This window comes from Massilia arenae, from assembly GCF_008014745.1.
Taxonomy (GTDB): Bacteria; Pseudomonadota; Gammaproteobacteria; order Burkholderiales; family Burkholderiaceae_D; genus Telluria; species Telluria arenae.
The window spans coordinates 1-44,791 of the sequence record NZ_VPFD01000038.1 but is presented as its reverse complement, the minus strand read 5'-3'; the positions used below and the strand labels follow the sequence as shown (position 1 = coordinate 44,791).

The 44,791-nt window shown below is 64.6% G+C and carries 43 protein-coding genes, 6 tRNA genes and 2 rRNA genes; 25 read left to right on the top strand and 26 right to left on the bottom strand.

The genetic code is table 11. The annotated features are described in order from the left end of the window. The 9 genes from FVD38_RS24460 to mltA all read right to left on the bottom strand — a co-directional run. Window positions 1-548: ribosomal RNA gene (locus FVD38_RS24460) — 23S ribosomal RNA — on the bottom strand; the annotation flags it as partial. A gap of 243 nt (window positions 549-791) precedes the next feature. After that, window positions 792-867 (bottom strand) — tRNA-Ala (locus FVD38_RS24455). 18 nt (window positions 868-885) lie between these two features. Then, window positions 886-962, bottom strand: a tRNA-Ile gene (locus FVD38_RS24450). A gap of 224 nt (window positions 963-1,186) precedes the next feature. Further along, window positions 1,187-1,262, bottom strand: a tRNA-Ala gene (locus FVD38_RS24445). A 20-nt stretch (window positions 1,263-1,282) separates the two neighbouring features. Then, window positions 1,283-1,359: transfer RNA gene (locus tag FVD38_RS24440), tRNA-Ile, on the bottom strand. 89 nt (window positions 1,360-1,448) lie between these two features. Then, window positions 1,449-2,983: ribosomal RNA gene (locus tag FVD38_RS24435) — 16S ribosomal RNA — on the bottom strand. A 448-nt stretch (window positions 2,984-3,431) separates the two neighbouring features. Beyond that, window positions 3,432-4,973: a phospholipase D family protein gene (locus tag FVD38_RS24430; RefSeq protein WP_147937178.1), complete on the bottom strand. Its 1,542-nt coding sequence runs from the start codon at window positions 4,971-4,973 to the stop codon at window positions 3,432-3,434. A 3-nt stretch (window positions 4,974-4,976) separates the two neighbouring features. Next, the gene (locus FVD38_RS24425) at window positions 4,977-5,753 is read right to left on the bottom strand and encodes an enoyl-CoA hydratase (RefSeq protein WP_147937177.1); all 777 of its coding nucleotides are present in this window, start codon (window positions 5,751-5,753) and stop codon (window positions 4,977-4,979) included. 118 nt (window positions 5,754-5,871) lie between these two features. Then, on the bottom strand, window positions 5,872-7,116 hold the full coding sequence (gene mltA / locus FVD38_RS24420) for a murein transglycosylase A (protein WP_147937176.1): 1,245 nt from the start codon (window positions 7,114-7,116) through the stop codon (window positions 5,872-5,874). 19 nt (window positions 7,117-7,135) lie between these two features. Between mltA and FVD38_RS27120 the strand changes: the two genes are divergently transcribed. Further along, window positions 7,136-7,264 carry a hypothetical protein gene (locus tag FVD38_RS27120; RefSeq protein WP_267874139.1) on the top strand — a complete coding sequence of 43 codons (129 nt, stop codon included), beginning with the start codon at window positions 7,136-7,138 and terminating at the stop codon, window positions 7,262-7,264. Here the strand turns inward: FVD38_RS27120 and apaG are convergent, their stop codons facing one another. Next, window positions 7,265-7,639 (bottom strand): Co2+/Mg2+ efflux facilitator ApaG/CorD, encoded by a 375-nt coding sequence (gene apaG, locus FVD38_RS24415; RefSeq protein WP_109345171.1) that lies wholly within the window; start codon window positions 7,637-7,639, stop codon window positions 7,265-7,267. It abuts the gene before it with no gap. Between the two features lie 201 nt (window positions 7,640-7,840). Between apaG and rpe the strand changes: the two genes are divergently transcribed. From rpe to FVD38_RS24380, 7 genes are all read left to right on the top strand, one after another. Beyond that, window positions 7,841-8,512, top strand: a complete 672-nt coding sequence (gene rpe / locus FVD38_RS24410) for a ribulose-phosphate 3-epimerase (protein WP_123071556.1) — start codon at window positions 7,841-7,843, stop codon at window positions 8,510-8,512. Next, the gene (gene gph / locus FVD38_RS24405) at window positions 8,512-9,210 is read left to right on the top strand and encodes a phosphoglycolate phosphatase (RefSeq protein ID WP_147937175.1); all 699 of its coding nucleotides are present in this window, start codon (window positions 8,512-8,514) and stop codon (window positions 9,208-9,210) included. The genes rpe and gph overlap by 1 nt, the downstream gene beginning before the upstream one ends. A gap of 200 nt (window positions 9,211-9,410) precedes the next feature. Further along, complete coding sequence (gene trpE / locus FVD38_RS24400) at window positions 9,411-10,907, top strand: anthranilate synthase component I (RefSeq protein WP_147937174.1); 1,497 nt, start codon at window positions 9,411-9,413, stop codon at window positions 10,905-10,907. A gap of 1 nt (window position 10,908) precedes the next feature. After that, a complete protein-coding gene (locus FVD38_RS24395; RefSeq protein WP_123071553.1) occupies window positions 10,909-11,472 on the top strand; it encodes an anthranilate synthase component II in 564 nt (187 codons plus the stop codon). 207 nt (window positions 11,473-11,679) lie between these two features. Continuing rightward, on the top strand, window positions 11,680-12,717 hold the full coding sequence (gene trpD, locus FVD38_RS24390; RefSeq protein WP_147937173.1) for an anthranilate phosphoribosyltransferase: 1,038 nt from the start codon (window positions 11,680-11,682) through the stop codon (window positions 12,715-12,717). A 19-nt stretch (window positions 12,718-12,736) separates the two neighbouring features. Continuing rightward, on the top strand, window positions 12,737-13,537 hold the full coding sequence (gene trpC / locus FVD38_RS24385; RefSeq protein ID WP_147937172.1) for an indole-3-glycerol phosphate synthase TrpC: 801 nt from the start codon (window positions 12,737-12,739) through the stop codon (window positions 13,535-13,537). Window positions 13,538-13,628: 91 nt separating this feature from the next. Then, window positions 13,629-14,132: a TonB C-terminal domain-containing protein gene (locus FVD38_RS24380; protein WP_147937171.1), complete on the top strand. Its 504-nt coding sequence runs from the start codon at window positions 13,629-13,631 to the stop codon at window positions 14,130-14,132. 6 nt (window positions 14,133-14,138) lie between these two features. Here the strand turns inward: FVD38_RS24380 and FVD38_RS24375 are convergent, their stop codons facing one another. The 3 genes from FVD38_RS24375 to FVD38_RS24365 all read right to left on the bottom strand — a co-directional run bounded on the left by FVD38_RS24375 (window position 14,139) and on the right by FVD38_RS24365 (window position 18,920). Continuing rightward, window positions 14,139-14,573 (bottom strand): MerC domain-containing protein, encoded by a 435-nt coding sequence (locus FVD38_RS24375; RefSeq protein WP_123071560.1) that lies wholly within the window; start codon window positions 14,571-14,573, stop codon window positions 14,139-14,141. Between the two features lie 68 nt (window positions 14,574-14,641). Then, complete coding sequence (locus tag FVD38_RS24370; protein WP_147937170.1) at window positions 14,642-16,636, bottom strand: TonB-dependent receptor; 1,995 nt, start codon at window positions 16,634-16,636, stop codon at window positions 14,642-14,644. A 172-nt stretch (window positions 16,637-16,808) separates the two neighbouring features. Continuing rightward, a complete protein-coding gene (locus tag FVD38_RS24365; protein ID WP_147937169.1) occupies window positions 16,809-18,920 on the bottom strand; it encodes a TonB-dependent receptor domain-containing protein in 2,112 nt (703 codons plus the stop codon). A gap of 159 nt (window positions 18,921-19,079) precedes the next feature. Here FVD38_RS24365 and FVD38_RS24360 point away from each other — a divergent pair, with 159 nt between their 5' ends. After that, a complete protein-coding gene (locus FVD38_RS24360; RefSeq protein WP_147937168.1) occupies window positions 19,080-19,460 on the top strand; it encodes a Fur family transcriptional regulator in 381 nt (126 codons plus the stop codon). A gap of 59 nt (window positions 19,461-19,519) precedes the next feature. On the opposite strand, the gene FVD38_RS24355 is transcribed toward FVD38_RS24360, so the two are convergent. From FVD38_RS24355 to FVD38_RS24330, 6 genes are all read right to left on the bottom strand, one after another. Beyond that, a complete protein-coding gene (locus FVD38_RS24355; RefSeq protein ID WP_147937167.1) occupies window positions 19,520-20,845 on the bottom strand; it encodes an amidohydrolase in 1,326 nt (441 codons plus the stop codon). A 32-nt stretch (window positions 20,846-20,877) separates the two neighbouring features. Beyond that, entirely contained in the window at window positions 20,878-22,698 is a 1,821-nt protein-coding gene (locus FVD38_RS24350; RefSeq protein WP_147937166.1) for a M61 family metallopeptidase, read from the bottom strand. Between the two features lie 101 nt (window positions 22,699-22,799). After that, window positions 22,800-23,408: a nucleotidyltransferase family protein gene (locus tag FVD38_RS24345; protein WP_147937165.1), complete on the bottom strand. Its 609-nt coding sequence runs from the start codon at window positions 23,406-23,408 to the stop codon at window positions 22,800-22,802. Window positions 23,409-23,412: 4 nt separating this feature from the next. Further along, window positions 23,413-23,874, bottom strand: a complete 462-nt coding sequence (locus FVD38_RS24340; protein ID WP_123072164.1) for a (2Fe-2S)-binding protein — start codon at window positions 23,872-23,874, stop codon at window positions 23,413-23,415. A 37-nt stretch (window positions 23,875-23,911) separates the two neighbouring features. Continuing rightward, window positions 23,912-24,646, bottom strand: a complete 735-nt coding sequence (locus FVD38_RS24335; RefSeq protein WP_147937164.1) for a DsbC family protein — start codon at window positions 24,644-24,646, stop codon at window positions 23,912-23,914. A 10-nt stretch (window positions 24,647-24,656) separates the two neighbouring features. Further along, window positions 24,657-25,889: an FAD-dependent monooxygenase gene (locus tag FVD38_RS24330; RefSeq protein ID WP_147937163.1), complete on the bottom strand. Its 1,233-nt coding sequence runs from the start codon at window positions 25,887-25,889 to the stop codon at window positions 24,657-24,659. 151 nt (window positions 25,890-26,040) lie between these two features. On the opposite strand from FVD38_RS24330, the gene FVD38_RS24325 reads away from it, so the two are divergent. Continuing rightward, window positions 26,041-26,116 (top strand) — tRNA-Phe (locus FVD38_RS24325). 61 nt (window positions 26,117-26,177) lie between these two features. Here the strand turns inward: FVD38_RS24325 and FVD38_RS24320 are convergent. Then, a complete protein-coding gene (locus FVD38_RS24320; RefSeq protein ID WP_147937162.1) occupies window positions 26,178-26,726 on the bottom strand; it encodes a hypothetical protein in 549 nt (182 codons plus the stop codon). Between the two features lie 220 nt (window positions 26,727-26,946). On the opposite strand from FVD38_RS24320, the gene FVD38_RS24315 reads away from it, so the two are divergent. Continuing rightward, window positions 26,947-27,813 (top strand): AraC family transcriptional regulator, encoded by an 867-nt coding sequence (locus FVD38_RS24315; RefSeq protein ID WP_147937161.1) that lies wholly within the window; start codon window positions 26,947-26,949, stop codon window positions 27,811-27,813. Window positions 27,814-28,074: 261 nt separating this feature from the next. Next, window positions 28,075-28,419 (top strand): zinc ribbon domain-containing protein YjdM, encoded by a 345-nt coding sequence (locus tag FVD38_RS24310; RefSeq protein ID WP_123070404.1) that lies wholly within the window; start codon window positions 28,075-28,077, stop codon window positions 28,417-28,419. 61 nt (window positions 28,420-28,480) lie between these two features. Here FVD38_RS24310 and FVD38_RS24305 read toward each other — a convergent pair whose 3' ends face one another. Then, on the bottom strand, window positions 28,481-29,392 hold the full coding sequence (locus FVD38_RS24305; protein ID WP_147937160.1) for a class I SAM-dependent methyltransferase: 912 nt from the start codon (window positions 29,390-29,392) through the stop codon (window positions 28,481-28,483). Between the two features lie 384 nt (window positions 29,393-29,776). Here FVD38_RS24305 and FVD38_RS24295 point away from each other — a divergent pair, with 384 nt between their 5' ends. Then, window positions 29,777-30,361 carry a lipocalin family protein gene (locus tag FVD38_RS24295; RefSeq protein WP_147937158.1) on the top strand — a complete coding sequence of 195 codons (585 nt, stop codon included), beginning with the start codon at window positions 29,777-29,779 and terminating at the stop codon, window positions 30,359-30,361. Window positions 30,362-30,410: 49 nt separating this feature from the next. Here FVD38_RS24295 and FVD38_RS26585 read toward each other — a convergent pair whose 3' ends face one another. Continuing rightward, a complete protein-coding gene (locus FVD38_RS26585; RefSeq protein ID WP_187271693.1) occupies window positions 30,411-30,575 on the bottom strand; it encodes a hypothetical protein in 165 nt (54 codons plus the stop codon). 19 nt (window positions 30,576-30,594) lie between these two features. On the opposite strand from FVD38_RS26585, the gene FVD38_RS24290 reads away from it, so the two are divergent. Both FVD38_RS24290 and uvsE read left to right on the top strand, forming a co-directional pair. Beyond that, the gene (locus tag FVD38_RS24290) at window positions 30,595-31,479 is read left to right on the top strand and encodes a CAP domain-containing protein (protein ID WP_229493973.1); all 885 of its coding nucleotides are present in this window, start codon (window positions 30,595-30,597) and stop codon (window positions 31,477-31,479) included. 146 nt (window positions 31,480-31,625) lie between these two features. Then, complete coding sequence (gene uvsE / locus FVD38_RS24285; RefSeq protein WP_147937157.1) at window positions 31,626-32,534, top strand: UV DNA damage repair endonuclease UvsE; 909 nt, start codon at window positions 31,626-31,628, stop codon at window positions 32,532-32,534. Window position 32,535: 1 nt separating this feature from the next. Here the strand turns inward: uvsE and FVD38_RS24280 are convergent, their stop codons facing one another. Genes FVD38_RS24280 through ssuE form a run of 3 tightly spaced genes read right to left on the bottom strand, consistent with a single transcriptional unit; the run spans window position 32,536 to window position 34,998 of the window. Continuing rightward, window positions 32,536-33,243 (bottom strand): alpha/beta fold hydrolase, encoded by a 708-nt coding sequence (locus FVD38_RS24280; protein WP_187271692.1) that lies wholly within the window; start codon window positions 33,241-33,243, stop codon window positions 32,536-32,538. Window positions 33,244-33,277: 34 nt separating this feature from the next. Then, the gene (gene ssuD / locus FVD38_RS24275; RefSeq protein ID WP_147937156.1) at window positions 33,278-34,429 is read right to left on the bottom strand and encodes an FMNH2-dependent alkanesulfonate monooxygenase; all 1,152 of its coding nucleotides are present in this window, start codon (window positions 34,427-34,429) and stop codon (window positions 33,278-33,280) included. 17 nt (window positions 34,430-34,446) lie between these two features. After that, window positions 34,447-34,998: an NADPH-dependent FMN reductase gene (gene ssuE / locus FVD38_RS24270; protein WP_147937155.1), complete on the bottom strand. Its 552-nt coding sequence runs from the start codon at window positions 34,996-34,998 to the stop codon at window positions 34,447-34,449. A 193-nt stretch (window positions 34,999-35,191) separates the two neighbouring features. Between ssuE and FVD38_RS24265 the strand changes: the two genes are divergently transcribed. From FVD38_RS24265 to FVD38_RS24230, 8 genes are read left to right on the top strand one after another with little or no spacing between them, the layout of a single operon-like run. Continuing rightward, window positions 35,192-36,406 carry an acyl-CoA dehydrogenase family protein gene (locus FVD38_RS24265; RefSeq protein ID WP_147937154.1) on the top strand — a complete coding sequence of 405 codons (1,215 nt, stop codon included), beginning with the start codon at window positions 35,192-35,194 and terminating at the stop codon, window positions 36,404-36,406. A 10-nt stretch (window positions 36,407-36,416) separates the two neighbouring features. Next, entirely contained in the window at window positions 36,417-37,247 is an 831-nt protein-coding gene (locus FVD38_RS24260) for a methionine ABC transporter ATP-binding protein (protein WP_147937153.1), read from the top strand. Further along, window positions 37,240-37,902, top strand: coding sequence for a methionine ABC transporter permease (locus tag FVD38_RS24255; protein WP_147937152.1), 663 nt, complete (start codon window positions 37,240-37,242; stop codon window positions 37,900-37,902). Before FVD38_RS24260 ends, FVD38_RS24255 begins: the two co-directional genes overlap by 8 nt. A 33-nt stretch (window positions 37,903-37,935) precedes the next feature. Next, window positions 37,936-38,775, top strand: a complete 840-nt coding sequence (locus FVD38_RS24250) for a MetQ/NlpA family ABC transporter substrate-binding protein (RefSeq protein WP_147937151.1) — start codon at window positions 37,936-37,938, stop codon at window positions 38,773-38,775. Continuing rightward, window positions 38,775-40,166 carry an LLM class flavin-dependent oxidoreductase gene (locus FVD38_RS24245; RefSeq protein WP_147937150.1) on the top strand — a complete coding sequence of 464 codons (1,392 nt, stop codon included), beginning with the start codon at window positions 38,775-38,777 and terminating at the stop codon, window positions 40,164-40,166. The genes FVD38_RS24250 and FVD38_RS24245 overlap by 1 nt, the downstream gene beginning before the upstream one ends. Window positions 40,167-40,186: 20 nt before the next feature. After that, window positions 40,187-41,158: an aliphatic sulfonate ABC transporter substrate-binding protein gene (locus tag FVD38_RS24240; protein ID WP_147937149.1), complete on the top strand. Its 972-nt coding sequence runs from the start codon at window positions 40,187-40,189 to the stop codon at window positions 41,156-41,158. A gap of 1 nt (window position 41,159) precedes the next feature. Next, a complete protein-coding gene (locus FVD38_RS24235) occupies window positions 41,160-41,987 on the top strand; it encodes an ABC transporter permease (RefSeq protein ID WP_147937148.1) in 828 nt (275 codons plus the stop codon). Continuing rightward, entirely contained in the window at window positions 41,984-42,712 is a 729-nt protein-coding gene (locus tag FVD38_RS24230) for an ABC transporter ATP-binding protein (RefSeq protein WP_147937147.1), read from the top strand. Before FVD38_RS24235 ends, FVD38_RS24230 begins: the two co-directional genes overlap by 4 nt. Window positions 42,713-42,716: 4 nt before the next feature. Here FVD38_RS24230 and epsC read toward each other — a convergent pair whose 3' ends face one another. Then, on the bottom strand, window positions 42,717-43,646 hold the full coding sequence (gene epsC, locus FVD38_RS24225; RefSeq protein WP_147937146.1) for a serine O-acetyltransferase EpsC: 930 nt from the start codon (window positions 43,644-43,646) through the stop codon (window positions 42,717-42,719). Window positions 43,647-43,812: 166 nt separating this feature from the next. Between epsC and FVD38_RS24220 the strand changes: the two genes are divergently transcribed. After that, window positions 43,813-44,298 carry an acyl-CoA thioesterase gene (locus FVD38_RS24220; protein ID WP_147937145.1) on the top strand — a complete coding sequence of 162 codons (486 nt, stop codon included), beginning with the start codon at window positions 43,813-43,815 and terminating at the stop codon, window positions 44,296-44,298. Between the two features lie 58 nt (window positions 44,299-44,356). After that, window positions 44,357-44,432 (top strand) — tRNA-Phe (locus tag FVD38_RS24215). Window positions 44,433-44,791: the final 359 nt, after the last annotated feature.

Sequence of the window (44,791 nt, the reverse complement as noted above, 5' to 3'; positions counted from 1 at the left end):
CCCCACAAGGAGGCTCCTACTGTTTGTATGCACACGGTTTCAGGATCTATTTCACTCCCCTCCCGGGGTTCTTTTCGCCTTTCCCTCACGGTACTGGTTCACTATCGGTCGATTACGAGTATTTAGCCTTGGAGGATGGTCCCCCCATGTTCAGACAGGATTTCTCGTGTCCCGCCCTACTTGTCGTATGCTTAGTACCACCGGTCTGATTTCGTGTACGGGGCTATCACCCACTATGGCGCCTATTTCCAGAGGCTTCCACTATCAGTCCGACTATCACATACAGGCTCATCCCATTTCGCTCGCCACTACTTTGGGAATCTCGGTTGATTTCTTTTCCTGCAGCTACTTAGATGTTTCAGTTCGCCGCGTTCGCTTTGCATACCTATGTATTCAGTATGCAATGACCTAAAAGGCCGGGTTTCCCCATTCGGAAATCTGCGGATCAAAGCTCGTTTGCTAGCTCCCCGCAGCTTATCGCAAGCTACTACGTCCTTCATCGCCTGTAATCGCCAAGGCATCCACCATGTGCACTTATTCACTTGTCCCTATAACGTTGGCCTCTTCATGAGTTAAAGAGATCGTCATAGAATTCAAGAGTACAACTATGTTTGCTTGATACAAATTACTACTACCCTAAGTGTGCATCACATCTCGTTTCCGACATGCGCTACACGCTTAAAAAAACTTTACTTCTTCCAGATTGTTAAAGAACGAAAAAACAGTGATCTCGAAAAGACCAAACCTAAATCTCACCAGTTATTTACTGACGACTTACGTTTGAACTTTTTTGGTGGAGGATGACGGGATCGAACCGACGACCCCCTGCTTGCAAAGCAGGTGCTCTCCCAGCTGAGCTAATCCCCCATTTGAGGTCATGCTGATTGGTAGGGCTGGTTGGACTCGAACCAACGACCCCCGCGTTATCAACACGGTGCTCTAACCAGCTGAGCTACAGCCCCGATAAAACNAGAATTCAAGAGTACAACTATGTTTGCTTGATACAAATTACTACTACCCTAAGTGTGCATCACATCTCGTTTCCGATATGCGCTACACGCTTAAAAAACTTTACTTCTTCCAGATTGTTAAAGAACGAAAAAACAGTGATCTCGAAAAGATCAAACCTAAATCCATCCAGCTAGCTGCTGGTGACTTACGTTTGAACTTTTAACCATTTACTAAATGGTGGAGGATGACGGGATCGAACCGACGACCCCCTGCTTGCAAAGCAGGTGCTCTCCCAGCTGAGCTAATCCCCCATTAGGGTATGCCAATAACTTGGTAGGGCTGGTTGGACTCGAACCAACGACCCCCGCGTTATCAACACGGTGCTCTAACCAGCTGAGCTACAGCCCCGATAAAACTGTTCTTTACATTCAACAGTCGATAAGCGTGGACGCTTGATGATGAGTTCAGTTTTAAGGCTGACTCCGGTGCTACTCTAGAAAGGAGGTGATCCAGCCGCACCTTCCGATACGGCTACCTTGTTACGACTTCACCCCAGTCACGAATCCTACCGTGGTAAGCGCCCTCCTTGCGGTTAAGCTACCTACTTCTGGTAAAACCCGCTCCCATGGTGTGACGGGCGGTGTGTACAAGACCCGGGAACGTATTCACCGCGACATGCTGATCCGCGATTACTAGCGATTCCAACTTCACGCAGTCGAGTTGCAGACTGCGATCCGGACTACGATACACTTTCTGGGATTAGCTCCCCCTCGCGGGTTGGCGGCCCTCTGTATGTACCATTGTATGACGTGTGAAGCCCTACCCATAAGGGCCATGAGGACTTGACGTCATCCCCACCTTCCTCCGGTTTGTCACCGGCAGTCTCATTAGAGTGCTCAACTAAATGTAGCAACTAATGACAAGGGTTGCGCTCGTTGCGGGACTTAACCCAACATCTCACGACACGAGCTGACGACAGCCATGCAGCACCTGTGTTACGGCTCTCTTTCGAGCACACCTCGATCTCTCGTGGCTTCCGTACATGTCAAGGGTAGGTAAGGTTTTTCGCGTTGCATCGAATTAATCCACATCATCCACCGCTTGTGCGGGTCCCCGTCAATTCCTTTGAGTTTTAATCTTGCGACCGTACTCCCCAGGCGGTCTACTTCACGCGTTAGCTGCGTTACCAAGTTAATTAAAACCCGACAACTAGTAGACATCGTTTAGGGCGTGGACTACCAGGGTATCTAATCCTGTTTGCTCCCCACGCTTTCGTGCATGAGCGTCAATCTTGACCCAGGGGGCTGCCTTCGCCATCGGTGTTCCTCCACATCTCTACGCATTTCACTGCTACACGTGGAATTCTACCCCCCTCTGCCAGATTCTAGCCTTGCAGTCTCCATCGCAATTCCCAGGTTGAGCCCGGGGATTTCACGACAGACTTACAAAACCGCCTGCGCACGCTTTACGCCCAGTAATTCCGATTAACGCTTGCACCCTACGTATTACCGCGGCTGCTGGCACGTAGTTAGCCGGTGCTTATTCTTCAGGTACCGTCATTAGGAATGGATATTAGCCACTCCCGTTTCTTCCCTGACAAAAGAGCTTTACAACCCGAAGGCCTTCTTCACTCACGCGGCATTGCTGGATCAGGCTTGCGCCCATTGTCCAAAATTCCCCACTGCTGCCTCCCGTAGGAGTCTGGACCGTGTCTCAGTTCCAGTGTGGCTGGTCGTCCTCTCAGACCAGCTACTGATCGTCGCCTTGGTGAGCCTTTACCTCACCAACTAGCTAATCAGATATCGGCCGCTCCAGGAGCACAAGGTCCGAAGATCCCCTGCTTTCATCCTTAGATCGTATGCGGTATTAGCGTAACTTTCGCTACGTTATCCCCCACTCTTGGGTACGTTCCGATATATTACTCACCCGTTCGCCACTCGTCAGCGGAGCAAGCTCCCTGTTACCGTTCGACTTGCATGTGTAAAGCATGCCGCCAGCGTTCAATCTGAGCCAGGATCAAACTCTTCAGTTCAATCTCTGTTTGTTGACTCTTTCGAGTCACCCGTTATTGCTAACGGGGTCGCTCACTCAAAATACTGACCGTTATCTCATTGCTGAGACAACGTATTTCTTTTTTGTGAACATTTGATAATTTAAGTAATCAAGAACCGAAGTTCTTGGCACCTTCATCAAACGCCCACACTTATCGACTGTTAATTTTTAAAGAACTTTATACGGTACTGCATCATCTGCTGCTTGCTTCGAATCGTTGTGTTCGTCAGCAGCAGAGGAAAGAGAGTATGAAGTGTTTTTCGTTTTTCGTCAACCCCTTCATTTCGCTTCGTCGCAGTTTTCACTGCTGACCTCATCACGCTAACCGTTTGATTTGGCTTGCGTTTTTCGGTCAGTGCCGAAGCGGACGCGAACTATAGCAAATCAACTGCCGAGTCCGCAAGAGGGGGAGAAAGAAAGTGTGGCGCCTACAACAGCCAGTCGATCGGGAGCCACGACAAAGCCTTTACCGCAGCCCGTTTGAACCAGCTCGTGCCAGGCTCCGTCTCATGGCGGATCACCTGATCGCCGCGCCGCTCGATCCAGATCACCGCGCCCCGCTCATCGAGTCGTACCTCATAGGCGCGCGTCGGCAATGTCCTGTCCAGCGTTTCGGTCAGGCGCGCGGCCAGCGCCGGGCTATCGATTACAACGCCCATTTCGGTATTCAGGTGAATCGACCGCTGGTCGAAATTGAAGGAGCCGACGAAGACCCGGTTGCCATCTACCCCGAAGGTCTTGGCATGCAGGCTCGCATCCGAACTGCCGATTCCGCTGCCGCTGCCGCGCTTTTCGCGCGACGGCTCGTCGGTTGCCTCACGACGCAGTTCATATAAGGTCACCCCTGCCTCGAGCAGGGGCTTGCGCCACTTGGCATAACCGGCGTGCACCGCCGCGACGTCGGTCGCTTCGAGGGAATTGGTCAATATTCTGGTCTGCACACCTTTTCCGGCCAGGTCGACGAAGGCATCCACGCCCTCCTTGCCCGGCACGAAATAGGGCGACACCAGCTCGAGGTCACGCGTCGGCTCACCCAGCAGTTCCTTGAGCTTGACGGCGATATTCGCTTCGCGCGCCGCCTTGCCCACCACCTTGGCGGGATCGTCGCTGACGAACTTCGTGCGCGCCCACTCCAGCGGCAGGCTCCCTCCCACCAACTGCTCCAGGAATGCAGAACGCTTGATCGCATCCAGATAGGCCTGCGCCTCGGCATCGGGTTTGAAGGCCGGCTCGGCGATGGCATCCGGCGCCAGCAGCACCAGCGGGTAGGCGGATGGGCTGTTCCAGTACAGGTCGAAATCATCCGAAACCGCCCGCACCACCGGCCCGGCCGCGATGACATCGAGATCGGCGAACGAGATTTCGCCCGCTGCGCCGAAATACTCGTCACCCACATTGCGTCCGCCCACGATTGTGACCTGGTTATCGGCGGTGAACGATTTATTGTGCATGCGGCGGTTGAGACGCATGAAATCGGCGGCCATGCCGACCATCCTCATCGAACGGATAGCATTCGGGTTGAACAGCCGGACCTCGATCAAGGGATGGGCGTCGAGCGCGGCCAGCGCGCCATCGAGCCCGGCGGTGTTGTTGTCATCGAGCAGAAGGCGCACGCGCACTCCGCGCTCGGCTGCTTTCGTGAGCGCGTCGAACATCAGCATGCCGGTGGTGTCGTTACGCCATATATAGTACTGGACATCCAGGCTGCGATCGGCAGCCTGCGCCAGGACGGCACGCGCGGCAAAGGCGTCACGCCCATCCGCCAGGGCATGAATGCCCACCAGGCCGGGGTGTGCCATCGTGAGCGGCAGCAAGGCCTTGCCGAGACGGGTATCGTCAGTCTCGACGAAAGCCGTACTTGCCACCCTGCCCTCCAGCGGCGGCAGCGACGAGCAACTCGTCAACGTCAGGGACAGCGCCAGCAGCGCCGCCGGCACCACCAGCAGCAATACTTTGCCGCGCGCGCCCATCGATTACAGCCCTTCGAAGTCCGGCTTGCGCTTTTCGAGGAAGGCCGACATGCCTTCTTTCTGGGCAGGCGTGCCGAAACCGGCGTGGAAATAGCGGCGCTCGTAGGCCACGCCCTGGCTCAGGGTCGTCTCATACGCCTGATTGACGCAATCCTTGATCTGCATCGCCACCGACACCGGCATCTCGGCGATGCCTTGGGCGATCTTGATCGACTCTTCCATCACCTCGGCCGCCGGGTACACGCGCGACACCAGGCCGGTGCGCTCGGCCTCGGCGGCGTCGATCATGCGCGTGGTGAGCAGCATGTCCATCGCCTTCGACTTGGAAATCGCGCGCGGCAGGCGCTGGGTGCCGCCCGCGCCAGGGGTGACGCCGACCTTGATCTCTGGCTGGCCGAATTTGGCGCTGTCGGCGGCGATCAGGAAATCGCACATCATCGCCAGCTCGCAACCGCCGCCCAGGCAATAACCCGAGACCACGCCGATGACCGGCTTGCGGATGTCGAGGATGTGTTCCCAGTTACGGCCGATGTAGTTATTGCCGTAGGTTTCCTGGTAATCGTAATTGGCCATCGCGGCGATATCGGCGCCCGCCGCGAACGCCTTCTCGCTGCCCGTCAGCACGATCACATTGATCGCTGGATCCTTGTCGAACTTGCGCAGGGCGTCGCCCAACTCGTTCATCATATTGTCGTTCAGCGCATTCATCGCCTTTGGACGGTTCAGGCGTACCACGACAACCTTGCCATGGTTCTCGATCAACAGGTCAGCATATTCCATATCACACCCTTATTTGGTTAATCACGACTCTGCGATTCTAGCGCTTTACGCGTACGTCAAGTCGAGCGGGTTGTTGAGTCAAGGTAGATACGCTGCAAATGATCTGCCGGACGCAGGCCTAGCGGGCCGTGTCCGGCGCCGCGGCCTTGGGCAGCAGCACCCACAACGAGCCCTGCTGCTTCATCAGGCCCGCGTTCTCGGTCGCATCCGGCCCGAAGCCGAAGAAAAAGTCGGCCCGTACCGCGCCGCGGATCGCGCCGCCCACATCCTGCCCCATCACCAGGCGCTGCAGCGGCGCCCCATCCTTGGGCATGGTGGTCGACAGCCAGACCGGCGCGCCCAGCGGCAGGATGGTGCGATCGATCGCGATCGAGCGGCCCGGCGTGAGCGGCACGTTCAGCGCGCCGCGCGGGCCGGCGTTCGGATCGGTGACTTTCTGCTCGGTGAAGAAGATATAACTGGCGTTCACGTTCAGCACTTCCTGGCGGCGCGCCGGATTGGCCGCCAGCCAGGCGCGGATCGACTGCGCCGACACCTGGTCGGGGCTCAATATGCCCTGCTCCACGAACCAGCGTCCGATCGCCTTATATGGATGGCCATTCTGGTCGGCATAGCCGACCCGCACTGTGTCGCCGCCATCGAGCTGCACGCGGCCCGAGCCCTGCACCTCGAGGAAGAATGCCTCCACCGGATCGTTCACCCACAGCAGTTCCCTGCCCTTCAGTGGCGCGCGGTCGATCTCGGCGCGGCTGTAATAAGGCACCAGCGACTTGCCCGACAGCCGCCCGCGCAGGCGCCGGTTCTGCAGGTCTGGATAAATGCCGCCCAGGTCGACCGTGACCAGGTCGTCCGGCACCCGGTACAGCGGGGTCTGGTAAGCGCCGCCGCGCTTGCGCGAGCCGTACAGCATCGCCTCGTAATAGCCGGTGACCATGCCGGTGTCGCTGCCGTCAGGATTGCGCACCTGGTTGGGCACGAAATACGTCTCGAAGAAGCGGCGCACCCCCGCCACATCGCCGGCGTTGACCGAGCGCGCCGCCGCGCAGGGCGTCTTCCACTCGGCCGCGCGCGTGGCCAGCACGCTGCACGACTGCTGGAAGGCCGGCCAGGCCTGGCGCACGTCGTCCTGCTGCCAGCCGGGCAGCGCCTCGAAACTCACCGGCGTCAGGGGCGGCGTCGGTGCGGGCGGAGGTTCTGGTGCAGGCGCCGGCTGGTCGGCGGGCGGCGTCGGCGGCACCACCACCGGCCCCACCGGCGGCGGCATCGTGATGGGCGGCTGTTCCGGCTGCGGCGTGGTCGAGCAGGCGCTCAACAGGCAGACGAAGGCGATCAGGGAAGGTACACTGCGGCGTGTCGTATACATAAAAGGCATGGAGACGAATATGTGGATCCTGATGGTGGAAGCCGGCGTGGCGCTGTTCCTGCTCGTATTTATCGTCTGGTGGACCATGTTCGCCGGCCGCAAGGACGTCGACCGCAAGGACGACGACAGCAGCGACAAGCGGCCCTGATCAGTGCAGCGAACGTGGCGGCGACAGCACGAATTCGGGGATCGGGGTCTCGAAGCGATGGCCGTCCTCGGCCACGCAGAAGTATTCGCCGCGCATCGAACCCTGGGCGGTGCCGAGCTGGGTGCCGCTGGTGTACTCGAACTGTTCGCCCGGCTGCAGCAGCGGCTGGTGGCCGACCACGCCCAGCCCGCGGACTTCTTGCATCTGGTTGTTGGCGTCAAGGATCACCCAATGGCGTGAGATGAGCTGGGCCGCGATGCTGCCGGTGTTTTTGATCGTGATGGCGTAGCTGAACACGAACTGGCTCCGGTCAGGGTCGGACTGCTCCGGCAGGTATTGCGTTCTGACGGTAACAGTGAAATCGTAGGCGGGCATCGGGTTTCCTTGGATGATCATTAACAAGGCCGCTGCTCTCTACGCGGCGGCCGGCGCGCCGTGTGGCGCAAACAACAATAATGATACCGCCTGCGGCCCGATCCCGGCGCTGCAAGCGGGAAGAACGGGCCGCAAGACGCCAACCCGGGCCCCGACCGGCGTAGAATAGCGGCTTCTTGTTCAATCCCGCCCCATCGTCCCATGACCACCTACCGCATCGCTCCCAGCATCCTGTCCGCCGATTTCGCCCGCCTGGGCGAGGAAGTGCGCAACGTCGTCGCAGCCGGCGCCGACATCATCCACTTCGACGTGATGGACAACCACTACGTCCCGAACCTGACCATCGGCCCGCTGGTGTGCCAGGCGATCCGCCCGCATGTGGACGTGCCGATCGACGTGCACCTGATGGTCAAGCCGGTGGACCGCATCATCCCCGATTTCGCCAAGGCCGGCGCCAACATCATCACCTTCCACCCGGAAGCCTCGGAACACATCGACCGCACCCTGCAACTGATCCGCGACCACGGCTGCAAGGCCGGCCTGGTGTTCAACCCGGGCACGCCGATGCACTACCTGGAACACGTGATGGACAAGATCGACATGATCCTGATCATGTCGGTCAATCCGGGCTTCGGCGGCCAGTCCTTCATCCCCGAAGCACTGAAGAAGATCGCGATCGCGCGCCGCATGATCGATGAATCAGGCCGCGACATCATGCTGGAAGTCGATGGCGGCATCAAGGCCGAGAACATCGCCGCCGCCGCTGCCGCCGGCGCCGACACCTTCGTCGCCGGCTCGGCCATCTTCGGCAAGCCGGACTACAAGGCGGTGATCGACGCCATGCGCGCCGAGTTGGCGACGGTGGGCAAATAATGCGGGCCGGCGCAGCAGGCATCCGGGCCGCCATCGTCGACCTCGACGGCACCATGCTCGACACGGTGCCCGACTTCGAAGCGGCCCTGAACGGCATGCGCGCCGACCTGGGCTTGGGCCCCATCACCCAGGCGGTCATCAAGCCGCTGGTCGGCAAGGGCTCCGAAAAGCTGGTGCGCGACGCGCTCCTGCTCGACTGGGACGCCACACGAGTCGATGCGGCGTACGATGAAGCGATCGCCGGCTACCAGCGTCACTACCTCGCCATCAACGGCGACCGCAGCACGCTATTCGACGGTGTGCTCGAAGGCCTGCAGGCCATGCAAGACCTCGGCCTGCGCCTGGTGTGCGTGACCAACAAGCCTGTTGCCTTTACCCTGCCGCTGCTCGACCAGAAAGGCCTGGCGCCCTATTTCGAGCAGGTGTTCGGCGGCGATTCGTTCGCGAAGAAGAAACCGGACCCGATGCCGATGCTTGGCGCCTGCGCCGCGCTCGACCTGCCGCCGAGCTGCGTGGTGGCGATCGGCGACTCGTCCAACGATGCCGAAAGCGCCCGTGGCGCAGGCTGCTTCGTGTTGACCGTCCCATATGGTTATAACCACGGACGCCCTGTACAAGAAATTCAATCCGATGGTATAGTTGATTCGCTACTCGAAGCGGCGACCCTGATCGCTGCACACAATCGCACCGCAAACTAAGTCATCTATACATGTTTTTCACCAAAAAACACACTGTCAACCAGACCGGCGCCCTTGAGGCCTGGCTTTGGCGACGCTGGCAATCCTGGGCTAACTAAGCCGTATCGATTGCTGCCGGGTGCGTTCGTTTGCACACTTCCCCCGGCAGGTTTTTTGAAGTACACCACCGCCCCACCAACCCCGGGCGGCACGGAGAAAACATGACCGAACTCGAATTCAAGTCGCTGGCCAACCAGGGCTACAACCGCATTCCACTGATCGCGGAAGCCTTCGCCGACCTCGAAACCCCGCTCACGCTCTACCTCAAGCTGGCCCAGTCCCAGCACACCGGCAAGAACACCTTCCTGCTGGAGTCGGTGGTCGGCGGCGAGCGCTTCGGCCGCTACTCCTTCATCGGCCTGCCGGCCCACACGCTGCTGCGCACCACCGGCAACCTCACCGAAATCGTCCGCAACGACGAAGTGATCGAGACGCACGAAGGCAATCCGCTCGACTTCATCGAGCAATTCCAGGCGCGCTTCAAGGTGGCCCTGCGTCCCGGCCTGCCGCGCTTCTGCGGCGGCCTGGCCGGCTACTTCGGCTACGACACGGTGCGCCACATCGAACGCAAGCTGGCCGACACCGCCCCGCGCGACGAACTGGGCCTGCCGGACATCCAGCTGATGGTGACCGAAGAACTGGCGGTGATCGACAACCTGTCCGGCAAGCTGTACCTGATCGTGTACGCCGACCCGGGCCAGCCAGAAAGCTATTCGCGCGGCCGCCAGCGCCTGAAAGACTTGCGCATGATGCTGCGCCGGAGCGTCGACGCACCGGTCACCTCGAGCTCGGTGCGTACCGAAGCCGTGCGCGACTTCAGCAAGGAGGATTACCTCAAGGCCGTCGCGAAAGCCCATGAATACGTGATGGCGGGCGACCTGATGCAGGTGCAGATCGGCCAGCGCATCCGCAAACCCTACGTCGATTCGCCGCTGTCGCTGTACCGCTCGCTGCGCTCGCTGAACCCGTCGCCGTATATGTACTACTACAACTTCGGCGACATGCAGATCGTCGGCGCCTCGCCCGAGATCCTGGTGCGCAACGAGCTGTCGCCCGAAGGCGGCCGCAAGGTCACCCTGCGCCCGATCGCCGGCACCCGCGGCCGCGGCGCGACGCCCGAGCAGGATGCGGCGCTGGCCGAAGAACTGCTGAACGATCCGAAGGAAGTCGCCGAGCACGTGATGCTGATCGACCTGGCGCGCAACGACATCGGCCGCATCGCCGACATCGGCAGCGTCAAGGTGACGGACCGCATGGTCATCGAAAAATACTCGCACGTGCAGCACATCGTCTCCAACGTCGAAGGCAAGCTGAAAGACGGCATGTCGAACCTCGACGTGCTGCGCGCGACCTTCCCGGCCGGCACGCTCACCGGCGCGCCGAAAGTGCGGGCGATGGAAGTGATCGACGAGCTCGAGCCCGTGAAGCGCGGCATCTATGGCGGCGCCTGCGGCTACCTGAGCTTCGGCGGCGAGATGGACGTCGCCATCGCGATCCGCACCGGCGTGATCAAGGACGGCAACCTGTACGTGCAGGCCGCGGCCGGCATCGTGGCCGACTCGATCCCCGAGATGGAATGGCAAGAGACTGAAAAGAAAGCGCGCGCCGTGCTGCGCGCGGCCGAGCAAGTGCAAGATGGCCTGGATGGGGAGTTCTGACATGCTGCTAATGATCGACAACTACGACTCGTTCACCTACAACATCGTGCAGTACTTCGGCGAACTGGGTGAAGACGTGCGCACCGTGCGCAACGACGAGATCACGCTCGAGCAGATCGCCGCGATGAAGCCCGACCGCATCTGCATCTCGCCGGGCCCGAAGGCGCCGAAAGATGCCGGCATCTCGCTCGACATCCTGCGCGAATTCAAGGGCAAGCTGCCGATCCTGGGCGTGTGCCTGGGTCACCAGGCGATCGGCGAAGCGTTTGGCGGCAATGTGATCCGCGCCAAGCAGGTCATGCACGGCAAGACCTCGAGCATCGCCCACATCGGCGAAGGCGTGTTCACCGACCTGCCCAGCCCTTTCACCGTGATCCGCTACCACTCGCTGGCGATTGAACGTTCCTCGCTGCCGTCCTGCCTCGAAGTGACGGCGTGGACCGACGACGGCGAGATCATGGGTGTGCGCCACAAGGACTACGACATCGAGGGCGTGCAATTCCACCCCGAATCGATCCTGTCCGAGCACGGTCACGCCCTGTTCAAGAATTTCCTGACGCGCTAAGCGCGCGCTTGAAGTCGCTGCACGCACGCCGACCACGTCACAGAACACCCGCGTCTCCAGCACGTCATTCCCGCGAAGGCGGGAATCCAAGTCCTCTCCGCAACCCCGTAATTATTGAATACCGGGTACGCAACGAACTTAGGTTCCCGCCTCCGCGGGAACGACGGCTCAAGCGCTAGCGAATACTGAAACCCTACTGGAACCGCCATGCCGATCACCCCACAAGAAGCGCTGCTGCGCTGTATCGAACACCGCGAGATCTTCCACGACGAGATGCTGCATCTGTTCCGCCAGATCATGGCGGGCGAGATGTCGCCGACCATGGTCGCGGCCCTGACCATGGGCCTGCGGGTCAAGAAGGAAACCATCGGCGAGATCACCGCCGCCGCCCAGGTGATGCGCGAGTTCTCGACCAAGGTGCCGATGGCCGACACCACTCACCTGCTCGACATCGTCGGCACCGGCGGCGACGGCGCCAACACCTTCAATATCTCGAGCGCCTCGATGTTCGTGGCCGCCGCCGCCGGCGCGCGCGTGGCCAAGCATGGCGGCCGCAGCGTCTCGTCCTCGTCCGGCAGCGCCGACGTGATCGAAGCCTTCGGCGCCCACATCGACCTGAAGCCCGAGCAGATCGCCCAATCGATCGCCCAGACCGGCATCGGCTTCATGTTCGCTCCCAACCACCACGCGGCGATGAAGCACGTGGCGCCGGTGCGGCGCGAGCTGGGCGTGCGCAGCATCTTCAACATCCTCGGGCCGCTGACCAATCCGGCCGGCGCACCCAATATCCTGATGGGCGTGTTCCACCCCGACCTGGTCGGCATCCAGGTGCGCGTGCTGCAGCGCCTCGGCGCCGAGCATGCAGTGGTGGTGTGGGGCCGCGACAATATGGACGAAGTCTCGCTCGGCGCCGGCACCCTGGTCGGTGAGCTGGTCAACGGCGAGATCCGCGAATACGAGATCCACCCGGAAGACTTCGGCCTGTCGATGATCTCGAGCCGCAACCTCAAGGTGAGCAATGCCGAAGAGTCGAAGGCGCGCATACTGGAAGCGCTGCGCGGCGAGCCGGGTCCGGCCCACGACATCGTGGCCCTGAATGCCGGCACCGCGCTGTATGCGGCCGGCGTGACAGGCTCGATTGAAGCCGGCTTGCAGAAGGCGCGCGAAGCCATCGCTTCCGGCGCCGCCATCGCCAAGCTGGAGCAGTTCGTCCAGGTCACGCGCCAGCTCGGCGCCGTCAATTAAACGTATTGCGAGAGCATCGATGTCCGACATCCTCAACAAGATCCTGGCCGTCAAGGCCGACGAAGTGGCCGCGGCGCGCAAGCATCGCGACCTGTACAGCCTGCGCAACGAGGTCGAAAGCGACCGTGAAGCGCGCGCCGCCCTGCGCGGCTTCGAAGCCGGCCTGCGCGCGAAGATCGCTGCTGGCCAGGCCGGCGTGATCGCCGAAGTCAAGAAAGCCTCGCCGTCGAAAGGCGTGCTGCGTCCCGACTTCCAGCCGGCCGCGATCGCGCAAAGCTATGCAGAACACGGCGCGGCCTGCCTGTCGGTGCTGACCGATGTCCAGTTCTTCCAGGGTTCGGTGGATTACCTGCAGCAGGCGCGCGCCGCCTGCGCCCTGCCGGTGCTGCGCAAGGATTTCATGGTCGACCCGTATCAAGTGTATGAAGCGCGTGCGATGGGCGCCGATGCGATCCTGTTGATCGTGGCGGCGCTCGACCACGGCCTGATGGCGGAACTGGAAGCCTGCGCCATGGACCTCGGCATGGACGTGCTGGTCGAAGTGCACGACGGCGATGAACTCGATGCCGCGCTCAAGCTCAGGACGCCGCTGCTGGGCATCAACAACCGCAACCTGCGCACCTTCGACGTCACCCTCGACACCACGCTCGGCCTGCTGCCGCGCATCCCGAAGGATCGCCTGGTGGTGACCGAATCGGGCATCCTCGGCACCGGCGACGTGCAGCGCATGCGCGAGGCCGACGTCCACGCCTTCCTGGTCGGCGAAGCCTTCATGCGCGCGGAAAATCCTGGCCGCGAACTGCAGCGCCTGTTCGCCTGAAGTGAAGGAACGGTAGAGGAACTCCGGATGCACGGATGGGTCGAACTGGTACGCCAATACCGGCGCGACCTGCGACAGTCCTGCATCCGCCATGAAGAACTCTCATCGCAGCATCTTCGTCTTTTTCTCACTGGTCGTGCTCGCGGCCCTGGCCGCATGCGGCACGTCGACCGAGCCGCCGACGCCTGCGCCACAGGCCCAGGCGGTGACCATTCCGCTGACACCGATCCCCGCCCCGCCCCCGACACGCACGCTCGACGCTTATAAGGCCGACGTCGCGCGCCACGTCATGCAGCGCAATCCAGAAAGAGTGTTCGAGGGAGAATTGCCGCCCATGCTGCCGGCGGTGGTGGTGCTGAACATCACGGTCGACCGCGCGGGCCAGCTCGCCGACGTCCAGGTGCAGCGCTCGCGCGACCAGGGCGCCTCCGAGGTCGCGCTGGCCTCGCTGCGCCGCAGCGGTCCGCTGCCGCCACCCGATGGACTGGGGCCGGCACATGCCGACCTGATGACGTTTTCCGAGACCTTCCTGTTTGGCGAGCGTTACCGCTTCCAGCTGCGCACGCTGGCGGGGCCGCAGCGCGCAGGCTTGTAGCTTAATTTAGTGAGGATGGCAGGATGCCGGCGCCGGATGGCCGGCGGCGTCCTGCGCACGAGCGCCGCAACGCTTGCAGTGACGGCGGTTGCGCAGGTGCGCATACAGCAGCATGAAGCCGCTGATGACGGCCAATACTGCTTCGGCGGTTTCGCCGAACAGCGGGCTGACGACGAAGACGGCGCCCAAAAAGATCGCCAGGCCAGCGCAGCCGACCAGCAAGGTGGTCTTGTCGCGGTGCTTCAGGTAGCCGGGCACCAGCGCCAGCAAGACCGGCAAGGTGATCGCCGCGATCAGCGTGTCGTGGAAGGTGTCGTGCACGTGAGCCAGCCCGAGCATCGGAAACGCCAGGATCACGAGCGGCATCGCCATGCAGTGCAGCAGGCACAGGATCGATGCCGCCATGCCGGCGACATCGCCGTATTTGATCAGGGATTTCATGAACCCTGTTCCTTTCTTTAAAACCGGCGGCGCGAGCAGTGTCCGCGACGCCGGTGGATTGAGTCCGTTTAGAACAGTACGCGCAGGCCGGCCGTCAGGTTCCGGCCGGTGAGCGGTGCATAGTCCTTGATGAACGAGGTGTGGCTGTAGGCCAGGCGATCGGTCACATTGTTCAGGCGCAGGTACAGTTGCGCCGGCAGCGTGCCGATGCGGGTCGAATAGTGCGTGCTGAGATTCAGCGTGGTGTAGCCGGGCGTCTCGGTTTCGAACTCGGCGATCTTGTCCTGCTTGCCCACGCGGACCAGTTCGGCCAGGCCGTTCCAGGCGCCCCAGTCGCCTTCGAGCTTGACGCCGATGCGGTGCGCCGGGGTGCGCGGGATGTCGCGGCTACCCGGGCCTTCGTCGAAGCGGGCGCGGACGTAGTCGCCGAACAGGGTCGTCTTCCACACCGACGACAGGTTATGCGCGACTTCGCCTTCCAGGCCGGTGAAGGTGGCGTCGCGCTGGGCGTAGTTGATCAGCTGCAGGCCCTGGAACTCGCCGCGCGTCTGCGAATAGATGTAGTCGCCGATGCGGTTGTGGAAGGCGCTGAGCGAAAAGGTGGTGCGGCCGGCGAACTTGCGCAGGGTCAGGTCGAGATTGTTCGACGTTTCCTTGACCAGGTTCGGGTTGCCGATCTCATAGGTATTGGTCGCCAGGTGCGGGCCGTCCGCGAACAATTCCTCGGCGGTCGGCAGGCGGTGCGTGTGCGACAGCGAGGTGCCCAGCGAGTATTCCGGCGCGAACTTCCAGACTGCGCCCACCGACAGCGAGGTGCCGCGCGTGTGGCTGTCGGGCTTGTCCACCTCGACGTCAACGTCCTGCCATTCATGGCGCACGGCGGCCTCGAAGCGCACATTGCCCAGCTTGTATTCCTCGGTCAGGAAGGCCGCATGCTTCTTCGTCAAGGTCGGCGGCACATAGGCCTCGGCGCCGATGGCCGAGAAATCGCGGCGCGTGGTCTGCAGGCCGAACACGCCATGCCAGCCCGCAATCGGCGCATGCACGAATTCCAGGCGGCCATCGTGGCCCTTGTTCTTGAAGGTGGTGGCGACCGCGCTGCCCTCGACCTCGTCGTGGATGTAGTCGGTGAACGAGGCGCGCAGGCGCACGCGTTCGATGCCGGCCACCGGATTGCGGTATTCGCCGCGCACGTCCCAGCGTTCGCTATCGAGGTCCACCACCGGCGCCTCGATCTCGCCCGCCTCGTTCTCGAAGCCGTGGCCCGGCAGGCCGTACTTGCCGCGCTCCTTGGTGAAGGCGGCGCCCAGGTAGCCATTCTGGCCGACCCAGGACAGGCCGACGGTGCCGGTCTCGGTTTCCTTGTAGCTGCCCGGGACGCGGCGGCCGCCTTCCCAGTCCTTGCCGACGCGGTAGTCGTCGGCATCGCGCTTGACGCCTTCCACGTGCAGGGCGACGTTGCTGCCCGCGGCCGTGGTGAGTTCGAAAGCGCCGGTCTTTTCGCGCGCCGCCGAATTGGCGCGCACTTCCGCGCTGCCTTCCAGGCCGTTCTCGGGCATCGCGGTCGGCACCTTGCGGTCGATGATGTTCACCACGCCGCCGACGGCGCCGCCGCCGTAGGCCAGCGCCGACGGGCCGCGCAGCACTTCGATCCGCTCGGCCAGGACAGGTTCAAATGCAACAGCGTGGTCGGGGCTGATGGTGGACGCATCCTGGATCTCGGAACCGTCGGACAGGATCTTCACGCGCGGGCCATCCATGCCGCGGATGATCGGACGACTGGCGCCGGCGCCGAAGTGGCTCGACGTAATGCCCGGCATGCTCGACAAGGTTTCGCCCAGGGTCGACTGACGGGTACGTACCAGCTCATTGCCACCGATCGACGTCACCGGCGTGACCATGTCGTCGCTGGACACGCCGAGCCCGCTGGCGGACACAACGACGGTTGCGGGCGCAGCGGTCGCGGGCGCTGCGGTCGATTGCGCATGGGCCGTCAACGGCGCCCCAAGCGTCAGCAAGCAAGCCAGTGCGAGCGGCGTGCGCTTGCCGGTGAAGTCAGTCATGGGAATCCTTGGTCGTCGAATGCGCCGTGGTGACAATGGTGCACCATAAGCAGAATCTAATGATAACCGATTATCGTTAAGCATTCAACGCAGCGCGGCAATTGCGCGCGGAAAAAAACCGGCGCAGGGCGAACTTCGCCCTGCGCCGGCCGATACGTCTTGACGCGATGCGTCAGAAGATGACGCGAATACCCGCCGTCAGATTACGCCCGGTCAGCGGCGCCGCATTCTTGATGAACGAAGTGTGGCTAAACGCCAGTTCGTCGGTCAGGTTGTTCAGGCGCGCATAGAACTGGGTCGGCACGCCGCCAATGCGGGTCGAGTAATGGGCGCCGACGTTGAGCATATTGTAGCCAGCGGTCTCGGTCTCGTAGTCGGCCAGCTTGTCCTGCTTGCCCACGCGGTAGAACTCGACCATGCCATGCCATTGGTTCCAGTCGCCGTCCAGCTTGACGCCGAGGCGCGAGGCCGGGATGCGCGGCAGGTTGCGGCTGCCCTCGCCCTCGTCGAAACGGGCGCGCACGTAGTCGCCGAACACGGTCGCGCTGATCGCCGGAGTCAGCTTCTGGCGAATTTCCCCTTCCAGGCCGGTGAAGGTGGCGTCGCGCTGGGCGTATTCCACCAGCTGGAAGCCTTCGTGGTTGTCCAGCGTGTGCGCGTAGATGTAGTTGTCGACGCGGTTGTGGAAGGCGCTGACCGAGAAGGTGGTGTCGCCTTCGAACTTGCGCAGGGTCAGGTCGACGTTGTTCGAGGTTTCCTTGTCCAGGTCTTGGTTGCCGACTTCATAGGTGGCGGTGGCCAGGTGCACGCCGTCGGCATACAATTCTTCGGCGGTCGGCAGGCGGTGGCTGCGCGAAAGCGAGGCGCGCAGCGAATACTGCGGCGCCAGCTTCCATACCGCGCCGACCGAGGCCGAGGTGCCGCGCGCATCGGTGTCGCGCAGGCCCGGGGCATCGACCTCGATGTCCTGCCATTCGTGGCGGAGGCCAGCCTCGAAGCGCCAGTTATCGAGCTTGTATTCCTCGGTCACGAAGGCGGCGTGCTTCTTGGTGAGCGTCGGCGGCACATAGGCTTCCTCGCCGATCGCCGAGAAGTCGCGGCGCGTGGTCTGCAGGCCGAACACGCCGCGCCAGCCGGCCAGCGGCGCGTGCACCGCTTCCAGGCGGGCGTCGTGGCCCTTGTTGCGGAACGAGGTCGAAACGACGTTGTCTTCCAGCTCGTCGTGGACGTAATCGGTGAACGAGGCGCGCAGGCGCACGCGCTCGATGCCGGCCACCGGATTGCGGTATTCGCCGCGGATGTCCCAGCGTTCGCTGTCGAGCTTCACCACCGGCACTTCGCCGTGCTCATGGTCATGGTCGTGATCGTGGCCTTCCTCGCCGTGCTCGTCATGGTCATGGCCTTCTTCTTCGTGGCCATGGCCGCCGCAGTGCAGGTGCGAGCCATGCGGGTGGCAGCTCTCGAACTCGTGGCCGTGGCCCGGAATGCCGTATTCGGTGCGCTCCTTGGTGAAGGCGGCGCCGATATAACCGTTCTTGCCGATCCACGACAGGCCGACGGTGCCGGTCTCGGACTCCTTGTAGCTGCCGTTCACGTGGCGGCCTTCGCTCCAGTCCTTGCCGACGCGGTATTCGTCGGCATCGCGCTTGACGCCTTCCAGGTGCAGGGCCAGGTTGCTGCCGGCGGCGGTGGTGAATTCGAAGGCGCCGGTCTTTTCGCGCGCCGCCGAGTTGGCGCGTACTTCGGCGCTGCCTTCCAGGCCCTTCTCGGGCATCGCGGTCGGGATCTTGCGGTCGAGGATGTTCACTACGCCGCCCACCGCGCCGCCGCCATAGGCCAGGGCCGACGGGCCGCGCAGCACTTCGATGCGCTCGGCCAGGACCGGCTCGAAAGCGACGGCGTGGTCGGGGCTGATGGTCGAGGCGTCCTGGATCTCGGCGCCGTCGGACAGGATCTTCACGCGCGGACCGTCCATGCCGCGGATCACCGGACGGCTGGCGCCGGCGCCGAAGTGGCTCGAGGTGATGCCGGGCTGGTGGGCCAGGGTTTCGCCCAGGGTCGATTCGCGGGCGCGCACCAGTTCACTGCCGCCGAGCGAGGTCACCGGGGTGATCATGTCGTCGTGGACCACGCCCAGGGCGCTGGCCGACACGACCACGGTCGGCACGCTGTCCGGATCCGAAGCCGCACGGCTCGTCGTCTGGGCTTGGACCGCCAGGGGCGCGCCGAAGGCCAGCATCAGCGCCAGGGTCAGCGGTGTGCGCTTGCAGGAAAAGTGAGACATGGTGGTTCCTCGAAATGATTGGACGGCAGGATGCGTGTAAAGCAGATAACGATAATCCGTTATCATTAACATGGAAATGATAAGCCATTATCATTAAGCATTCAACCGCTTTTTGGCGCTTTTTGATTCCAGTGTGCGCTTTGAGGTATCCTTCGCCCTATGCAACGCAATACACGTCAAAAAACCGCCATCCTGCATGCGATCGAGCATGCGCAGCGCCCGCTGTCGCCACAAGAGATCCTGGACGAAGCCAGCCGCGAGGTCAGCCAGCTGGGCATGGCGACCGTGTACCGCAACCTGAAGTCGCTGGTGGACGACGGCGCGCTCAAGGTCGTCACCCTGCCCGGCGAAGGCGCGCGCTACGAGTCGACCAGCGCCGCCGAACACCACCATCATCACTTCCAGTGCACCGCCTGCCAGCGCGTGTTCGACGTGCACGCCTGCCCCGGCGACATCGAGCACATGGCGCCGAAAGGCTTCAGCGTCGAAAGTCACGAACTGACCCTGTACGGCCGCTGCGCCGACTGCCTCACGTCCTGAACCAGAAATAAAAACGGCCGGCGCGCAAGCGACCGGCCGTTTTCATATGGCTTGGCTGTTTATTTGCCGAGCACGTTCAGCACGGCCAGGGTCATCGCCTGGGCGCCGGTCTTGATCGACGGTTCCGGCACCGGCGCGTAGAACGGCGAGTGGTTGAAGGCGATCGGCTTGCCGCCCTCGCGCTCCGCTTCGGCCACCACCTTCGGATCGTAGACGCCGGTGAAGAAGAACATCGACGGCACGCCCTCGTTGGCGTACAGCGAGAAGTCTTCGCTGGCGGTCATGGCCGGCATGCGCTTGGCCTTGTCGGCGCCGAAGGCTTCCTTGAACACCACCTCGGTCTTGTTCACCAGTTCGGTGCTGTTGACGATGGCCTGGCCGCCGCCGCCGATCAGCATGTCCGGCTTCGGCGCGCCGGCCATCGCCGCCGAACCCTCGGCCACACGGCGCACGCCTTCGAGCAGCTTGGCGCGGACTAGCGGGCTGTACGAGCGGATGGTGCCGCGCACCTGCACGCTGTCCGGGATGATGTTGCCGACCGTGCCGCCCTGGATCGAACCGACCGTCACCACGCCGAACTCCTTCGGATCCTTCTCGCGGCTCACCACGGTCTGGACGTCGACCACGAACCGCGCCGCGATCGCCACCGGGTCGATGGTTTTATCAGGCGCCGAGCCATGGCCGCCACGGCCTTTGAAGGTGATCTCGAGCCAGTCCGAGTTGGACGATACCGGGCCGTCGTTGAAACCCACGGTGCCATGGGCCAGCGGCCACGAATGCAGGGCGAAGGCGTAGTCCGGTTTCGGGAAACGCTTGAACAGGCCGTCGTCGAGCATCGCCTTGGCGCCGGCGACGATTTCCTCGGCCGGCTGGCCGATGAAGACTAGCGTACCCTTCCACTGCGATTTCAGTTCGACCAGGGTGCGGGCGGTTGCGAGCCAGCTGGTCATGTGAATGTCGTGGCCGCAGCTATGCATCACGAAGGTGTCGCGGCCTTCGCTGGTGGCGCGGGCGCGGCTGGCGTACGGCAGGCCGGTGCGCTCTTCCATCGGCAGGCCGTCCATGTCGGTGCGCACCAGGACCGTCGGGCCGGCGCCGTTCTTGAGCACCGCGACGATGCCGGTCTTGCCGACCTTCTCGGTGACGGTGAAGCCAAGCTTGCGCATCTCGGCCGCCAGCTTGCCGGCGGTGCGCACTTCCTGGAAGGCGATCTCGGGATGGGCATGCAGGTCCTTGTAGACCGCGTCGAGCCATGGGTACATGGCGTCGACCTTGGCGACGACGTCGTTCTTGAGCGGAGCGGCCTGCTGGGCCTGGGCGACGTTCGCGGACAGTGTCAGCGACGCGAAAACGGCGGCTGCCGCGGCAATACGGGTAAAGGTCATGGAATGCTTATCGTTGTGAAGATTCTTGTCCATTACACCGCGCTCGGCCGCTTGATGGCGGCCGATTTGCGCCCGGCCACCGCCTGCGCCAGGCTGATGCCCGGCACGCGGTCGCCCTGCAGGGTGACGTCGAAGGCCATCAGCTCGTCACGGCGGAAGGCGTGCACGGTGACGCGGTCGCCGACGCGGTAGCGCGCCAGCAGTGCATCGACGTTCGGCGGATTGCCGTTCACGCGCAGGCCGTCGATCGCGATCACGATGTCCAGCGCCGACAGGCCGGCCTGGTGGGCGGCGCCGCCCTCGTGCACCTGGGTGAGTTTGGCGCCGAGCGGGTCGCGGCCGATGCCGGCGTCCAGCGAAGCCTTGCCGCCCTTGCGCTCGTCGACCAGCTTCACGCCCAGCGGCGCGTACAGCTTGGCCAGCGGCAGGTCTTCGGTGCCGCGCACGTAACGCTCGAACATGTTCTTGAGTTTGAGGCCGCTGATCTCGTCAAACAGCGCTTCGACTTCCTGTTCCGTCACGCCGCGGCCGGCGCCGTTGTAGAAGTCGCGTCCGTAGCGTTCCCACAGCGCCAGCATGATGTCGTCCAGCGATTTCGCGCCACCGGTCTTGGCGCGGATGGTCAGGTCGAAGGCCAGCGCGATCAGCGAACCCTTGGTGTAGTAGCTGATGATCGCGTTCGGCGAATTCTCGTCCTGGCGGTAGTATTTGCTCCAGGCGTCGAAGCTCGAATCGGCCACGCTCTGCTTGAGGCGCCCGCTGCCGCGCAGCACGCCGCCGACCGTCTTGGCCTGCAGCTTGAAATAAGTGGCTTCGCCGATGATCCCGGCGCGCACCAGCATCAGGTCGTCGTAATAGCTGGTGAAGCCTTCGAACAGCCACAGGAGCGGCGTGTAGTTCTCGGCCTGCAGGTCGTAGGGGGCAAAGGCGGCCGGCTTGATGCGCTTGACGTTCCAGGTGTGGAAATACTCGTGGCTGCACAGGCCCAGGAAGCGCAGATAGCCTTCGCCCGGCTCGGCCGCCTTTGGCGTGGCCAGGCTTGGCAGGTCGGCGCGCGCGCAGATCAGGGCGGTCGAGGCGCGGTGTTCAAGGCCGCCGTAGCCATCGCCGACGGCCATGGTCATGAACACATAGCGTTCGAGCGGCGCGCGCTTGGTCTTCGGTTCGAAGAAGGCGATCTGGGTCTCGCAGATCGCTTGCAGGTCGGCCTGCAGGCGCGCCATGTCGAGGTTGGGCACGCGGCCGGTGATCACGATGTCGTGCGGGATGCCATGGGCCTTGAAGGTGGCCAGCTCGAAGTCGCCCATCTCGACCGGATGGTCGATCAGTTCGTCGTAGTTGGCGCAGGCATAGGCGCCGAAGCCATAGCGCTTGGCGCCCGCCTCTGGCATCGCGGTGGCCACGCGCCAGGTTTTGGCGGCCGGGTCGGCGGGGCGCTGGATGTCGACCTGGTGGGCGAGCGACTCCTGTCCCACCACGCGCAGGAACACGCTGGTGCCGTTGAAGAAGCCGTGGGTCTGGTCGAGGTGGGCGGCGCGCACCGACAGGTCCCAGGCATACACCTCGTAGTGCAGGGTCAGGGGGCCGGCGCTAGGGGCGGCGCGCCACGCGTGTTTATCCAGCTTGGTGAGGGCCACGGCATTGCCGCCGCTCTCGGCGCGGATGCGCACGATATTGCGCGCGAACTCGCGGATCATGTAGCTGCCCGGGATCCAGGCCGGCAGCACGAACGCCTGGCCGTCGGGATCGGGATTGGCGACCGTGACGGTGACGTTGAACAGGTGACCGGCCAGGTCCTTGGGGACGATGGTGTAGTGGATGGCGTTCTGCTTTTTCTGCGATGGCTTTTTCATGGTCTTCTTGAATGGTCTCTCGGGACGCGCCGAATGGACATAGTGTAATCCATCGGGCGAAGCAAAACGCGCGCCATGCATGGCGGTGGGTGGCGCGTCGCTTAGGAAGGCAGGTCGGAAGGGGAATCGATGTCGCGCAGGATGCCGGGGTCGAGCACGTCGATCGTGGCGACCGGGCTGCTTTGCAACAGGCGCCGCGCGCCCTGGTCGCCGTCCAGCGCCAGCAGGGCGTCGCGGTGCTGCACGCCGAAGGCGACCGGATTGCCACGCCGGCCCTCGAACAGGGGCGCGGCGATGGCGGCGCCCTCCTCGACCGCCGCGTCCAGCGCATGCAGGGTGGATGGGGCAACGAAGGGCATGTCGCCCAGCGCCACCAGCCAGCCGTGGCCGGGCGATTGGTCGTGCAACTGGTCGTGCAACTGAGCATGCAGGGAATGACGGATCGCGTGCGCCAGCGACAGGCCCATGCCGCCGTCGGCATCCGGGCACACCGTCACCTCGCAGCCGAGCTGGCGCAGCACATCTCCTACCCCGCCGTCGGCGGGCGGCACCACCGCCACCACGCGCGGGAACACGGCCAGCAGCGTGCGCGCGCTGGCGGCGACCACCAGTTCGCCGCCGGGCAGGCGCTGCAGCAGCTTGTTGCGGGCGCCATCCGGATCGAAGCGGCGGCCCCGTCCCGCCGCCAGCAGGATGCCCGTCAGCGCCATGGTGTCATGCCTCCAATGCCGCGGCGGCATCCTTGATGGCCGCGCGGATCCGCTGATAAGTACCGCAGCGGCACAGATTGCCGCTCATGGCGTTGTCGATGTCGGCGTCCAGCGGGCGCCGGTTGGTGCGCAGCAGCGCGACGGCGCTCATCACCTGGCCGCTCTGGCAATAGCCGCATTGCGGCACGTCGTGGCGCACCCAGGCATCCTGGACCGCCTTGCCGACCGGGTCGTCCTGCATCGCTTCGATGGTGGTGATCGCCTGGCCCGCGACCGCAGCGATCGGGGTGACGCAGGCGCGGATCGGGACGCCGCCCAGGTGCACGGTGCAGGCGCCGCACAGGGCCGCGCCGCAGCCGAACTTGGTGCCGGTGAGGTTGAGGTTGTCGCGCAGCGCCCACAGCACGGGCGTGGCGGGATCGGCGTCGACTTGCAGGTCTCTGCCGTTGATGTTCAAGGTCAGCATGCACGCTCCTGGACGACAACCATGACCGGCGGCTGCCTTATTTTGCCGGCTTCGCTTCCAGCGAATCGAATTTGGCTTCGAGCGCTTTCAGGTCGATCGCGCCCGGGATGCGGGTGCCGTCGCTGAAGAAGATGGCCGGCGTGCCGGTAATGCGCAGCTTCTGACCGAGCGCCAGCACCTTGTCGTTCGGCGATTCGCAGGCGTTCGGCGCCGCCGGTGGCACCTTACCGTTGATCATCCAGTCATCCCAGGCCTTGTTGCGGTTCGGCGCGCACCAGATGTTCTTCGACTTCGTGAACGAATCCTGGGACAGGATGTTGTACATGAAGGTATAGATGGTGACGTTGTCGATCTCGTTGAGCGTCGTCTGGCGCAGGCGCTTGCAGTAGCCGCAGTTCGGATCCTCGAACACCGCGATCACGCGCTTGCCGTTGCCCTTGACCTGCTTGAGCGCCATCTCGAGCGGCAGGTCGCTGAACTTGATCTTGTTGATGTCGTCGATGCGCTCGCGCGTCAGGTTGCGCGAACTCTTGACGTCATACACCTGGCCGATCACGAGGAACTCGCCCTTCTTGTCGGTGTACAGGATGTCGCCCGCGACCCGCACCTCGTACAGGCCGCCATACGGGGTCTCCTTGACCGATTCGATCTTGGCGCCGCCCAGGTGCGGTTCGAGCGCCTTCTTGATGTTTGCCTCGACCGTGTTCTGCGCATCGACGCACGACGCGAGCAGCGCCGTCGCCAGCAGGACGGCGAGCTTCATTTTGATCATGCTTGATTCCTCAGATTGATGACTTGCCCATCGCGTGCGCCATCAGGCGCCGCTTCAAAGCAGGCATTTTATCAAGCAAGTTGAGTCCAAGATTGCGCATTACGCGTACAGGCTCCAGATTTGCCCCGAACAGGCGCTCCAGCCCATCGGTGGCCAGCTGCATCATGACCACGTCTTCCTTGCGTTTGCGGGCATAGCGCGCCAGCACCCGCTCGTCGCCGATGGCGCGCCGCTCCTCGCGCTCGCGCACGGTGGCGAGCAGGTCGACCACGTCGCCGAAGCCCAGGTTCATGCCATGCCCGGCCAGCGGATGCACGGCGTGGGCGGCGTCGCCCACCAGCGCCACGCGCGGCGCGACGATCGCATGCGGCTTGACCAGCGCCAGCGGCACCGCCGCCACCGCCTCGGGCTGCAGGGGACGCAGGGCGCCCAGCTTGTCGTCGGCATATTCGCCGAGCCGGATCGCCAGTTCGCCCAGCGACTCGTCCATCAGGGTGTCGGCCAGGGTCTCGGGCGCCGACCACACCAGCGAGACGCGGTTGCCCGGCAACGGCAGCAAAGCGATGATGCCGTCGGCGCAGGTGAACCACTGGTGGGCCACGCCATGGTGCGGCTTGTCGCAGGCGAAGTTGGTGACGATGGCGCGCTGGTGGTACATACGGTAATCGACGCCGATGTCGCACTGCCCGCGGACCCAGGATTCGCGGCCGTCGGCCCCGACCAGCAGCGCGCATTCGAGGCGGCGACCATCTTCCAGGCGCAGCGCGGCGCCCTCGTCGCTGCAGGTGAGCTCGCAGGCCCGGCCTTCGACCCGCTGCACGTTGTGGGCGAACTTGAGCGCGGCATCCAGCGCCTGATTCAGGTTATGGTCTTCGACGATCCAGGCCAGGGTGCCGACCCGGGCCCCGAAGGCGTCGAAACCGAGATTGCCGCCACCCTCGCCGTCGCCATGCACGTCCATCGCATCGACCGCGGCGACGCGCGCCAGGTCGAGGGCGCCCCAGACCTTGAGCGAGGCCAGCAGGTCATGGGCCGTATGGTTGAGCGCGTAGACACGCACGTCCCACGGACGCTCCGCAGCCGAGGATGACGACGGCGCCTCGGCCCCGGGACGCGCGGGCGGCGCCAGCAGGGTCACGCTATGCCCGGCCTGGGCAAAGCCGAGGGCGGTGGTCTTGGCGATGGCGCCATTGCCGACGATGCAAACATCGGTCCGGGTAGTGGAGGTCGTGGGCGTGGTCATGGTGCTCATTATAGCGATATGCCAATCCACCCCTTGCCGGCGTCGCCATGCAATTACGGCTGAGCCGGGGTCAACATGCCACCCGGAACACACAAAGCATTCACGAGTACTTGCGCAACTGAAAATCGCTGGCTATAATCATGCCTCTCTTGGCCTGGTAGCTCAGTTGGTAGAGCAGAGGATTGAAAATCCTTGTGTCGGTGGTTCGATTCCGCCCCGGGCCACCAAGAATATCGAAAAAACGCCAACCCTCACCGGTTGGCGTTTTTTTTTCGCCTGCGCATGTGATCACATGGCCCGCGGATCGGCCTTGCTTGCCGGCGCCAGCAGTTTTTCCATGATCGCCAGGCGCACGCCACGGTACTGGGGCGACAGCTCCGGGCCGCTTGATGCCGTGCGTTCGCCCATGTGGACAAAACCGAAGCGAGAATAATAGTCGCTCAGGCCTTGATTATCGGCCCAGGTATCCAGGCGCAGCCGGTCGAGTCCCAGGCGCAGCGTCTCGCGTTCGCTCCAGGCCAACATCAGTCCGAACAACGACCTCCCCTTCCATAGACGCCCGACAATGATGCGGTTGATATAGCGGGCCGCATGCGGTTGCAGGCCCTGCCACAAATCCTCGTCCATGGGCGATGGCGGACAGAAACTGAAGATGCCGACGGTGTGCATATCGACCGACAGCAGATATTGGGACCCGGCGGCGATGTCGGCCTCGACCACCGCCAGGTCCAGCGTATTCCAGCAGGGGAGCCCCTGCCTGCGCTGAAACGCGATCGCTTCCTCGTATAACTCCTTGATTTTCGGTATGTCCGCAGTGTGCGCGCGATGGATGTACATGGTTCTGCCGGAAAGTGGAAAGCGTCCAGTGTGCGCGGGGCCGGGCGATCAGGTCTTGTATGGCTGTAACCTTGGGCCGGCGTCTGGTTGGCGTGTTTTACAGCTGTGTTTACAGCTGTACAAGCATGCTGCGCAAAAGCCTGCCATCATGCGTTGCGGCCGGACGTGACGCCAGGGCAAGAGCTGCCTTTCGTTGTATTCCTGGCATTTCTTGCAGACGATGGACACAGACAACCACGACCAATCCGGACCGGAACCGGCATCAAAGGCCGACTGGGTGCGCTATCGCCCCACCGGTGTGCAGGGCGTGACACTGATGCGGGCCCATTTCACCGACTACACTTTCGAGCGGCACAGCCATCCTGAATTCGGGATCGGCCTGACCTATCGCGGTGTCCAGACCTTCAACTGCCAGGGCAGCAGGCAGGTCAGCGCGCCGGGCAACGTGATCTTCCTGAACCCGGACCAGGCCCATGACGGCTTGCGCGGCAAGACCGACAGCTACGACTACAGCATGCTGTATGTCGATCCTGCCGTGATGACGGTGCTGCGTGAGCGGGCGGCGGGCGTCCTTCCTGCGAGTCATTTTCGCGATGCCGTCGTGCACGCACCGGAAGCAGCAAGACAATTGCACAACGCCATAGAAGCAACCGGACAAGCCCAGGAAGCGCTGCGCGCGGAGTCGCTGCTGCTCAAGGCCTTCATGGGCCTGCTCCTGCGCTTCGGCGAAGCGCCGGGGGCGGCGCAGGCGCCCGCGCTTGCCGGCCTGGCCCGGCTGAACCGGGTGCGCGACTATATTCGCGCCCATGCGGGCAACGATATCTCGATTGCCGAACTCGCGCGCGAAGCGGGCGTGTCACGCGTTTACCTGAGCCGTGCGTTCGAACGGCAGTTCGGCGTGCCGCCCCATGTCTACCTGAACGCGGTCCGGCTGGCCAATGCACGTCAGCTTTTATTGAGCGGCATGTCGCTGGCAACGGTCGCGGTGAGTGCGGGGTTTGCGGACCAAAGCCATTTCACCCGGCGATTCAAGGGCGCGGTTGGGCTGTCGCCAGGGGCGTGGCTAAGGCAGATGCGTAGTGGCTGATGTGGCAACCATCGTGCCAAGCTTGCATGCCGGGGCCGTGGCGCTGGCTGAGGAACGCGCCGCGACTGGCAGTCGGCATGTTTCCTTCTGGTATCATACGCGCTGACTGATGGTAGTCGGCGCCTGCCCAAAGCTCCGAGTAGTCCCTGACGATGCGGGTCCTGTCCGATGGCGCGCCTTCGCGTAAACGGCGCGGCGTCCGATCACCACCCTTCCTGTTTGCGGCCCTCCCGGGCCAGCGTTTGATATTCCAAGGTTTACATGCACACCCTTCCTCCATGCCCCCAATGCCAGTCCGCCTATACCTATGAAGATGGCGGCGGCCAATATGTCTGCCCGGAATGCGCCCATGAGTGGCCGGTCCAGGCAGCAGCTGCAGCGACCGACAGCGTGCGCGTCTACAAAGATGCGTCAGGCAATATCCTCCAGGATGGCGACACCGTCACCGTGATCAAGGACCTGAAACCGAAAGGTTCGGGCGGCGTGATCAAGCAAGGCACCAAGGTCAAGAATATCCGCTTGGTCGACGCCGATCACGACATCGACTGCAAGATCGATGGCTTCGGCGCCATGAGCCTCAAGACGGAATTCGTGCGCAAGGTATAAGCCTTCACCTGCTACGCATCCGGCGCCGGTCTTCGGCCGTAGGCACGATATCTGCCTACGTCTAGTGCAGCGCGCCCGCCGCCTCGCGGGTCAGCACGATCTCGAGGTATTCGGCCGGCGCCACCATGGAATCGGGCCCGGCCGTGTTGAAGCGGTCGATCAGGGCCAGCAAGTCTTGTTCGAGCGCGTCGGCGGCAGACGGCGCAAGGGCGGCGAACGCCCGGTTGAGCGGTCCGTAGTAATCGCGGAACACATGCACCCAGTGCGTGGGCGACGCGTAGCGGAAGTTGAACACCCTGCGCGTGATGCGCGCCTGCAGCGCGTCGGCGCCGAACAGCTGGCGCACATGGTCTTCATTTCCCCACAGTAGCGGCGACGCCAGCCCGGCCGGCGGCGCGATGTGCTTGCCGACCGCCTTGAACAGCTGGCCGATGAAGCCCTCGGGCGTCCAGTTCGCCATCCCGATGCGTCCACCGGGCCGCACCACGCGCCGGATCTCGGCGGCGGCGCGCGCCTGGTCGGGCGCGAACATCACGCCGAAGGTGGACAGCGCCACGTCGAAGCTGGCATCCGGGAACGGCAGGGCCTCGGCGTCCGCTTCGCGGAAGTCGACCGCCAGGGCCTCGGCGTCCGCTTCGCGGAAGTCGACCGCCAGGCCCTCGGCGGCGGCGCGCGCCCGCCCCTTCTCGAGCAGCGCCGGCACATAGTCGGTGGACGTGACGCGGGCAAAGCGGCGCGCCGCGGCCAGCGTGGCGTTGCCATTGCCGGCGGCGACGTCGAGCACGCGCTCGCCGGCGCGCACGTCGGTGGCCTCGGCCAGCAGTTCGCCGACAATCTGCAGGGTGACGCCGACGACGGCGAAGTCGCCGCTGGCCCAGGTGGCCTGCTGGCGCTGCTTGATCGCCGCGAGGTCGGGGCCGGGAGTGGCCGATGCCGGCTGAGGCGACGGCGCGGGTTGGGCTGGCTGGGTCATGATTGGTCTCCTTGAGCAGGCATGTTCTTGATATGACTGGCCGCGCCACCCATGGTTCGACGCTACACCTTGTGCCTTCTCAATCCCGAACTGGGAAATCAACTGGCCGATGCGACGCCAAAGACAAGGCAGGCACCGCAGACACGGCGCCGCCTCCGAGCAGTCTCATCATGAAACCACCGTGCCTTGTTCCGCGTGGCATTGTCGCCGCAGTCATTATTCTTGCCATCGCCGTGATCGGCGCTGTGGCGCTCGCCGCCATGACATCGCTCTGGTCCGCGCGCGGCCTGGCAAGTTCTGCCAGGCTGCGCGCTTGCAAATCATGCGACACAGCAATCCGATTGTCATTTAAGCTAGGAACCCGAATATTTACAAGAGGTTCCGATGAACGCCAAGCTTTCGTTCTTCGCGCCCAGCGCCGCCCTGGTCCTGTCCGCCCTGTGCGCCGTTCCGGCGCTGGCAGCTGACAACACCCGACCGTTGCAGCCGATCGAATCGCTCGTGGTGCCGCGCTATATGGGCGTCTGGTACGAGATCGCAAAATTCCCCAACGATTTCCAGAAAAAATGCATCGGTGATACCTCCGCAAGCTACAACCTGGGCGAGGATGGCCGGGTGCAAGTCGTCAACCGCTGTCGCACCGCCGAGGGCAAATTCGACATGGCCGACGGCGTGGCGCGCCAGCTCGGCGGCGCGACCTCGCCCAAGCTCAAGGTGCGTTTCGCGCCGGCCATCCTGTCCTTCATCCCAATGGTGTGGGGGGATTACTGGGTCATCGACCTCGACGACAAATACCAGTTGTCCGCGGTAAGCGAACCCAAGCGCGAATACCTGTGGATCCTGTCGCGCACGCCCCTGGTCGAGCCGGCCGCATACGACGCCCTGCTCACGCGCCTCACGGCACAGGGACTGGACGTTTCCAAGCTTGTGCGCACGCCGCAAACGCAATTGCAACAACCCACACAGTAAGAACAGACGTGGCAAACCGCGGCGACCGATGCGGCGTCGCTTGCCATGGTCAATGCCGCCGCACCTGCTGCTGGCGGCAATGCATCTGGAAATACCGGCAGCCGTCCCCATCTTCACCAACAGCACAGCAATCCGCGCCGACACCATTGGCGTTCTTGCTTTCCAAATCTTTCATGCCCAGCCCACATGGCGCGCCGGCTTCGCCTGCCGTCATGCCGTCCTTGAAGAGTTCGATGCCAGGTCCACAATCCCCTGCACTGCGCCGGGCGCTGCTGACGGCGGCGGCCACGCTGCTGGCGTTGCCTTCCGCACATGCCCTGCCCACTCAGAGCGATTCGTTGGCACCACTGGTCAATGCCTACCGCGCCAATCCTGGCAGCTGCGACGGCTTTCCCGCCGCGCCGGCCGCCCCGCTCGACCAGCAACCGGCCCTGGCCCAGGTACGCATCGGCGCCGGCACCTTCATCGAATCCGCACTGGAACGCGCCGGTTACGCTGCGGCGCAGGCCCAGGCGGTCTATGTCACCGGCCCCGAGGATGCCCAGGCCGCCATGAATGTGTTGGCACAGAAATACTGCAAGGTATTGCTGAGCGATCGTTTCTCGGCCATCGGCAGCTACCGCGAGGGCGCGACCTGGACCGTCGTGCTGGCGCGTCCGGCCCCGCCGCTGCCCTCGGCCACCTATCCCGACTGGCGCGAAGCCGGCCGCGCGATCCTGGATGAAGTCAATACCGCGCGCGCCAGCGCCCGCTCCTGCGGCAAGCAGGCGTTCCCGGCGGCGGCGCCCCTGAGCTGGAACCCCGCGCTGGGCGATGCGGCGCTGGCCCATAGCCGCGACATGGCCACAGGACGCTACTTCAGCCACCGCGCCAAGGATGGCAGCCAGGCCACCGACCGCGCCCTGCGCGCCGGCTACAGCTGGCGCCGGGTGGGCGAAAATATTGCCTTCGGCCAGCGCTCGCCGCGCGAAGCCGTCGAAGGCTGGCTCAACAGCCCCGGACATTGCGCCAACATCATGAACCGCGATTTCACCGAGATGGGCGCGGCCTATGGCGTCACGCCGGAGCGGCAGACCGGCATCATCTACTGGACCCAGGTGTTCGGCGCGCCACGTTAGGTCAGTCGTGCAGGACAAGCGCCATGCCTGCCCCGCCTTCGACCCGGATTGCGTCCTGACTGGTGCATCTCCTGAAAGCTGCTTCGGATAGACTGCCTCTCAACATCAACCTCCCGTCCGCGTCTCGCTGCGCCGGCCCAGAACACATGACCCAGTCCGCCCCACAACCACGACTCGGCCTCGTCTGCATCACCGTTTCCAAGGACGTGCGCTATCGCGCGCTCACGCGCAAGCGCCTGCTCGAACATTCGGAAGATGGCCAGCGCCGCGTGCTGGAAGACATTTATCGCGACAATATCCAGACCCTGGTCAATGCGCTGCGTTATTGTGAGCGCGAAGGCATCGCCCTCTACCGCATGCCCTCGTCGATCTTCCCGTTTTCCGATACGCCGTTCGGGCTGGAGATCCTTCAACAGTTCAAGGAAACCCTGGGACGCTCGGGCCGGCGCGCGATCGAGCGCGGTATCCGCCTGGTGATGCATCCCGACCAGTTCGTGGTGCTCAGTTCGGACTCGGACGATGTGGTGGCCAACAGCGTCAAGATATTGCAGATGCATGCCGACATCATGGATTTGCTGGACCAGCCGCGCTCGCCCTGGGCGCTGCTGGAAATCCACGGCGGCAAGTCCGACCGCGAAGACAAGCTGGTCGCGCGCATTGCCGAACTGCCGGACGCGATCCGCTGCCGTATCGGCCTGGAGAATGATGAATACGCCTACAGCGCCGACGAGATCCACGCCGTCTGCGTGCGCGCCGGCGTGCCGATGGTGTTCGACGCCCATCACCACATCGTCCACGAAAAGCTGGACAGCTACGAGCATCCGAGCGTGGCCGAGATGGTGGCCAGGGCGCGCGCCACCTGGCCCGATCCCGCCCACCAGCTGGTGCACATCTCGAACGGCCGCGAAGGCTTCAACGACCGCCAGCATTCCGACCTGATCGCGACCATGCCCTCCTCCTACCTCGCCGCGCCGTATATTGAGATCGAGGCCAAGCTCAAGGAAGAAGCGATCCGCGGCCTGGACGGTTGGTGCGCGCGGGTCGCGCCGGCCTGATTCAGGCTTCCGGCACATGCACCCGCAGTTGCGCCAACCACGGCACGATCACGTCACACAACTGCTGCGGCGCCTCGAGCGGAATCATGTGCCCGCTATCCTCGACCAGCGCGAACTGCGCCCCCGCGATCCCCGCATGCAGCTCCCGCGCCTCGTCGAGACTGCGCAGGCGATCGTGCCCTGCCGCCACCACCAGGGTCGGACAACGAATCTCGCCCAGCAAGTGCAAGTCTCCCGGCCGCTCGACCATCGACTGATTGCGAAAAGCCACGCCGCCCAGCCGCACGCCCATCATGCGCACGCGCTCGATCAGCGCCTCGTTATCCACCTCGCGCGGATGCAGCGAACTGGCGATCGCGGTGCGGCTCAGCCCCGCGAACGAGACCGACGCCGCCGCCCGGGCCACCGTGCGCTTGCCCTGGCGGACGGCGTCGGAATCGGGCCGGGTCGAGGTGGCGATCAGCACCAGCGCGCGCACGCGTTCGGGCGCCTGGCGCACGATCTCGCGCGCGACATAGCCGCCCATCGAAAAGCCGATCAGGATGAAGGACGGCGGCGCCTCGGCCAATGCGCGGCGCGCCAGGTCCTCGAGGGTGGAATCGTGACGCAGGTCGGCATGCGCCAGCGGGCCGAAAGGGGCCAGCCGGTCGCGCATGCCGTCCCACAGCGTCTCATCGGCCATATAGCCGGGAACCAGCAGGATAGTCATCGCGCCATCATAGCAAAGCGCGATGAACGTCGTGTCAGGCCGCCTTCTTGGGCAGGATATCGCTGGCCATCATCTCGCCGAACGGTCCGGTGATCGACTGCTCCCCGTGCTCGGTTCCTTTCCCCAGCAGCGGGAACACCAGTTCGGCGAAGCGGTACGATTCCTCCAGGTGCGGATAGCCCGACAGGATGAAGGTCTCGATGCCCAGATCCGCATACTCGCGCATGCGCGCCGCCACCGTCTCGGGGTCGCCCACCAGCGCCGTCCCCGCCCCGCCGCGCACCAGGCCCACGCCGGCCCACAGATTGGGGGAGACTTCGAGCTGATCGCGCCGCCCGCCATGCAGGGCCGCCATGCGGCGCTGGCCGACCGAATCCATCTTCGCGAACGCGGCCTGGGCGCGGGCGACAGTGTCGTCGTCCAGGTGGCTGATCAACTCGTCGGCCGCGCGCCAGGCTTCTTCATTGGTCTCGCGCACGATCACATGCAGGCGGATGCCGAATTTCAGCGTGCGGCCGTGCTTCGCGGCCCGCGCGCGGATGTCGGCCAGCTTCTCGGCCACCGCCGCCGGCGGTTCGCCCCAGGTCAGGTAGACGTCCATCTGCTCGGCCGCCAGCTCGTGCGCCGGCTCGGAAGAGCCGCCGAAGTACAGCGGCGGATACGGTTTCTGCACGGCCGGATACAAGATCTTGGCGCCCTTGACCTGGATGTGAGTGCCCTCGAAATCGTAGCCGGCCGCGCCGCCCTCGCCCGCCATGCTGGCGCGCCAGACCTTGAAGAATTCGCTCGAGATCTCGTAGCGCTTGCTGTGGTCGGCGTACAGGCCGTCGGCTTCAAGCTCGCCCTGGTCGCCACCGGTGACGACATTGATCAACAGGCGCCCGTTCGACAGGCGGTCGAAGGTGGAGGCCATGCGCACCGCCAGCCCCGGCGTCGACAGGCCGGGACGGATCGCGACCAGGAATTTCAGCCTGGTGGTGGCGTTGATCAGGCTCGATGCGACGATCCAGGCGTCCTCGCAGGAGCGCCCGGTCGGCAGCAGCACGCCGTCGTAGCCGAGGGTATCGGCGGCAACCGCGACCTGCTTCAGATAGTCGGCATTGACCGGGCGCGCGCCCTTGGTGGTGCCGAGATAACGGCTGTCGCCGTGGGTGGGAATGAACCAGAAAATGTTGGGAGTCGACACGGTAAGTCCTCGGTGAATCAGGCAGCGGCGGCGGTCTGCACGCGCGCCTGCAATTCGGCATCGAGCTGTTCGATACCCTCGGCGACACGTTCGGCGATCGGGCCCGCCAGGCGCGTGCCGCGCTGGCTGTCCCAGGCGACCTGCTCGGACGTGGCATAGATGCTCGACAGGATGGCGCGCGCCGACATCGAGGCCAGCACCGGTCGCAGCGCATAGTCGAGCGCCAGCAGGTGCGACTGGCTGCCGCCGGTCGCCAGCGGCAGCACGACCTTGCCGCGCAGGCCGTCCTGCGGCAGCAGGTCGAGGAACAGCTTGAGCATGCCGGTGTAGGCCGCTTTATAGATTGGCGTGGCCACCACCAGCGCGTCGGCCTGGGCCACCAGCGCCAGCGCACGCGCCAGTTCCGGGTCGTTCGCGTCCATGCGCAGCAGGGCGGGGCCGGGCAGCTCGCGCACTTCAAGGCGCGTCGTGCGCCAGCCGTGGACGGCGAGTTTATCTCCCACGTGCTGCAACAGGCGGCTGCACGACGATTGCGACGACGGGCTACCGCCCAGCAAGATGACGCTCATGGTGGATTCCAGTTCTGACAACGATCGCCACAGCGTACGCCGCGCGCGAGATCCGCCCAACGAATCGTTTCACTCATCGATATGCGTTTGCCGTTTTAACTTTTCGCGCATATTCATGGCCGGTTTTCTTCGTTCACGCGGCGCCGGCTTGGGATGCAAGATGGCAGTTCACCCAACATCGGCACACGGTCCCATGTCCTCCATCCTGCAGCAATTGCGTCCACAAGACGACTACGCCACCGCGGCCCTACCCGATCCGCTGGCCATCGCCGCCGACCTGGCCGAGCGCCTCGCCGCCACCGCCGTCGAACGCGACCGCGCCGGCGGCCATCCGAAGCACGAGCGCGAACTGATCCGCGCATCCGGCCTGCTCACGCTGTCGATCCCCACCGAATTCGGCGGCCAGGGCGCCGATTGGGCCACCGTGATGGCGGCCGTGCGCATCCTGGCCAAGGCCGACAGCGCGCTGGCCCACCTGTTCGGCTTCCACCACCTGCAACTGGCCGGCATCCAGCTCTACGGCACCGAACTGCAGCAACGCAGCCTGCTCACCGCCACCGTGCGCCAGAAGCTGTTCTGGGGTAACGCCCTGAACCCGCTCGACAAGCGCACCCGCGCCACCGCCTCGCCGGCCGGCTACATCCTCGACGGGGTCAAGAGTTTTTCGTCGGGCTCGGTGGGTTCCGACTGGCTGACGGTATCGGCTTGGGACAGTGAAGCCGATGCCGCCCTGATCGCCGTGGTGCCGACCGAGCAGGCCGGCGTGCACGTGGAAGCCGACTGGGACGCCTTCGGCCAGCGCCAGACCGACAGCGGCAACGTCCACTTCGAGAAGGTCTACCTGCCGACCGCACTGGTGTTGCAGACGCCTGGCCAGGCGCCGACCGCCCGTTCCACCCTGCGTTCCCAGGTCGCCCAGCTGATCATGGCCAATCTGTACCTCGGCATCGCGCAAGGCGCCTTCGACGCCGCGCGCGACTACACGCTGGAGCAGGCCCGTCCCTGGTTCGCATCCGGCGTGGACGACGCGATCGACGATCCCTTTACCCAGCACCGCTACGGCCAGCTGTGGCTGACGGTGCGTCCCGCCGCGCTGCTGGCCGACGAGGCCGGGCGCCAGCTCGATGCCGCCATCCGCAAGGGCGATGCCGTCACGGCGCGCGAGCGCGGCCTGGTGGCGATCGCGGTGGCCGAAGCCAAGGTGCTGGCCCACCGCGCCGCGATCGAGATCAGCAACCAGATGTTCGAACTGCTCGGCGCGCGCGCCACGTCGGGCCGCTTCGGCTTCGACCGCTTCTGGCGCAACGCGCGCGTGCACACCCTGCACGACCCGGTCGACTACAAGCTGCGCGACCTGGGCCGCTACGCGCTCAGCGGCCGCGTGCCCGATCCGACACCCTATTCCTGACCGGCCCGACATGACAGCTTCCGTACCCGTCATCCGCGTCGAGCGCGCCAGCAAAGCTTTTCCGCTGCCCGAAGGCGGCCGCTTCGACGCCGTGCGCGACGTCTCGCTCGACATCCTGCCGGGCGAGATCTTCGGCCTGGTGGGCCGCAGCGGCGCCGGCAAGTCGACCTTGCTGCGCCTGATGAACCTTCTTGAAAAGCCCGATAGCGGCAGCATCAGCGTCGCCGGCCAGGAGCTGACTGCCCTCGGGGCGCGCGAGCTGCGCGAAGCACGGCGCCGCATCGGCATGATCTACCAGCACTTCAACCTGCTCGCCAATGCCACCGTGTTCGAGAACGTGGCCTTCCCGCTGCGCATCCACGGCGCGATGAACGCGCCGCGCCTGAGGGCGCGCGTAACCGAATGCCTGGAACTGGTCGGATTGCTCGACAAGGCGGGCAGCTATCCGGCGCGCCTGTCGGTCGGTCAGAAGCAGCGGGTAGCGATCGCGCGCGCGCTGGCCAGCTATCCCACGGTGCTGCTGTGCGACGAGCCGACGTCGGCGCTCGACCCGGACACCACGCGCAGCGTGCTCGATACGCTGCGCGACATCAATGCGCGCCTCGGGGTGACGATCGTCATCGTCAGCCACGAGCTGCAGGCGCTGGGCAGCCTGTGCCAGCGCGCGGCCGTGGTCGAGGATGGCCGCATCGCCGAACTGTTCGACCTGCGCGACCACCGCGAGCCGCGCAAGACCTCGCTCGGCCGCGAGCTGCTGTATCACGCCACCGAAGCTCACGCCGCCGAAGCCCATGCCGCCGCCGTCCATGCCGGCCTTCCGCCAGGAGAGCTGCATGCTTGAAAAATTCCTGATCGTCGCCCCCGAGCTGTGGCGCGCCTTCGGCGAAACCCTGCTCATGCTCGGCATTGGTCTCTCGGCCGCGGTGCTGCTTGGCGGTCCGCTGGGCGTGGTCCTGTTCCTCAACGGCTCGGGCGAGCCAGGCCGTGGCCGCAGCATCGGCAAAGTGCTGGGATGGCTGGTGAACACCGTGCGCTCCTTCCCCTTCATCATCCTGATGGTGGCCCTGGTGCCGTTTACGCGCATCGTCGCCGGCACCTCGATCGGCCCGCTGGCCGCCAGCGTGCCGCTGTCCTGCGCCGCCATCCCCTATTTCGCGCGCCTGGTCGAGCAGCAGCTGCACGAAGTGCCGCGCGGCGTGATCGAGGCCGCCGAAGCGATGGGCGCCACCCGCCTGCAGATCGTCACCCGGGTGCTGCTGCTGGAAGCCAGGTCCGGCCTGGTGCTGGCGCTGACCGTGCTGGCCATCAGCTTCCTGTCCTATTCGGCGGTGGCCGGCGTGGTGGGCGGCGGCGGCATCGGCGATCTCGCCATCCGCTACGGCTACTACCGCTTCGAGACCGATTTCATGGTGGTCACGGTCGCGATCCTGATCGCCATGGTGCAGCTGATCCAGTTCGGCGGCGGACGCATTGCGCGCCGCCTGGACAAGCGCTGAACCGTCAATGAAAAAGAAACGGAAGGAACCCCCATGAGCCTGAACCGCCGCATCCTGCTTGCCAGCCCGCTTATCCTGGCCATCGCCCTTGCCGTCGCCGCCAATGCGCAGGCGAAGGACCCAAAGGAAATCGTCATCGGCACCAGCGCCGGACCGTATGCCGACCAGGTCAGGCTGGGCATCAAGCCCATCCTCGAAAAACAGGGCTACAAGGTGCGCATCGTCGAATTCAACGACTACATCCAGCCCAACTTCGCGCTGGCCGAAGGGTCGCTCGACGCCAACGTGTTCCAGCACGTCACCTACCTGGACCGCTTCGCGGCCCAGCACAAGCTGGCGCTTAGCGAACTGGTAAAGGTGCCGACCGCGCCGATCGCCATCTACAGCCGCCGCCACAAGAGCCTCGATGCCGTCAAAAGCGGCAGCACCGTGGCGCTGCCGAACGACCCGACCAACCAGGCGCGCGCACTGGTCATGCTCGACCAACTGGGATGGATCAAGCTGCGTCCCGGCATCGACCCGATCCGCGCCTCGGAGCGCGACGTGGCCGCCAACCCGAAGGGCATCAAGCTGCTGCCACTGGAAGCGGCCCAGCTGCCGCGCTCCTTGCAGGATGCCGACTATGCCTTCGTCAACGGCAACTACGCGCTGGCCTCGGGCCTCAAGCTGCGCGACGCGCTGCGCACCGAGAAGATTTCTCCGGCCTACGCCAACCTGGTGGCGGTCAGGACGCCCGACCGCGACAAGCCCTTCGCGCGCGACCTGGCCGCCGCCTACAAGTCGCGCGCCTTCCTGAACGTCACCAACAAGCATTTCGCCGATTACGCCAAGACCGATTACCAGCTGGCGCTGCAATCCCCTGGAGCCAGGTGATGGCACGTCGCATCCGCTTCAATGCCTTCCAGATGAACACCCCGAGCCACCAGTCGCCGGGGCTATGGACCCATCCGAGAAGCGATAGCGAGCGTTACCTGACGTCCGGCTACTGGATCGAACTGGCGCAGCTGCTCGAGCACGGCGGCTTCGACGCCATCTTCCTGGCCGACGTGCTGGGCGTGTACGACGTCTACCGCAAGGGACCGGAAGCCGCGCTGCGCCACGGCGTGCAGGTGCCGCTGAACGATCCCATGGCACTGGTGCCGCTGATCGCCCACGCCACCACGCGCCTCGGGATCGGCGTCACCGCCGCCCTGACCTACGAACACCCCTACACCTTCGCGCGCCGCATCTCGACGCTCGACCACCTGAGCAGGGGCCGGATCGGCTGGAACGTCGTCACCGGCTACCTCGACAGCGCCGCGCGCAACCTGGGCCTCGGCCAGCAACTCGGCCACGACGAGCGCTACGACCTGGCCGACGAGTACATGGAGGTCGTCTACAAGCTGTGGGAGCGCAGCTGGGAGGACGACGCGGTCAAGCGCGACAAGGAGCGCGGCGTCCATACAGACCCGGCCAGGGTGCACCCGATCCGGCACAAGGGCCGCTACTACGACGTGCCGGGCTTTCACCTGTGCGAACCGTCGCCGCAGCGCACGCCTTTCCTGTACCAGGCCGGCGCCTCGCCGCGCGGCGCCCGTTTTGCCGCGCGCCATGCCGAAGCAACCTTTATCAGCGGTCCGAGCAAGGCGGTGGTCAAGCGCGGCGTCGACGCCGTGCGCGCCGCCGCGCGTGTGGAGGGCCGCGATCCGGATGCGTTGCTGGTGTATGCCCAGGCCCTCGTCGTCACCGGCGCGACCGAGGCCGAGGCGCAGGCGCGGCTTGAGGAATACCGGCGCCACATCGACGTCGAGGCCGCGCTCACCCTGCTGTCCGGCTGGACCGGTGTCGACTTCGCGCGCCACCACCTGGACGACACCATCGAGTACATCGACACCGACGCCGGCCGCTCGGCCCTGGCCTCCCTCAGCGCCGCCGACCCGGGCCGCGACTGGACGGTGCGCGAAGCGGCCGAATTCATCGGCCTGGGTGGGCGCGGCCCGATCATCGTGGGCGACCCGCGCCAGGTGGCCGACCAGCTCGAATCCTGGATCGACGACACCGGCGCCGACGGCTTCAACCTCGCCTTCGCGCTGCCGCTGGAAGACATGACACTGGTGGTCGAGCACATCGTGCCCGAACTGGCGCGGCGCGGCCGCTACGACGCTGCACCACGCGGCGGCACGCTGCGCGGGCAACTGCTCGGCCAGGGCCCGCGCCTGGCGCCCGGCCACCCGGGCAGCCGGGTCGACATCGCATCCCCGCTGTCTGGCATCCAGGCAGCTTGAACCACCATCAAAGGACCATCATGAAACGAAGAAGCCTGTTGCAACTGGCCGCCAGCGGCGCCGCCCTCGCCGCCTTGCCCGCACGCGCAGCGCCGCTGCAAGAGCTGCGCCTCGACTACGCCCACTACTCGCCCACCAGCCTGGTGCTGCGCCACTTCGGCTGGCTCGAAGAAGAATTCAAGGCCGACGGCACCCGCATCAAATGGGTGTTCAGCGCCGGCAGCAACCGCGCGCTCGAGTACCTGAACGCGAACAGCATCGACATCGGCTCGAGCGCCGGCCTGGCGGCCCTGCTGGCCCGCGCGAACGGCAATCCGATCCGCACGCCCTACCTGTTCTCGCGGCCCGAGTGGACGGCGCTGGTGGTGCCCAAGAACTCCCCGATCCGCAGCCTGGCCGACCTGAAGGGCAAGAAGGTGGCCGCCACCAAGGGCACCGATCCCTATCTGTTCCTGCTGCGCGCCCTGCAGACCGTGGGCCTGAAGCGCAGCGACATCGAACACGTCAGCCTGCAGCACGCGGACGGCCGGGCCGCGCTGGAACAGGGCCGCGTGGATGCCTGGGCCGGCCTCGATCCGCATATGGCGGCGGCCGAACTCGATGGCGGCGCGCGCCTGCTGTACCGTAACGTCGGCTTCAATACCTATGGCTTCCTGAACGTGCGCGAAGAGTTCCTGGCCACCCGCGCGAACGAGACCGCGCGCGTGATCAAGGCCTACGAGCGCGCCCGCGCCTGGACCCGCGCCAATCCTTCCGAAGCAGCGAAAATCCTGTCGACGGAGGCCAAGGTGCCGCTGCCGGTGGCGCTGCTGCAGGTCAAGTTGCGCTCGGACTTCAGCAACGCCCAGCCGACCGCCGAACACCTGCGCGCCTTGCAGCTGGCGGCGCCGATCCTGCGCGACGAGGCGCTGGTGCGCCTCGGCACGGACCTGGACAAGGCCATCGCCGGCCTGGTCGACACCAGCTTCGCGCGCCAGCTCACCAAGGCCTGACATGGAACGGCAGGCCATCACCCTGGACGCGCCACCGCAATCACCACCGCCGCGCGCATGGCGCCGCCTCGGTTTCCCTTTGGGCTTGCTGCTGCCGGCCTTGATTCTGATCGGCGCGGAAGCCGGCGTGCGCGCCGGCCTGGTGCCGGCCAATCTGCTGCCGCCGCCGAGCGCCATCCTCGAATCCCTGTCCTGGCTGCTGGAAAACGGCCTGGCCGGCCATGTAGGCGCCAGCACGCTGCGGGTGGCGGCGGGCTTTGCCGCCGGCGCCCTGCTGGCGCTGCCGCTCGGCGCGCTGGTGGCCCTGAACCGGCGCGCGGAAAGCGTGCTCGATCCCAGCTTCCAGGCGCTGCGCGCGATTCCCTCGCTGGCCTGGGTGCCGCTGCTGCTGCTCTGGTTCGGCATCGACGAGGCGCCCAAGATCATTCTGATCGCGATCGGCGCCTTCTTCCCGGTGTACATGGGCGTGGTGGCCGGCATCCGCGGCGTCGACCGCGGCCTGACCGAGGTCGGCTTGCTGTATCGCATCTCTCCCCTGGCGTTGGCGCGCCGGGTATTGCTGCCGGCGGCCCTGCCCTCGGTGCTGACCGGCCTGCGCAACGGCCTGAGCCTGGCGTGGATGTTCATGGTGGCGGCCGAGCTGATCGCCGCCAGCCGTGGCCTGGGCTATCTGCTGACCGACGGCCGCGAATCGAGCCGCGCCGACATCATGCTGGCGGCCATCGTGCTGCTGGCCCTGCTGGGCAAGGCCAGCGACAGCGCGATGCAGGCGCTGGAGCGGCGCTGGCTAGCCTGGCGCGACAGCTATGTGGAAAGGACGATGCGATGAGCTTTCTCGCGATCGCCATCGATGACAAGCGCCATGGCGCGCGCACCGTGCTGCGCGGCCTGCGCCTGGGGTTGGACCAGGGCGAGATCGTCAGTCTGGTCGGCGCCAGCGGCTGCGGCAAGAGCACCTTGTTGTCGATCGTGGCGGGACTGGACGGCGACTACCGCGGTGCGGTGCGCCTCGATGGCCGCCAGTTGACGGGGCCGGATGCCGATGTCGGCCTGGTGTTCCAGGCGCCGCGCCTGTTCCCATGGCTGACCGTGGCGCAGAACGTCGCCTTCGGCGGACACGCGCGGCCGAACCTGGAGCGCGCCAATGCACTGCTGGAAGAAGTCGGCCTGAAAGGCTATGCCGATGCGCTGCCCAAGCAGCTGTCGGGCGGCCAGGCCCAGCGCGGAGCCATCGCGCGCGGCCTGTACCTGGAGCCGCACGTGCTGCTGCTGGACGAACCGTTTTCGGCGGTCGACGCCTTCACCCGCATGCGCCTGCAAGACCTGCTGGCGGAAGCGGCGCGCCAGCGCGGCCTGACGGTGCTGCTGGTGACGCACGATATCGATGAGGCGATCTATCTGAGCGACCGCGTGGTGTTGATGGATGGCGTGCCCGGCCCGGTGCGCGCCGAATTCACGAACGACTCGCCGTGGCCGCGCGAGCGCAGCAAGCTGGCGCTGTCGCCCTTGAAACCGGCGATTCTCGACAGCCTGCACGCGGTGCAAGCTATCTGACGACTCAGGTATTGCGCATCTGCGCCTGCGACACATTGCTGCCCGGCGGGACGCTCTGGGTCAGCCAGACGTTGCCGCCGATGGTCGAACCGGCGCCGATCGTGATGCGGCCGAGGATGGTGGCGCCGGCATAGATGACGACGTCGTCCTCGACGATCGGATGGCGCGGCGTGCCTTTGACCAGGGCGCCGCTCTCGTCGACCGGGAAGCGTTTGGCGCCGAGCGTGACGGCCTGGTACAGGCGCACGCGCTCGCCCAGGATCGCGGTTTCGCCGATGACGACGCCGGTGCCGTGGTCGATGAAGAAGCTGCCGCCGATCTGCGCGCCGGGGTGGATGTCGATGCCGGTGAGCGAGTGGCCGATGTCGGCCGCCACCCGCGCCAGGAACGGCACGCCGAGGCGATTCAGGCAATGCGCGATGCGGTGGTAGAGGATGGCGATGGTGCCGGGGTAGCACAGCATGATCTCGGCCACCGAGGTGGCGGCCGGATCGCCCGCCAGCGCGGCCTGCACGTCGGACACCAGCAGCCCGCGGACGCCGGGCAGGCTGGCGGCGAACTCGCGCGTGATGGCGCGGGCGCGCTCGGCCAGGACCGCGTCTTCGGTCTGGTCATGCTCGGAAGAGAACTCGGGCGAAAAGCGCAGCGCGCGCCGCACCTGCTCGGCCAGGCGGTCGAGCGCCACGTTGAGCGTGTCGGCGACGTAGTAGTCGATGCTTTCGTCGTTCAGGTCGGGACGGCCGTAGTGGGTCGGGAACAGGGCGGCGGAAACGCCGTCCACGATCTGGCGCACGACGTCACGTGACGGCAGCTCGCGCACCCGGCCCTGGTGCCGGATATTGTGGGTGGATTCGCGCGAGGTGCGCAATGCGTCGATGACGGGACCGAGCTGCCACTGCACCGATCCGCCTTGATGGAAAAATTCGCTGTTCATTTTGCCGAGCCTATACGATTCGTTTTTCGATGACCACGATTTTATTGGTATGTCGATATGCGTGCTTTGACGCGCTCAAAAACGCTCTCCGCCGACGGCAGAACTTGCCGCGCGGCAGTTTCTAAGGCAACATCAAGCACCGAAGACCTTTTGTAATGACACGACCATGAACCTGCCTTCCCACCAGCTCAGCATGACGGTGCTGATGACGCCCGACACTGCCAATTTTTCCGGCAACGTGCACGGCGGCACCATCCTGAAACTGCTCGACCAGGTCGCCTACGCCTGCGCCAGCCGCTATGCCGGCCGCTACGTGGTGACGATGAGCGTCGACCAGGTGACCTTCCGCCAGCCGATCCACGTGGGCGAGCTGGTGACCTTCCTGGCTGCCGTCAACTACACCGGCCGCAGCTCGATGGAAATCGGGATCAAGGTGATCGCCGAGGACATTCGCAGCAAGGTGGTGCGCCATGTGAACAGCTGCTTCTTCACGATGGTGGCGGTGGGCGACGACAAGAAGCCGGCGGCGATTCCGCCACTGGAACCGTCGACGCCGGATGAATTGCGCCGCTTCGAGGAAGCAAAGGGCCGGCGCGAGTCGCGCCTGGCGCTGGAGCGGGACCATGCGCAGCGGATCACGTCCAAGGGATAAGGGGCGCCGCGCCCGGGTTGTTGACCCGGCGCAAACGCTGCTATAATTGCGGCCTCTTGGCCTGGTAGCTCAGTTGGTAGAGCAGAGGATTGAAAATCCTTGTGTCGGTGGTTCGATTCCGCCCCGGGCCACCAAGAACATCGTTCACGAAACGCCAACCATCACTGGTTGGCGTTTTTTTTTGTGTAGGTCACAGTCCGTGTGTCTGGTCCATTTCTGGTCGCTCGTCGACTTCGAGGAACGACGCGACGCTTGCTGCAACGTGAAGCTCTGGCCAAGCCTATCCAGCAGACGAGATTGCGCGCGCACGAAGGACCTCTCCCCTCACGCTCGAGCTCATTGCTAAACATCGGATGTGTCTGGAATTCCTTGGCGTTGAACTGCTCGGTCATCGATCAGAGGCTATCTGTTCAGTATCGTGCGATCATGTTCCTCGCCGTAGCTGGCCTTTGTTCCGTGCAAAAGCTATGCTGGGCGAATTGATTGTTGGGTT

Bases quoted from the DNA above. Each gene is read 5' to 3' on its own strand.
- FVD38_RS24340 (WP_123072164.1), bottom strand. From the start codon at position 23,874: ATGCTGACCTTGAACATCAACGGCAGAGACCTGCAAGTCGACGCCGAT.
- FVD38_RS24230 (WP_147937147.1), top strand. From the start codon at position 41,984: ATGAGCTTTCTCGCGATCGCCATCGATGACAAGCGCCATGGCGCGCGC.
- trpD (WP_147937173.1), top strand. From the start codon at position 11,680: ATGCCGATCACCCCACAAGAAGCGCTGCTGCGCTGTATCGAACACCGC.
- FVD38_RS24365 (WP_147937169.1), bottom strand. From the start codon at position 18,920: ATGTCTCACTTTTCCTGCAAGCGCACACCGCTGACCCTGGCGCTGATG.
- FVD38_RS27120 (WP_267874139.1), top strand. From the start codon at position 7,136: ATGTGGATCCTGATGGTGGAAGCCGGCGTGGCGCTGTTCCTGCTCGTA.
- mltA (WP_147937176.1), bottom strand. From the start codon at position 7,116: ATGTATACGACACGCCGCAGTGTACCTTCCCTGATCGCCTTCGTCTGC.
- FVD38_RS24315 (WP_147937161.1), top strand. From the start codon at position 26,947: ATGGACACAGACAACCACGACCAATCCGGACCGGAACCGGCATCAAAG.
- FVD38_RS24235 (WP_147937148.1), top strand. From the start codon at position 41,160: ATGGAACGGCAGGCCATCACCCTGGACGCGCCACCGCAATCACCACCG.
- trpC (WP_147937172.1), top strand. From the start codon at position 12,737: ATGTCCGACATCCTCAACAAGATCCTGGCCGTCAAGGCCGACGAAGTG.
- FVD38_RS24220 (WP_147937145.1), top strand. From the start codon at position 43,813: ATGAACCTGCCTTCCCACCAGCTCAGCATGACGGTGCTGATGACGCCC.
- FVD38_RS24430 (WP_147937178.1), bottom strand. From the start codon at position 4,973: ATGGGCGCGCGCGGCAAAGTATTGCTGCTGGTGGTGCCGGCGGCGCTG.
- FVD38_RS24320 (WP_147937162.1), bottom strand. From the start codon at position 26,726: ATGTACATCCATCGCGCGCACACTGCGGACATACCGAAAATCAAGGAG.
- FVD38_RS24240 (WP_147937149.1), top strand. From the start codon at position 40,187: ATGAAACGAAGAAGCCTGTTGCAACTGGCCGCCAGCGGCGCCGCCCTC.
- FVD38_RS24425 (WP_147937177.1), bottom strand. From the start codon at position 5,753: ATGGAATATGCTGACCTGTTGATCGAGAACCATGGCAAGGTTGTCGTG.
- FVD38_RS24380 (WP_147937171.1), top strand. From the start codon at position 13,629: ATGAAGAACTCTCATCGCAGCATCTTCGTCTTTTTCTCACTGGTCGTG.
- FVD38_RS24260 (WP_147937153.1), top strand. From the start codon at position 36,417: ATGACAGCTTCCGTACCCGTCATCCGCGTCGAGCGCGCCAGCAAAGCT.
- FVD38_RS24250 (WP_147937151.1), top strand. From the start codon at position 37,936: ATGAGCCTGAACCGCCGCATCCTGCTTGCCAGCCCGCTTATCCTGGCC.
- FVD38_RS24265 (WP_147937154.1), top strand. From the start codon at position 35,192: ATGTCCTCCATCCTGCAGCAATTGCGTCCACAAGACGACTACGCCACC.
- FVD38_RS24350 (WP_147937166.1), bottom strand. From the start codon at position 22,698: ATGAAAAAGCCATCGCAGAAAAAGCAGAACGCCATCCACTACACCATC.
- FVD38_RS24295 (WP_147937158.1), top strand. From the start codon at position 29,777: ATGAACGCCAAGCTTTCGTTCTTCGCGCCCAGCGCCGCCCTGGTCCTG.
- trpE (WP_147937174.1), top strand. From the start codon at position 9,411: ATGACCGAACTCGAATTCAAGTCGCTGGCCAACCAGGGCTACAACCGC.
- FVD38_RS24370 (WP_147937170.1), bottom strand. From the start codon at position 16,636: ATGACTGACTTCACCGGCAAGCGCACGCCGCTCGCACTGGCTTGCTTG.
- epsC (WP_147937146.1), bottom strand. From the start codon at position 43,646: ATGAACAGCGAATTTTTCCATCAAGGCGGATCGGTGCAGTGGCAGCTC.
- FVD38_RS24310 (WP_123070404.1), top strand. From the start codon at position 28,075: ATGCACACCCTTCCTCCATGCCCCCAATGCCAGTCCGCCTATACCTAT.
- FVD38_RS24255 (WP_147937152.1), top strand. From the start codon at position 37,240: ATGCTTGAAAAATTCCTGATCGTCGCCCCCGAGCTGTGGCGCGCCTTC.
- FVD38_RS24330 (WP_147937163.1), bottom strand. From the start codon at position 25,889: ATGACCACGCCCACGACCTCCACTACCCGGACCGATGTTTGCATCGTC.
- apaG (WP_109345171.1), bottom strand. From the start codon at position 7,639: ATGCCCGCCTACGATTTCACTGTTACCGTCAGAACGCAATACCTGCCG.
- FVD38_RS24360 (WP_147937168.1), top strand. From the start codon at position 19,080: ATGCAACGCAATACACGTCAAAAAACCGCCATCCTGCATGCGATCGAG.
- uvsE (WP_147937157.1), top strand. From the start codon at position 31,626: ATGACCCAGTCCGCCCCACAACCACGACTCGGCCTCGTCTGCATCACC.
- FVD38_RS24345 (WP_147937165.1), bottom strand. From the start codon at position 23,408: ATGGCGCTGACGGGCATCCTGCTGGCGGCGGGACGGGGCCGCCGCTTC.
- gph (WP_147937175.1), top strand. From the start codon at position 8,512: ATGCGGGCCGGCGCAGCAGGCATCCGGGCCGCCATCGTCGACCTCGAC.
- FVD38_RS24375 (WP_123071560.1), bottom strand. From the start codon at position 14,573: ATGAAATCCCTGATCAAATACGGCGATGTCGCCGGCATGGCGGCATCG.
- FVD38_RS24355 (WP_147937167.1), bottom strand. From the start codon at position 20,845: ATGACCTTTACCCGTATTGCCGCGGCAGCCGCCGTTTTCGCGTCGCTG.
- FVD38_RS24335 (WP_147937164.1), bottom strand. From the start codon at position 24,646: ATGATCAAAATGAAGCTCGCCGTCCTGCTGGCGACGGCGCTGCTCGCG.
- rpe (WP_123071556.1), top strand. From the start codon at position 7,841: ATGACCACCTACCGCATCGCTCCCAGCATCCTGTCCGCCGATTTCGCC.
- ssuE (WP_147937155.1), bottom strand. From the start codon at position 34,998: ATGAGCGTCATCTTGCTGGGCGGTAGCCCGTCGTCGCAATCGTCGTGC.
- FVD38_RS24395 (WP_123071553.1), top strand. From the start codon at position 10,909: ATGCTGCTAATGATCGACAACTACGACTCGTTCACCTACAACATCGTG.
- FVD38_RS24245 (WP_147937150.1), top strand. From the start codon at position 38,775: ATGGCACGTCGCATCCGCTTCAATGCCTTCCAGATGAACACCCCGAGC.
- FVD38_RS26585 (WP_187271693.1), bottom strand. From the start codon at position 30,575: ATGACGGCAGGCGAAGCCGGCGCGCCATGTGGGCTGGGCATGAAAGAT.
- FVD38_RS24305 (WP_147937160.1), bottom strand. From the start codon at position 29,392: ATGACCCAGCCAGCCCAACCCGCGCCGTCGCCTCAGCCGGCATCGGCC.
- FVD38_RS24290 (WP_229493973.1), top strand. From the start codon at position 30,595: ATGCCAGGTCCACAATCCCCTGCACTGCGCCGGGCGCTGCTGACGGCG.
- FVD38_RS24280 (WP_187271692.1), bottom strand. From the start codon at position 33,243: ATGACTATCCTGCTGGTTCCCGGCTATATGGCCGATGAGACGCTGTGG.